The organism is Hominibacterium faecale, from assembly GCF_020734085.1.
Lineage (GTDB): Bacteria > Bacillota > Clostridia > Peptostreptococcales > Anaerovoracaceae > Hominibacterium > Hominibacterium faecale.
Genome location: NZ_JAJAGH010000008.1, coordinates 230,687 through 288,357 on the forward strand (window position 1 = coordinate 230,687; position 57,671 = coordinate 288,357).

Sequence of the window (57,671 nt, forward strand, 5' to 3'; positions counted from 1 at the left end):
GTGTGAAAGATTTTGGAAGAAAATAAAGATTACCGCGCTTACCGGTATGGCGACCGCTTAGAACCGGGATATGAGCTGAAAGTCGAGCACAGTATTTCTTGTGAAGATGTAGATATTTCTTCCATGATAACAATGGGAGCCGAAAATCTGGAATCCATGCGCCAAGGCAGCATTGACGGTGAACAGAAAGCCTATGAGATTGTGGTTGCTGCGGCAAAGCAATGGGAAAAGCAGGCAGCCGCCACGCAGATGATTAACCGGGCATTGGAATATCTGCGAACCCCGGAAGTAAAGCACACGGCGAACAGGTGGCAGCCCAATCCAAATAACAATGACTGGGAGGAAATCAGCAACCGGGTTTATAAGATGACCTGCCGGATCAGGGAAGATACCAAATATGATTCGGAGACAAAACAGAGTGTTCCGGTTGTCTGGTATGTGACCTGGGATTTGTATTTGAATTCACCGAAGGACGGCTACAGTATCCATCTCGCAGGACAGGACAAGAAACGCTATACGGATAAAGCCTCTGCCGTAAAATATCTGGATGGGCGCAAGAAAGCCTATTCCCATCTGTTTGCGGAGATTTCACCGCCCATCCCTAAAGAGCATGAAAACTGTTTTACGGTCAATGGTGCACTTCTCCCCGGATATACAGTGGAAGGCCAGGAACCGGTAAAAACAGACCGCGCCGCCGCCGAAGTTTCGGAGGGTGGTATTTCTATGCCTGAAAAGCCGGAGAAACCTTCCGTGCTGGGAAAGCTGTCTGCTGCCAAAACGCAGGAGAAAACACCTGTTGCTCCCGGTGCGGCAAATAAAAAGAAGGAGGACATGCAGATTTGAAAGTGTTGATGATAGAGCCTGGGAAAGCGCCTTATGAGGCCGAGCTTGACGGGAGCCTTGAATCCATGCAGAAGGCAGTCGGGGGAGGCATAGAGGGCTACTACCCTTATGCGGAACCTGTCGCGATTGTCTGCAATGATGAAGGGAAAATAAACGGGCTGGCCCTGAACAGGGCAATTTATAATGAGGACGGCAAAATGATCGAGATTATGGCGGGTACCTTTTTCATGGCCGGTCTCGGTGAGGAAAGTTTTACCGACCTTCCCGATTACTTTATGGAGCAGTATAAGGAACAGTTCAAATATCCGGAAAAATTTTATCGGCTGGCGGGTGAAATCGTTGCGGTGAAGCAGCCCCTCCCGCCGGAGGAAAAGCAGCAGCCGGCCCCTGTCATGGAAGAACCGGATGGGGACGATATAAGGCTTGACGACACCACGGATTTGGCCTTTGACCTGGATGAATTTTTCAGGCAGAACAGCGGGGCCTATGCAGACCTGTACCCGGATTCCCATGCGGAAAAGGAACGCATGGCGGACGAGCTGCTTTCAGGAGATACCGGAAAAATCCGCATGAGGCTGGCGGCATTTGAGCAGGAGGAACACATGGAGGGAGAAACGGCGCCGCTTCTGGAGCGCATTTCTTCCTATGAAAAAGAGTATGGGATCAGTGCTTATTCCATTTACCAGCTTGACTTATCAGACAATGCAGACAACCTCCGTTTTATGTCCCTGGACTGGCTGGAACGCAAAGGGCTTTCCGTGGATCGGGATAATTACCAGATGGTCCATGCAAGGCAGCAGGAACCGGGCGAAACACTGGAGGACATTTACAGACGGTTCAATATCGACCACCCAGAAGATTTCAAGGGCCACTCCCTTTCCGTTTCCGATGTGGTGCTCCTGCATGAAAAGGGCACTGATACGGCCTATTACGTGGACAGTATCGGCTTAAAGGAGCTACCGGGCTTCTTCGGGGCAGGAGCGCCGGAGGCCAGGCGGGATGTTTCGGTGCGGGAACAGCTTGACAATGCAAGAAAACAGGCAGCACAGGCAGAGCCGAAAGCACCGGATAAAAAGGCCAGAGGACCGGAAAGGAGCTGATAGCCTATGCTGATGGCAGTTGAAGGCCCCTATGCGCTGATGGTGCAGCCGGACGATATTTTAATCTCTCCCCGTGAGGTAGATGAACACTTTGGAACAATGGTCTGCTTCCACCCCCGCTACGCTCTGGGTGACAGTCACAATTACATGGATAAAGACGATTTTCTGCGGGAGATGTATTTAGATACCGTGGGGCATGATGAAGTGGGCCTGAAACGCTATGAACATATGGTGAACATTGTGAGCAGCCGGTTCCGGCACGGGCCAAAGACGGAGGAACGGGCAGTTGATGACGCCATGCTGAAGGTAATCTCCGAAAAATACATTACGCTGCCCCTTTATGTCATGGATCACAGCGGGCTTGCCATGCAGACCACAAGTTTCCATGATCCCTGGGACAGCGGGCAGGTGGGCTGGATTTATGTTTCCAAAGAGGATGCGCTGAAGGAATTTGGCGGTGAAAAAATGACCGGCGCCATAAAGAAGAAAGCGGAGGATCTGATGCGCAGCGAAGTGGCCGCCTATGATTCCTACCTGCGGGGCGAGTGCTACGGCTTTGAGCTTTACAAAAATGGCGAGCTTACGGATAGCTGCTGGGGCTTCATGGGCGACCTGGCCGATGTCTGTAAAGATATGGCTGAATATCTCCCGAAGGGCTGTAAGGATATGGTGGATCACCTGGAGGAACAGAACCAGCCGGCGACCATCATCAAGACGCTTCTGAAACATGCGAAAATTCAGGTGGACCAGGCGGCAAAAGCCTTTGAGCACGCCCCGCGCCAGCAGGTGATCGGGGACGCCCGTTAAACAGTTATTTCCTATTTTTAATTACAGATTTTATCAGGAAGGAGGATGCACATGCAGGAAGATTTGGAACAGCGGACCGTATCGGTCTCCATCCAGGCAGCAAAGCTGTCCGGGCGGGTGCTGCGTTCTGCGATTGCCGCTGTTCTCAGGAAAATGGAGCAGGAACGCACCACCCCGAAAGTCGGCAGGAACAGCATGAAACGGCTGACCTATAAAGACCCAGGGGCCAATACCATCGAAGTGTCCGGCAGAATCCGCTCTTTTGAGCGGTACGCCAGGAAACACCAGGTCCGCTACCATATTGAAAAAGAGCTGGGGACCGATCCCCCGAAGTGGACGGTCTATTTCAAAGCGAACCAGGCGGACGCTCTGACGGCAGCTTTTAAGGAATATACCAGGAAAGACCTTACCCGCAGCACCAGGCCGTCGCTTCTTTCTCAGCTTCATAAGTTCAAGGAGCTGGCGCAGGCGCTTGGTCGTGACCGGGTGAAAAACAAGGAGCATGGAGGGCCGGAACGATGAAGATAGATACTGATACCCTGAAAAAGCAGGTGATCCTTCACCTGCCCTATCTTTTGTTCCTTCTGGTATTTGCGAAGCTGGGCGAGGTGGTGCGTCTTGCCCCCGGAGCGGATGCCTCACAAAAGCTGCTTGGGCTTTCCGAAGGATTTACTCTGGCGTTTCAGAGTATGTGGCCGGGTGCGGCGCTGGACTGGCTGGTGGGATTATGCGGTACGGTGATTGTGCGGCTGGCTGTCTATCTCAGAGGAAAGGACGCAAAAAAATACCGCAAAAATGTGGAATACGGATCGGCTCGTTGGGGCAACAAAACAGACATTGCCCCTTTTATGGACCCGAAACCGGAAAACAACATTATCCTGACGCAGACCGAGGGGCTTATGATGTCCGGCAGGCCGAAGAATCCGGCCCATGCCCGCAATAAAAATGTGCTGGTAGTCGGCGGTTCCGGCTCTGGTAAGACGAGATTTTTTATCAAGCCCAATCTTATGCAGATGCATTCATCGTATGTTGTCACTGATCCGAAAGGTACGGTCTTGATTGAGGTAGGAAAACTATTAAGCCGTGGCACACCGAAACTGGATAAGGACGGAAAACCGGTCAAGGGGAAGGATGGGAAAACCGTGTATGAGCCTTATAAAATCAAGGTGTTCAATACGATCAATTTCTCAAAAAGTATGCACTACAACCCTTTTGCCTACATTCACAATGAGAAAGATATTCTGAAACTGGTAACGGTGCTGATCGCAAATACCAAAGGAGAAGGAAAATCAGGTGACGATTTCTGGGTCAAGGCCGAAACCTTGCTTTACACGGCGTTGATCGGCTATATCTATTATGAGGCCCCCACAAACGAGCAGAATTTTTCCACTCTGGTAGAAATGATAAACGCTATGGAGGTCCGGGAGGATGACGAAAGTTTCAAAAATGCTGTTGACCTTCTCTTTGACGCACTGGAGCAGAAAGACCCGGATCACTTTGCCCTTCGCCAGTATAAAAAATACAAGCTGGCCGCTGGCAAGACAGCAAAATCTATCCTTATTTCCTGCGGTGCCAGACTTGCCCCCTTCGACATTAAGGAAGTCCGGGAGATCACTATGTACGACGAGCTGGAGCTTGACCTGGTCGGGGATAGGAAAACGGCGCTGTTCTTTATTATCAGCGATACGGACGCGACTTTCAATTTCCTTGTCAGTATGGCTTATACCCAGTTATTTAACTTGCTGTGTGAGCGTGCCGACGACAAGTATGGCGGCAGGCTGCCGGTACATGTGCGGTGCCTGATCGACGAGGCCGCCAATATCGGGCAGATTCCAAACCTGGAAAAGCTGATGGCAACGATCCGTTCCAGGGAGATTTCGGCCTGTCTGGTCCTGCAGGCGCAGAGCCAGTTAAAGGCGCTTTATAAGGATAACATGGACACCATCATCGGCAACTGTGACGCCTCCCTTTTCCTGGGAGGCAAGGAAGAAACCACGTTGAAAAGCTGGAATTCCCTGCTCGGGAAGGAGACCATCGACATGTATAACACCAGTGTCACCAAAGGCAACCAGGAATCCCACGGCCAGAACTTCCAGAAGCTGGGAAAGGACTTGATGTCGGTGGACGAGCTGGCCGTCATGGACGGCGGGAAATGTCTCCTGCAGATCAGGGGCGTGCGTCCTTTCCTCTCCCGCAAGTATGATATTACCAGACACCCGAACTATAAATATCTGTCGGATTATGCCCCTAAGAACGCTTTTGACATTGAGAAATTTTTATCCACAAAACTGCCGATGCGTCCTAGCGAACTGTACCGCAATTATGAGGTCACAGCGGAGGATTTGGAGGCTCCGGCTGTAGGATGATGTAGCTGCCTGTTAAAGTTTCTGTCTTTGACGGGCTTTTTCTTTTCACCGGAAGGAGGTTTTATTGAGGATTCGCGCCCCTCCCCTGACAACTGAATACTTTCCAGGTACGCCCTGGACTATGCCGCCCCTGTGCTTTATGTAAATTTTCCTGAAGCACAGGGGCGTTTTTTCGTTTCCGGCCTGATACGGTCACAACACAAAAACATGATTTCTTAAATTAAAGGAGGAACTATATGGCTTTTTTTGCAAGTGCAATTGATACTCTGAAAATCCTGGTTATTGCTCTGGGCGCCGGCCTCGGCGCATGGGGCGTCATCAACCTTCTGGAAGGTTATGGAAATGACAATCCCGGGGCCAATGCTCATGTACGGTAAGGAAGCAAGCAACCGAAAACAAGAGATAGACCGCCAGCACTACACTATTCCGAACCAAAGACCAAAAGATAAGCATTGTGGGAAAATCTAAACTTTTGGATTTTCCTACAATGCCGACTACGGCGGAATCCTTCCCACTCCTTATATCTTTATTTCCGTATACATTGAATTTGTATTTAGTAAATGCTATAATGTCCCTATTCAAATTATAAATGTGTTGAATTAGTTACATGTACATATTTTTTGTAATACCCTGTTGAGGTTGTCGTTCTTTGTCCAGATGTGGAAACAATAAAAGGAAGGGAACGATACAGGGAGAAAACAGGCTATTCCGGCTTTACGGTTGAAACCTTATACGATACATTTATGCAGACAACACCACGGATCGGCTTTTGGCTGGACAATTCCAACCAAACACCACAGCAGACAGCAGAAACCATTCTGAACGCCAGAAAGTCGGTATGATTGTTACATATAAGGGGAAGAAAAATTTCTTTTAGGTACTTGCTTTCCTAAAACTAATGTGATATAATAGCATCATTCCAAAAAAGGAGTAAAAAATATGCGGCAAGGTATTCTTAAATAAAACTATAATCAAATAGTGGGAACAAAGGATTATGATAGTCCCTTTTGTGGGGGCTTGGTTTTTTGTACCCAATTTAAGAATACTTTTGCCTTATCAATTTTGACATATCCGAAAAACAGCAATCACAAACAGGTGTATGCTGTATATGTGTATGTCAGCAAATTATAATCCCCAGTGGTAAAAGTATTTTACTGCTGGGGATTTTTATGCCCTTTTGGGGCTGTAAAAGGAGGACAATCACATGAAAATAATCAATATTGGAATTCTCGCCCATGTAGACGCAGGAAAAACAACATTGACGGAAAGCCTGCTGTACACCAGTGGAGCGATTGCGGAACAAGGAAACGTGGATAAAGGAACTACAAGAACAGACACTATGATTTTGGAACGGCAGCGCGGAATTACCATTCAGACAGCGGTTACTTCTTTTTGCTGGAATGATTATAAAATCAATATCGTGGACACTCCCGGTCATATGGATTTTTTAACCGAAGCATACCGCTCTTTATCTGTCCTTGACGGAGCTGTTTTAGTCATTTCGGCAAAAGACGGCGTACAGGCACAAACCCGTATATTATTCCATGCGCTTCAGAAAATGGACATTCCGACAATTATCTTTATAAATAAGATAGACCAAAATGGGATCGACCTGCGGCGTGTTTACCAAAGCATTAAAGATAAACTTACCAGTGATATGATTGTCATGCAGGAGGTTTCCCTGTCGCCAAAGATAACCATGACCGATATTTCTGATTTGGACAAATGGGATATGATTATTTCCGGAAGCGATGAACTATTAGAACGATATGTTGCAGAGGATTCTTTGGATATACAGGAATTACAATATGAAAAGTGCAAAAGAACCAGATGCTGCTCTTTGTTTCCTGTTTATCATGGGAGTGCAAAAGACAATTTAGGAACAGAAAAACTGATTGAAGCGATTACAGAAACTTTCATTACAGAAACAGACGATATTCAGTCTGAATTATGTGGATATGTTTTTAAGGTTGAGTATACAGAGCGGAAAAAACGGCTTTCTTATTTACGCCTGTATCATGGGACGCTCCATTTACGGGATACCCTGCTGCTGTCAAAAAAGGAAAAAATAAAGATTACAGAAATGTGTATTCCGTCAAATGGTGAAATCGTCCCGGTTGACCATGCCTGTCCGGGAGAAATTGTTATTTTAGCTGATGATACTTTGAAACTGAACGACATTCTGGGAAATGAAAAACTCCTGCCTCACAAAACACGGATTGATAATCCCATGCCATTACTTCGGACAACGGTAGAGCCGCAAAAGCCGGAGCAAAGGGAAGCCCTGTTAAATGCCCTCACAGAGATTGCTGATACAGACCCTCTTTTGCATTTTGACATTGATACTGTTACACATGAGATTATATTATCTTTTTTGGGAAAAGTACAGTTAGAAGTTATTTGTTCGCTATTAGAAGAAAAATATCATGTGGGCGTGGCTATGAAAGAGCCTTCGGTTATTTATCTGGAAAGACCGCAAAAAAAAGCGAGCTACACGATTCATATTGAAGTGCCGCCGAATCCGTTTTGGGCATCTATTGGTTTGACTGTAACACCGCTTCCTGTTGGAAGCGGAACACAATATAAAAGCGAGGTATCTCTCGGCTATTTAAACCAAAGTTTTCAAAATGCCGTCATGGAGGGTGTGCGTTATGGAATGGAGCAGGGCTTATATGGCTGGGGAGTGACAGACTGCCAAATTTGTTTTGATTATGGAGTTTATTACAGCCCGGTCAGCACCCCCGCTGATTTTCGTTTTCTTGCGCCTGTCGTGTTGGAGCAGGCATTGAAAAAAGCAGGAACACAACTGTTGGAACCATACCTTTCCTTTACCCTTTTTGCACCGCAGGAATATCTTTCACGGGCTTATAATGACGCACCAAAGTATTGCGCAATCATTGAATCAACCAGACTTGAAAAAGATGAAGTTATTTTTAAGGGGGAAATCCCTGCCCGTTGTATTGGTGAATATAGAAATGATTTGAATTTTTATACAAATGGAAGAAGTGTCTGCATTACAGAATTAAAAGGGTATCAGGAAACTTCCGGCGAGCCTGTGTTTCAGCCACGCCGCCCGAACAGCCGTTTAGACAAGATCCGGCATATGTTTCAGAAGATAATGTAACATCTTGCGCAATGCAAACGTTCATTGCTGGCTATTGCGAAATATCATTGATAAAATCAGCATCAGAGAGGAGGAACCATTTTGAACCAGAAACAGACGGATATTACAACAGGAAAGCAAATACGTCATCTGCGAACACAATCGGGAATGACACAGGAAGAACTGGCTGGGAAATTGAATGTTACCCGGCAGGCGCTATCGAATTGGGAGAGAGATGTTAATGAACCCGATTTAAATACGTTGAAAAAAATTTGTTTTCTTTTTGGAGTCCACATGGACGATTTTGCGAAGGAGGTAATAACAAAAATGGAAACATGTGAAAAAAAGAGAAACGACAATTTAATAAGTATGATATGGCAATTGGACTTTTTTATGGTGTCGGGATATTTCTTGGCATTGGTATTTTCTTTGTTGGCGGTTTTATGACAATGTCGGGTGCAGGGTGGGGAGCATCACTATTTGGCGGTGGCTGTTTTTCTCTTGTATTTGGCTTGATATGCCATGCAGTTATTACATTGAGAAGAAATGACAAATGATGACATATCCTGCTTTCTAGTCTTTTCGGTCATATCGCGTAAAAAAGCCGCTGCTTTTGGCTTTCCAATAGCGGCGGCAAAGGGAAATATCCTTTGAATACCTTACAGAAGAAAAGTTTTGCAGCATTATAAAAATAAAAGCCTATACCATTTTGGAAAGAAAAGATACATAATAGTCAAGACGGCAACAATCAGAAGTTATGGAGGGTAACAATGGAATATAGTAAGGAAGATTTAATGGAAGCAAAAAGGCAAATTTTGGGAGTGGGAGAGAACATGGGAACAGAGGAAAGCAAAAAGATCTGGGAGAAAAACGCACAATTTTGGGATGATGCAATGGGTGACGAATCCAATGAATTTCACAGAGAGGTAGTACGTCCCAAAGTAACGGAACTTCTCTCTCCTGATCCTTCGGATTACATTTTGGATATTGCGTGCGGCAATGGAAATTATTCTTCGTATCTTGCACAGAGAGGCGCTTCGGTCGTCGCTTTTGATTACAGCAAAAAAATGATAGAATTGGCTAAAAGACGGCGATCACAATATGCAAAACAAATTGAGTTTTGCGTAGCGGATGCGACCAATAGAGAAAGCTTATTAGGATTAAAAAGAAATCGAGCCTTTACGAAAGCAGTTTCTAATATGGCAATTATGGATATTACGGATATTGAACCGCTTTTTATGGCTGTTTATGAACTATTGGAGGAAAACGGGATTTTTGTCTTTGCAACGCAGCACCCTTGTTTTATCACATTGACTGAAAAATATATGACACCGCACAGTTACTATGATATAGCGATCGAAGGGCAGCCGGAGGAGCAGATTTATTATCATCGTTCCATACAAGATATTTTTAACCTTTGTTTCAGAGCTGGATTTGTCATTGATGGATTTTATGAAGAATGTTTCAAAAACAATAAAGAAATTCCTATGGTAATGATAGTAAGGCTTAAAAAGGTAAAACGTGATAGCTTAAAATAAATTCAAGTTTGCCGGATAAATAGCAAACCCGGCCGAGCCAGTCAACGGTCAAGATGAACGGGCTTCGCCCGCCGTTGACAGCCCCGCCCGGTTTTGCAGTTAGGCAGTCAAGGAGCGACAGCCTAAAGTGCTGCCGCCCCTTACTATCATAAAAAGCAACTACTAACCAGCCACAGCCCTTTTGGGAGGAAAGGGGGATTTTCCATGACCTGTACAGAAGAATATCGGGAACATATCGAGTACACTTTCCATGCCTTTTGCAAAGTCGTTATCCGAAATGCAACGATCAACGCAGCGAGGACACGGAGCAGGAAGCACAAAAGAGAAATATCCCTTGAATACCTCACAGACGAAAAGCACTACCCTTTAGGCACGACAGATGAATATTTCCAAGCCCCGGAGCCGGACGAGGAATACATACTTACCCTTTGCGGCGATACGGTCATTTTCAGCAGCGGTTTACTTGCGGAAGCCCTGTCACGGCTGGACGAACGGGAGCGGGAAATGATTTACCTGTCCTTTTTCAAGCGTATTCCACAGCACGAAATTGGCAGACAGTACGGGCGCAGCCGCAGCACAGCGGGCTACCATATCCGAAAAGCCCTACGGCAGCTCCAAGCGGAAATGGAGGGAATGGCATATGAGAAATAATAGGCTTCTCCCCTATGAAACAATCGTCCAAGCCGCCAGCGGGGAGCCGGAAGCGGTGGGAACTGTATTGCAGTATTACCGCCGCCGCATACAATGTGCCGCCCGTGTGAATGGACGGGTAGACCAAGATACAGAGGACTACATCACCCAGACGCTTCTCACAGCTATTTTCAAGTTCCGCTTTGGGAGATAGCCCTACCGCCTACAACTGAATAACCGCCGCTTCGCCGGCAACCAGAAAGCAGTAAATCTATTCAACAGATTTGCTGCTTTTTTTCGTTCCTGTTTGGCATTTTTGAAAATCCCCAGTATGAAAAAACAAAAGGGAAAATAGCCGCCGCAGTTGGCAAAATCCCTTACTTATCCGTAGAGGGTATCAAAGAAAAAAATACTGCCATTGTCCGCCTATTCCGGCTTGCGTGGTGTTGTAGGGAATAGAGGGGAAATTCTAAAAATCTCCGTCCATTTTGCTTTGCGTGGTGTTGTAGGTAGTGAAAGGAAAATTTTCAAGATAAGCCGGAATAGCGGGTAGCAAAGCCCTTTTGAAACGTTTTGTTAGCGGAAAGGACGGGAGCCGGGGAACGCCGGAGTTTTTCAGAGCAAGATTCTACCGAGGTGCCAAAATTCGCTCTCCGCTTATTTTTGCCCCTGCGGGAATCTTGTTGGGGAGTGCCTTCCCCAAACCCTGCTATGCGCCCTGTCGGGCGAGAAAGGAGGTCACAGACCATGCGAAAGAAATACAATACGCCCCACCGCCGTCATGTGGTAAAGACCCGCATGACCGATGAAGAATACGCCGACTTCACCGGGCGGCTGGCGGCTTATGAAATCAGCCAGTCCGAGTTTATCCGGCAAGCCATACGGAAAGCGACCATACGCCCCATTGTCACCGTTTCCCCGGTCAATGACGGGCTGCTTGCCGCCCTCTCCAAGCTCACGGCAGAGTACGGGAAAATCGGCGGCAACTTAAACCAGATTGCCCGGAGCCTGAACGAATACGGAAGCCCCTACCGGGGGCTGGAAAAGGAAGTGCGGGGAGCCGCCGCCGACCTTGCCGCCTTGAAGTTTGAAGTCTTGCAGAAAGTAGGTGAAGCCGTTGGCGATACTCAAACATATCAGCTCTAAAAATGCCAACTACGGGGACGCTGAAAAATACCTCACATTCGAGCATGACGAGTTTACCATGAAGCCCACCCTTGACGCAGACGGGCGGCTCATACCGAGGGTAGACTACCGCATATCCTCTCTGAATTGTGGCGGGGAGGATTTTGCCGTTGCCTGTATGCGCTCCAATCTCCGCTACGGCAAGAACCAGAAACGGGAGGACGTAAAGAGCCACCACTACATCATCAGCTTTGACCCACGGGACGGCCCGGACAACGGCTTGACCGTTGATCGGGCGCAGGAGCTGGGCGAGAAGTTCTGCGCCGAGCATTTCCCCGGACACCAGGCCCTTGTCTGCACCCACCCGGACGGACACAGCCACACCGAAAATATCCATGTGCATATCGTCATTAACAGTCTGCGGATTGCGGAGGTTCCCATGCTGCCCCACATGGACAGGCCAGCGGACAGGAAAGCAGGCTGCAAGCACCGCTGTACGGACGCAGCTATGAACTATCTGAAAGCCGAAGTCATGGAGATGTGCCACAGCGAGGGGCTTTACCAGATAGACCTTTTGAACGGCAGCAAAGAACGCATTACCGAGCGTGAGTATTGGGCGCAGAAGAAAGGACAGGCTGCCCTTGACAGAGCCAACGCCCCTATTGCTGCGGACGGTATCGCGCCCCGGCAGACCAAGTTTGAAACGGATAAGGCGAAGCTGCGCCGGACTATCCGGGAAGCCCTTGCCGCTGCTTCCGGCTTTGATGAGTTTGCCGCCCTGCTTCTCCGGCATGGTGTGACCGTCAAGGAGAGCCGGGGGCGGCTAAGTTACCTCACGCCGGACAGGACGAAGCCAATTACCGCCCGGAAGCTGGGGGACGATTTTGACCGGGCTGCTGTCCTCTCCGTTTTGGAGCAGAACGCCGCCAGAGCCGCCGAAAAACCCGCAGCCATAGCGGAATACCCCGGCAGTATCAAAGACCGCTTACGGACGAAAAAAGAAGCGAAAAACGCCCCGAACAATGACGCTGTACAGCGCATGGTAGACATAGCCGCCAAGCGAGCCGAGGGGAAAGGACGGGGCTATGAGAAGTGGGCGACCATGCACAACCTCAAACAGATGTCGGCTACCCTCATGCTCTACCAGCAGTATGGCTTTTCTTCCCCGGACGAGCTGGACGCTGCCATTTCCGCAGCCAACACCGCCACGCAGGAGAGCCTTGCCGGACTGAAAGGGCTGGAAGCCGCTATCCGGGAGAAAAAGGAATTGCAGCGCAACCTTTTGGGCTATATCGGCACGAAGCCCGCCCGTGACGGTCTGAAAGCGCAGAAATCGGAGAAAGCCCGGAGAGCCTACCGGGAACAGCACGAAAGCGATTTTATCATAGCGGACACAGCCGCCCGTTATTTCCGGGAGCATGGAATAACCAAGCTGCCAGCCAGCAAAGCCCTGCAAAGGGAGATTGAGCAGCTTACCGTCCAGAAGAACGCCGGATATAACGACTACCGGGAGAAACGCCAGCGGGCGCAGGAGCTTCAGACAGTCAGACGCAATATCGACCAGATTTTAAGGGGCGCACCGAGCCAGCAGAAAAAGCGTGAACAGGAGCGTTAAAGACCGCCCCGAAATGATACCGAAACCCTACAAAAATACAGGTATGATATGAACCCTTACCGCAATACTCCCCGACTTCCAAACGGGGCTTACAGGGCAGAAAAAGCCCGAAAATGATACCGAGAACATACAGAAAATGCCCCCTATCCCGCTACACCGATAGGAACGGCAGAAAGGAGCTTACCATTGCCGAGAATGAGCAAGAAGCGGCGGCTGGAATGGTCTTTCTTCCTCAACCACCGCAACCGTATCACTTACAACGACCTATGCCGGGGCTGCACCCGTGACTGCAAACAGAGCTTCCGGGCGGTTATCATACTATGCCCTCGCTATTATTCCAAACGCTGGAAAAAGGAGGACGCAGCCTATGGCAGATAACCGCAAATATTACTACCTCAAGCTGAAAGAGAGCTATTTTGACGATGATGCAATCGTTCTGCTGGAAAGTATGCAGGACGGCGTTATCTATTCCAACATTCTCTTGAAGCTGTACTTGAAATCGCTGAAAAACGGCGGGAAATTGCAGCTTGACGAGAATATCCCCTACACCGCCCAGATGATTGCGACCATTACCCGCCAGCAGGTAGGTACCGTAGAGAGAGCTTTGAAAATCTTTATGAAGCTGGGGCTTGTGGAGCCTTTGCCAAGCGGCGCACTCTACATGAGCAACATTGAGCTTTTAATCGGCCAGTCCTCTACCGAGGGGGAGCGCAAGCGCAGGGCGCGGCTGGCTTTGCAGGAACAAAAAGCCCTGCCGCAGACAGGGGCGGACAAATGTCCACCATATCGAGCGGACATTTGTCCACCAGAGATAGAGATAGAGAAAGAGATAGATATAGAAATAGAAAAAGAGAGAGAGTTAGAAACGGGACACCCCGCCCCCGCCGCCTATGGCAGATACCACAATGTCATTCTTTCCGATACGGAGCTTGACGGGCTGAAAACAGAGCTTCCCGGCAAGTGGGAGTATTACATTGACCGCCTATCCTGCCATATCGCTTCCAGCGGGAGGAAATACAAGAGCCATGCAGCCACGATTTTCAAGTGGGCGCAGGAGGACGCAGCCAAGAAAGCCCCGAAAAAGGGCATACCCGATTATACCTGTAAGGAGGGCGAGAGCTTATGACGAATGGATTTGATGAAATGATTTTGAATATGACCGACACCACGCCGGAGCCGGAGGACTACACCGGCGAGGACGGGCTTTTATACTGCGGGAAGTGCCACAAGCCCAAAGAGGGCTATTTCCCCAAAGAAACCGCCGCATGGCTGGGGCGTGACCGCCACCCGGCAGAATGTGACTGCCAGCGGGCAGAGCGTGAGGAACGGGAAGCCGCAGAGAAACAGCGCAGTCACCTTGAAACTGTCGAGCGGTTGAAGCGGCGGGGCTTTACAGACCCGGCTATGCAGGGCTGGACGTTTGAGAACGACAACGGCAAGTGCCCGCAAATGGAACACGCCCATTTCTATGTGGAGAACTGGGAAACCATGAAAGAGCGCAACATTGGCTATCTGCTATGGGGCGGCGTTGGCACAGGCAAGAGCTATTTTGCGGGCTGTATCGCAAATGCCCTTATGGAGCGTGAAATCCCCGTGTGCATGACAAACTTTGCATTGATATTGGGTGACCTTGCCGCCAGCTTTGAGGGCAGGAATGAATATATCTCCCGACTTTGCAGCTTCCCGCTGCTTATCCTTGACGATTTTGGAATGGAACGGGGAACGGAATACGGCTTAGAGCAGGTCTACAACGTGATTGACAGCCGTTACCGCAGCGGCAGGCCGCTGATCGTCACGACTAATCTCACGCTGGAGGACTTGCAGCACCCGGAGGACACCGCCCACGCCCGCATTTATGACCGTCTGATTGAAATGTGTTCTCCTGTCCGCTTTACCGGGAGCAACTTCCGAAAAGCCACGGCGCAGGAGAAAATGGGACAACTGAAAAAGCTGATGAACAGAAAGGAGAGCCGCCTATGACCAACACCCCAAAGAATGACCGCAGCACCCGCCGCCCGGATTGCGTGACGGAAATCCGCATAGGTAATTCTGTCCTTGTCGTTTCCGGCTATTTCAAGCAGGACACCACCGCCACCGCCGCCGATAAAATGCTGAAAGTGCTGGAAGCGGAAGCTGCTACACAAAAATCGGCAATTTGACGGGACGTAAAGAAGCAGAAAGGACTGTACAGCCAGCCCCGGCGTGTGGTATGATAGTCATACGGAATAGTGGGGCTGGCTGTCGGAAATGGAGGACACTATGTTAAGACAGACCACCCGAAACCTTATTACCGCCCTTTATCCGAGATTATCCCACGAGGACGAGCTGCAAGGTGAGAGCAATTCTATTTCAAACCAGAAGCGTATTCTTGAAACCTATGCGAAGCAGAACGGCTTTTCCAATCTGCAATGGTACACAGATGACGGTTATTCTGGGGCGAACTTCCAAAGACCCGGTTTTCAAGCCATGCTTGCGGACATTGAAGCCGGAAAAGTCGGCACCGTTATCGTCAAGGATATGTCACGGTTAGGGCGAAACTATCTGCAAGTGGGAATGTATACGGAAATGATTTTCCCACAGAAAGGCGTCCGCTTTATCGCTATCAATGACGGAGTGGACAGCGCACAGGGCGACAATGATTTTGCCCCTCTGCGGAACATTTTTAACGAATGGCTGGTGAGAGATACGAGCAAGAAAATCAAAGCAGTAAAACGGTCTAAGGGTATGAGCGGGAAGCCCGTCACGAGCAAACCCGTATACGGCTACTTTATGGACGAGGACGAAAATTTTATCATTGACGGGGAAGCCGCCCCTGTTGTGCGGCAGATTTACAGCTTGTGCCTTGCCGGGAACGGGCCGACCAAGATAGCCCGTATGCTCACAGAGCAGGAGATCCCCACGCCGGGAACGCTGGAATACCGTCGGACGGGAAGCACCCGCCGCTACCACCCCGGCTATGAGTGCAAGTGGGCGACCAATACCGTGGTACATATCCTTGAAAACAGGGAGTACACGGGCTGTCTGGTAAACTTCAAGACGGAGAAGCCGTCCTACAAGACCAAGCACAGCGTAGAGAACCCCATTGAGAAACAGGCGATTTTCGAGAACCACCATGAGCCTATCATTGACACCCAGATGTGGGAGCGTGTGCAGGAGTTACGCAAGCAGCGCAAACGCCCGAACCGCTATGATGAAGTGGGCTTATTCTCCGGCATACTCTTTTGTGCCGACTGCGGCAGCGTCCTTTACCAGCAGCGTTACCAGAACGCCACCCGCAAGCAGGATTGTTATATCTGCGGGAGCTACAAGAAGCGTACCCGTGACTGTACGGCGCACTTTATCCGCACCGACCTGTTGACCGCCGGAGTGACCGACAATCTGCGGAAAGTCACCAGCTATGCAGCGAAGCACGAAGCCCGGTTTATGAAGCTGCTGATCGAGCAGAACGAGGACGGGGGCAAGCGCAGGAACGCCGCAAGGAAAAAGGAGCTGGAAGCCGCCGAGAAGCGTATCAGCGAGTTATCCGCTATCTTCAAGCGGCTGTATGAGGACAGCGTGACCGGGCGCATTTCAGACGAGCGTTTCACGGAGCTGTCGGCAGACTATGAAGCCGAGCAGAAAGAACTGAAAGAGAGAGCCGCCGCTATCCGGGCAGAGCTTTCCAAAGCGCAGGAAGCCACGGTAAACGCAGAAAAGTTTATGAATGTTGTCCGCAAGTACACCAGCTTTGAAGAACTTACCCCTACCCTTTTGCGTGAGTTTGTGGAGAAAATCGTTGTGCATGAGTGCAGCTATGACGAGAACGGCACACGCAGACAGGACATTGATATTTATTACTCTTTCGTTGGCAAGGTAGACCTGCCCGAATGACCGCCCGACCTATCCGGCGCAATGCGCAAACGCCGGATAGGAACGGCAAAATTTTTTACACTTCTACTACTTCTTTATCACACATCAGCAAAGAGCCAGGGCATGAAACAGCTTATGGCTGGCGGCGGTATTGCGCTGGTGGGTGCCACGCTGATTCCGCTGCTCTCCGGCCTGTTCGGTTAATAGCCGATGGGCAGTCTGTTTGAAAGGATAACAGACTGGATTAAAGAGGGCTTAATCGAAGCGATTACAGGACAATACACCGGTATCTTTGAGTCCGTCAACAGCCAGGTCTCGGATGTGGCCTCGCAGGTAGGCCAGACTCCGCAGGGGTGGAATGGCGGCGTGTTCAGTATGATCCAGAATCTTTCTGAAACCGTCGTCATTCCCATTGCGGGAATTATCCTGACTTTTGTTCTTGTCTATGAACTGATTCAAATGATTCTTGAAAAGAACAACATGCACGATTTTGATACGTTCAACATCTTCAAGTGGATTTTCAAAACCTTTGTTGCCACATACCTGCTCACCAACTGCTTTGCTATCGTCATGGCGGTGTTTGACGTCGCCCAGAATGTGGTGAGCCAGAGCGCCGGCGTGATAAACGGGAACATGGATGTTACCGCTGCGCTGGCCGACCTGGAGACACAGCTTGAAGCAATGGGGATGTGGGAGCTGATTGGCCTGTGGCTGGAAACCAACATTATCAACCTGTGCATGTGGGTGTTGTCTATCGTGATCTTTGTCATTGTGTATGGCCGTATGATCGAGATATATCTTACGGTCAGCCTGGCACCCATACCCTTTTCCACAATGGCAAACCGTGAATGGGGGCAGATGGGGACAAATTACCTGCGCTCCCTGTTTGCTTTAGGTTTCCAGGGATTTTTGATTCTGGTCTGTGTCGCGATTTACGCGGTGCTGGTTCAGTCGATCCCTTCTTCCGGCGACATTCACGGCGCAATCTGGGGCACGGCAGGCTATACGGTCCTGCTGGCCTTTGCCCTGTTTAAGACAGGCTCGCTATCCAAAAGCATTTTTAACTCGCATTAGCGTGTAACCAACCTACATTTTAACAAGAAGGAGGACTTTTTTATATGAGTAAGACAAACAATGAATCTATGCAGCCGGAGGTACAGGTGCCGGAGAATCAGGCGGGCGGAGGCTTGAAGCTGGATGTAACTGTGCGCCCGATTGCCCCGATGGGGAACCTGCTGGCTTACGCCAATGTGACCATCGGCGACAGCTTCAAGATTGACGGCTTCCGTATCTGCTCCGGCGAAAAGGGGCTGTATGTCAACATGCCCTCTACCCAGGATAAGCAGGGAAAATGGAGGGATGTCTGCTGGCCGGTGACGGCGGATTTCCGCAGGCAGCTTAACGACGCCCTGATCGAAGGGTACGGCCAGGCGATTGAAAATTTGCAGGCCACTCTTGAAGCGACAAAGGGAGCGGCGGAGAAACCTTCCCTGACCGGCGCCCTGAAAGAAAATGCCGGTAAGGTTAAGACGCCTCCGGCAAAATCCGCTCCCGCCAAGAATGAGCAGGCCCGATAATGCCGGAGGCTGGAAAATACGGCATCGTGTACGCAGACCCGCCCTGGCGTTACGATATGAAACGCGGCAATGGGGTGGCGGAAAACCATTACCCCACCATGAGCATAGAAGAAATATGCACGCTGCCGGTTGCAGATATTGCAGCCAAAGACAGTGCGCTTTTTCTATGGGGTACCTTCCCGCAGCTTAATGAGGCGTTCCGTGTTATGGAGGCATGGGGATTCAAATATAAAACACTGGCCTTCCTCTGGCTGAAACAGAACCGAAAAGCAGATAGCTGGTTTTATGGGATGGGGTTTTGGACCCGCTCAAACGCGGAGGTGTGCTTACTGGCGACCAGGGGGCACCCGAAACGCCAGTGTGCGGGAATCCACCAGTTTGTGATCTCCCACATCGAACAGCACAGCAAGAAACCGGACGAGGTGCGGGATAAGATCGTAAAGCTCATGGGCGACGTCCCCAGGGTGGAACTGTTCGCAAGGCAGCAGACGCCCGGCTGGGATGTGTGGGGCAATGAGGTGGAATCCAGTATCACGATGCTCGGAAAGACGGACAAGGGGGAACCGGATCAATATTGATGGTGACGGCATATCACGATTGGAGGTGAAAACAATGCCCTATGTACCTGTACCCAAAGACTTAACAAAGGTCAAGACCAAGCTGGCGTTTAACCTGACGAAGCGCCAGCTCATTTGTTTCAGCCTGGCCGCACTGGTGGGGCTGCCGGTATATTTCCTTACTCGCGGCGCTATCGGCAACCAGGCGGCGGTGCTGTTGATGATCGGGCTTATGATGCCCTTTTTCTTTTTCGCCATGTATGAGCGGGACGGACAGCCGGCGGAGAAACTTCTGAAAAACAGGCTCCGCTATAAGCTCTGGCCGAAGAAACGCCCATACCGGACGGAAAACCTGTATAAATCCATGTCAAAGAAGGAGGTTACGAGGATTGTCAAAAACCAAACAGCAGGAGGCCCAGGAAAAACGTCTGCAAAGAAACATCAGGCAGGCAAAAAAGACCAGGGCCGACGCAAAGACAAGCGGAAATAAGACTGTCCGCACCAGGCCGCCTAAAAAGGGCGGTTTTTTTGCCGGGCTGAAAACGGATGCCCCGCAGACGGTTCAGCAGAGTATTCCCTATAAGGAAATGTACCGGGATGGAATCTGCCGGCTGACGGATAAGCTCTACACCAAGACGGTGCAGTTTTTTGATATTAACTACCAGCTTGCACAGGCGGATGACAAAGCGCAGATTTTTGAGGGCTACTGTGATTTCCTCAATTATTTTGACGCTTCGATCCATGTGCAGCTTACCTTCATCAACCAGCGGGCCAATATGCAGGATTTCGCCCGCAGTATTGACATTCCTATCCGCGGCGACGAATATGACGGAATCCGCAGGGAGTATGGGGATATGTTAAAGGGCCAGCTCCAAAAAGGCAACAACGGCCTTACAAAGCGGAAATATATCACCTTCGGCATTGAGGCTGACGACCTCCGCGCCGCGAAGATGCGCCTGGAGCGGATCGAGGCCGATGTGCTGGCAAATTTCAAAGCCTTAGGAGCACAGGCAAAGACGTTAGACGGGCTGGAACGCCTGGAGCTCCTTCACAGCCAGCTCCACCCGGATGGGCAGGAAAAGTTTCATTTTACCTGGGCGGACCTGCCGAAAACCGGACTTTCCACAAAGGATTTTATTGCGCCCTCCGGCCTGTCGTTCTCGAATGACGGAAAGACCTTCCGGGTGGCCGACCATTCCGGGGCGGTGTCCTTTTTGCAGATTTTAGCGCCGGAGCTGACGGACCGGCTGCTGGCGGAGCTTTTAGACCTGGACGACGCCGTGACGGTGAATCTGCATATCCAGTCCATCGACCAGGCCCAGGCGATCAAGAACATCAAGCGCAAGATGTCCGATCTGCAGAAAATGACCATTGAGGAACAGAAGAAAGCGGTCCGCGCCGGGTATGACATGGACATCATACCTACCGACCTTGCCACCTACGGCGAAGAAGCGAAGAATCTCTTACAGGATTTGCAGAGCCGGAATGAGCGCATGTTTCTTGTGACGGTGCTGGTGGAGAATATCGCTTCCAAAAGGCAAAAGCTGTTTAATGATATTCTGTCTGCCTCCGGTATTGCGCAGAAATATAACTGTGCCCTGAAACGTCTGGACTACCAGCAGGAACAGGGGCTTATGTCCTCCCTTGCCTTAGGGTTGAACCAGATTGAAATTGAGCGTGGGCTTACGACAAGCAGCACCGCCATTTTCGTGCCATTTACGACCTGCGAGCTGTTCCAGGAGGGCGAGGCGCTTTATTATGGCCTGAACGCTTTAAGCAATAACCTGATTATGGCGAACCGCAAGAACTTAAAGAATCCAAACGGCCTGTTCCTGGGAACGCCCGGCAGCGGCAAGTCCTTCTCTGCCAAGCGTGAGATCGTCAATGTGTTCCTTTTAACGGAGGATGACATCATTATTGCGGACCCGGAAAATGAGTACGGGCCTCTGGTACAGCAGTTCGGCGCCCAGGGGCAGGTCATTGACATTTCCCCGACCTCCACCAACTATATCAATCCGATGGACATTAACCTGGACTATTCGGATGATGAAAACCCCATCACACTGAAAAGCGATTTTATCCTGTCGCTGTGTGACCTGATTATCGGTGGCAAGGAAGGACTTTCCCCGATTGAGAGGACCATCATTGACCGCTGCACGAGGCTTGTGTACCGGGATTATTTGCAGGACCCCCGCCCGGAAAATATGCCGGTCCTGGGTGACTTGTATGAGCTGCTTTTGAAACAGGCGGAGCCGGAGGCGCAGAATATCGCTACGGCGCTGGAAATCTACGTCAATGGCTCCCTGAATGTGTTCAATCACCGTTCCAATATTGACATGAACAACCACCGGGTACTCTGCTTCCAGTTAAAGTCTCTAGGGAAGGCCCTGAAAGAGATCGGGCTTCTCATTATGCAGGATGCCGTGTGGAACCGTGTCACCGCCAACCGCTCCAAACATAAGACGACCTGGTTCTATATCGACGAATTCCATCTCCTTTTGAAAGGCCAGACCGGAAGTTTCAGCGTGGAAATCTGGAAAAGATTCCGTAAATGGGGCGGCATACCCAGCGGTTTGACACAGAATGTAAAGGACCTGCTGGCCTCCCGTGAGATTGAGAATATCTTTGAAAACTCGGATTTTATCTACATGCTGAACCAGGCCCAGGGGGACCGGCAGATTTTGGCGAAACAGTTGGGAATTTCCCCGCACCAGCTTTCTTATGTAACCCATTCCGGCCCTGGTGAGGGGCTTCTGTTTTTCGGGAATGTGATCATCCCCTTTGTCGATCATTTTCCGAAAGACACCCTGTTATACAGCGTACTTACAACACGGCCTGATGAAGTGGCAGGTGCATAAATTCCCGAAAATAAAAATGACTGGAGGTGATAACAGTGCCGCGGGAAAAAGAATTTCAGAGGAAAAAGAAAGATACCCGGATGCCGGTCCGTGATTCCCATGCGGAGGAACGTATGGACACCCGGCAGAGCGAACAGGATTTTAACCTGCTGCGGGTCAGGGACGCCCCTTCTTCTTCGGGAACGGCCCGGAGCCGGAGGTATGAAACCGCAGCACAGCAGGCAGCGGATGATACACAGCCTTTCAAAGCGGATGTACCGCAGCAGGCGGATATTTCCATACCGGAACATTTGGAAAGCAGGGATATGGACCATGAGCCGGCACGGGCACCTGAAACACGGAACCCTCTGGAACCGGGAACTTCTGCACCGGAACCGCGCCGGAGGGATTTCAGATATGTGGATTCCCGGCGTGAGGATTCTGACAGCGGCAATTCTGATATAGGGCACTCCACGCAGGGAGAATCCAGCCAGACAGAACGCCGCCACCGGATGCACCAGCACGGCAACAAATACCAGCAGCGTTTCCAGGAGGCGGCCAAAGCCGAGGAACCAAAGGAGAAACCACCGGAGGCAGCCGAAGGGGAACCGAAACGGCCTTCCAAGCTGGAATTTACCGCTGACGAGCTACCACCGGAAACAGCGGATAAAAAGCTCACCCAGGCAAGACGGAAAGCAGAACGGACAGCGGAAAAGCTGGAACAGGCGGAAAAACGCCTGCCTGCCCGCCGTAAGCTGCGGATGGAAACATCTTCTGATCCTGCTACGGGTAAGGCCGCAAAACGCCTGAAATTTGAAAAGGAGGTGAAATCCCAAAGGACCCATGTAAAGGGTCCTGCTCCGATGCGCCCGGTAAAGGCCGGCACAAACATGGCGGTTGGTTACGCCCACAAAAAAATCTACCAGGCGGAGAATGAAAATGTCGGCATTAAAGCAGCCCACCGCACCGAGCTTGTAAGCGAGTCGGGGCTGCGCATGGCATACCACAGGCATAAGACCGCGCCATACCGCAGGGTGGCAAAATTACAGCAGAAATCAGCCAGGGCCAATGCCCGGCTTGCCTACCGGCAGGCATTACAGGACACCCCGGAGCTGAAGAAAAATCTTCTTGCCCGGATGTGGCAGAAACAGAAAATTAAACGCCAGTATGCCAAAGCAGCCAGAGAAGCGAAAAAAGCGGGAAAGCGCGCAAAGGACACCGCCGTTACCACGGAGAAGATCGCTGCCGGCGTGGTTCACGCCATCAAGCGCCACCCGGTTATATGCGGAATCGTGGTTCTGCTCCTTTTGGTATTTTTCCTGATTGCCTCCCTCTTTTCTTCCTTTTCTAATTTGGGAACCGGAGGGCTGGGGAGCCTTGCTGCCTCTACTTATCTGGCGGACGACGTGGACATCAACAATGCGGAGCTTGTCTATACCGAGTGGGAAACGGACCTGCAGATGCAGATCAACCATGTGGAATCGGACCGGCCCGGTTATGACGAATACCGCTATAACATCAGCCCCATTGAACATGACCCTTATGTTTTAATGGGGTATCTCACCTCTGCGTATCAGGATTTTACCTATGCACAGATCGAGAGCGTCCTCCGGGAGCTTTTTAACGGGCAGTATTCCCTATCCTTCACGGAGGAAACGGAAATCCGCTACCGGACAGAAACAAACATTGACCCGGAGACCGGTGAGGAAACCGAAGAAGAAGTACCTTATGAGTGGCACATCTTAAATGTAACGCTTACTTCCACGCCGCTTGAAAACCTGGTGGTTTCACGCATGAACGCAGACCAGAAGGAAATCTGCGAGATTTTATTGCAGACCAAAGGCAACCGGCAGTATGTGAAAAATGTGTTTGGCACCAACTGGCTGCCCTATGTCACCAGCTACTACGGCTACCGGGTACACCCGATCAGCGGGGAAAAGAACTACCATACCGGGGTTGACATTGGGATGCCCCAGGGCACGGAGATTTTGGCCGGGCATGACGGCACGGTCACACTGGCAGGAAACGCAGGCGGCTATGGCCTGTGCGTCGCCATTGAGGGCGAGGCTTACGAGGGGCACTCCCTTACCACCAAATACGGCCACTGTTCGCAAATCTTAGTATCTGCCGGACAGGAGGTAAAGGCCGGGGATGTGATCGCAAAGGTCGGCAGTACCGGAAATTCCACCGGGCCGCACCTGCACCTGGAGGTGCTGGTTGACGGCCAGTATAGGAATCCCATGTATTTTGCCGATACCGGCGATAACAGCGAGCGGCATCTGCCGGAGGCTCCTGTTGGCGGCGGAGGGAATTATTTCAATTATGATGTTCCACCGGAGGCCCTTGCGGATGAAAAATTTGCGGCTATGCTCGCGGAGGCTGAAAAGTATTTAGGCTATCCGTATGTGTGGGGAGGCGCAAGCCCTTCCACTTCCTTTGACTGTTCCGGCTATGTTTCCTGGGTAGTCAATCACTGTGGCGTGGGCTGGAACTTCGGACGCCTGACCGCAGACGGGCTTTTAGGCGTGTGTACTCCTGTATCAAGCGCGGATGCAAGGCCCGGCGACCTGATCTTCTTCCAGGGCACCTATAACACCAGCGGCGCAAGCCATGTGGGAATCTATGTAGGTAACGGGATGATGATCCATTGCGGGGACCCGATCTCCTACACGAACATCAACACAAGCTACTGGCAGCAGCACTTTTATACATTTGGGCGTCTGCCCTGACAGATTGGAGGTAATAAATTGAACCCTAAGATTGAAAAACTGGAGAAAGAGATCGACAAGACGAAAAACAAGATTGCGGAGATGCAGGCCAGGCTCCGCGACCTGGAAAAACAGAAAACAGAACTGGAGAACACGGATTATGTGGCGATTGCCCGCAGCTTCCATCTGACGCCCCAGCAGTTGGCCGAATTTCTGAAATCGCAGCAGGCCGCTCCGTCCGGGGATGGCCCGCTTAAGAAACAGGAGGATAGGAATGAGGACTAAAAAAATTTCTCTGCTACTGGCGCTTGTGCTTGTCATAAGCGCCATCGCTTTGCCCCTGACGGCTTATGCCGCCGGGGACAAAGATACCACACCGCCGGAGCTTGCGGCTTCCCTGGACGGCGATACGCTGAAAATAGAAAGCAGCGACGACAATTCCGGCGTGGAGGCGGTCTTTGTGGACGGGAACCGTATCAATTCCCTAACCAATGGGGCGGCTTCCGTCACCTTAAAGGATTATGCCGGCACAGGAAAACAGGTAAGCGTGTACGCCCAGGATTATGCCGGGAACCGCTCAAAGACCGTGAAGTTTGAGAATCCCTATTATGAGGAACCGGCTCCCACGGAGAAACCTGCTACCACGGTACCGCAGAACCAGAGCAGCACGCCGGTAAAACCAGCACAGGCCCAGGCTGCTTCTTCCGGCAGTACCAATCATAACGCCCAAAGCAGCAATTCAGGCAGTCATTCTTCCGGGAATGGCTCTAATGCGGGTACGAATACGGGCGCCAATGGCGGCAGCAATACAGCCTCCGGCACAAATAACGGCAGCTCCAATTCCCAGGAGGAAACAGGAACCACTTCCTCTATCCCGGATGGCGCGTTTACCCCGGAGGGAACCGGCACAGTGCTGGATGAAGCTACCGGCGAGGGTGATGATAAGCAGTTTTATACCATTACCACCGAGACCGGGAATGTGTTCTATCTTATCATTGACGGCAAGCGTGACGACAACAATGTCTACTTCCTGAACGGCGTTACCGAGGCTGACCTGATGGCCCTGGCGGAAAAGAACGAGGGCACCATGAGCGTGATCCCGGCAGAGGACGTCTGCACCTGTACGGATAAATGCGAAGCCGGCGAAGTCAATACCGCCTGCCCGGTCTGCAAGAACGATCTGAAAGGCTGCACCGGAAAGGAAAAACCTGCGGAAACAGAGAAACTCGCACAGACCGAACCGCCGAAAAAGGACAATGGCAGCGTCGGCACGATTATCTTTATTATCGTTGCCCTGCTTGCGGTAGGCGGCGTTGGCTATTATGTGAAGATCGTCCGTCCGAAGCAGCAGGCAGAGGATGACGGGGATTTCGAGGATGACGGCTACGGCGAAGGCTTTGACCCGGATGAAGCCTATGGAGAGCCGGAATATCTCTCCGAAGATGATTTTGACGACAGGATCAATAATGAACATGAGGACAGCGAGTAAAGCTGTCCTTTACTATTTTAAGAAAGCGAGGATATTTCATGGAGAAAATAACAATCCATTACCGTAGCGGTGTAAAGCGGCTGCTGGCATTTCTACTTTGCGCAGTATGCGTCTTTGGGCTCATCCCTACGCAGGCGTTCGCGTTTTCGCCTGGACAGAAAGCAAGCTCCTGGCTGGGCGATCAATATGTGGGGTCTGACGGACAGCATTATTACAGCCCGGCGCCTTATACCTACCTTGTTTACAATTCTGACGGAACGATGGATGTGCGTACCAGCTCCGGGGGCAACGCCTACCGGCATTACATGCTGACAGCTTCGGATGGGAGCAGCCAGCAGGTATATTGTGTGGAAAGCGGCATTGCCTATAACGCTTCCGACAATACCTATACGTCGGAAAGCGGCACCAACAGCAATTACTTAAACCTGCTCCCTTCCGAGGCAAGACGGGGGATCACCCTCACGGCGATCTACGGCTGGAAACCCGGCGCCTCCCTCCCTGTGTCCGGCATTAACGAGGACGATTATAAAATGGCGACGCAGATCATCCTCTGGGAATACCAGCAGCAGCTTCGGAGCGACCCATATAGCCGTCACGGAAACGGCCATGCAGACGCTAACCAGTATTTCAGCGTGATTGCCGGACGTCCTGCGGAAAAAGCCTACAACTGGATTTTGTCACAGGTTGCCTCCCATTCCACGGTTCCCTCTTTTACTTCCACGAAGAAAAGCGGAGCCCCGGAGCTGGAACTGAAATGGGACACGGAGAAAAAGATTTATACCCTGACTGTCACGGACACCAATAACCTTAAAATCAATCTGGAGACTTTGAAAGGCAGCGGCGTTTCCGTCACAAGAAACGGGAACAAGTACACGTTCACCAGTAAGAACATGATTATGGACCCGGTGACTTTTGAATTCCGAAAGGATATTCCGGTTGCCAACGATATGCTGATCTGGGGCCGTCCCGGTTATCAGACCATGATGACCGGTGCCAGCGACCCGGTTTCCTTCTTTGTAAAGATCAAGACCGAAACCTACGGCACCGCAAAGATCGTCAAGACCAGCGAGGACGGTATTGTGTCCGGGATCACCTTCAACATTTCCGGCACGGATATTCTGGGAAATAAAGTGGATGAAACCGTCACTACCGGAGAAAACGGGCAGATCAAAGAAAAGCTGCTGCCCGGCACCTATCTGGTGAAGGAGCTGCCGGTGGACCGCTATGTGGCCCCTTCCGCGCAGTATGTCACCATTGAAAGCGGACAGACCTCCACGGTGCATTTCAGCAATATCCTGAAAAAATTCCGTGTCCATGCGGTAAAGAGCGACGCTGATACCGGCACCGCCCAGGGTGACGCGACCCTTGCCGGGGCGACCTACGGAATTTATAACAATGGCGAGCTGGTAGACACCTACACCACCGGGCCGGACGGCAGCTTTATGACCCGGTACTATGTGTGCGGCGATAACTGGACTGTCCGGGAGATTGATCCCAGCACCGGCTACCTCTTAAACGATACGGTCTATGAAGTGGGCGCTTCCCCGACCCTGTATGAAGTGGAACTGAACACCACGGAAAACCAGGTGACAGAAACAGTTATTTACGGAAATATCCAGCTTGTAAAGCATACGGACGACCTGGACCCGGATGTGTCCGGGGATGAAAATACGGACGAACCCAACGAGGGCGTCATTGAGCGCCCGGAGGCCGGCGCGGTTTTTGAGGTTTACCTGAAGGCGGCAGGCAGCTATGACGCGGCAAAGGAAAGTGAGCGCGACCTGCTGACAACGGATAATGATGGTTTTGCAGCTTCTAAAATGCTCCCTTACGGACATTATACGGTCCATCAGGTAGCCGGCGAGGAAGGAAAGGCGTTTATCCCGGACTTTACGGTCTTTATTTCCTCCAACGGACAGACTTACAGCTATATCCTGAATAACCGCACCATTACCGCAAGGCTGCGTGTGGAGAAATGCGACGCGGAGACCGGCAATCTTATCCCGATGACAGGCACCGGTTTCCAGATCAAGGACCTCTCCACCGGGGAGTTTGTCACCCAGGATATTTATTATCCGAACCCGGAAACCCTTGATACCTTCTATGTATCGGATGAAGGCTGGCTGATGCTGCCGGAGCCTCTGCATACCGGGGATTATGAATTGTATGAGGTGGCGGCGCCCTACGGGTATGTATTATCCAATGAGCCGGTACCGTTTACCATTGACGGCAGCGAGGCCGTTGTCACGGTCACACAGTACAACATGCCGCAGAAGGGGCAGCTTGCCATCACCAAGACCGGCGAGGTATTCGTTTCCGTCCAGGAGAATGACGGTCTGTACCAGCCGGTATATGAAGTAGCCGGGCTTCCTGGCGCGGTCTATGACGTGATCGCGGATGAAGATATTTATACCGGCGACGGGACGCTGCGTGCGGCAAAAGATACCGTTGTGGAGACCCTTACCACCGGGGAGGATGGAACCGCCCAGAGCGGGCTTCTCTATCTGGGCCGCTACCGTTTGGAGGAACGCCAGGCACCGGAGGGGATGGTCTTAAATACCCAGCCGGAATATGCAGAGCTTACCTATGCAGGCGAGACCGTGGAAGTGACACAGACAGCCATCGGCCTTTATGACGAGCGCCAGAAGGTGGATGTGAGCCTTTCTAAAGCACTGGAAACGGACGATCTTTTTGGGCTTGGCATGAATGAGGAATACAAAGACATTTCTTTCGGACTGTATGCTTCCGCAGACCTGACGGCTCTTGACGGCAGCGTGATCCCGGCAGGCGGGCTCCTGGAAGTAGTCTCCATTGACCCGAATGAGGCGGGCGGCTATGATGCTTCTTTTGCCTCCGACCTGCCTTTTGGCAGCTACTATGTGAAGGAACGCACCACAAACAGCGCCTATATCCTCCCTGATACGGAATATCCGGTTGTCTTTGAATATGCCGGCCAGGACACGGCGCTGGTGCAGATTCTTGTAAATGAGGGCGAGGCGGTTTCCAATGACCTGCTGCGCGGGCGTGTGGACGGCGTGAAAGTCGGTGAAAACCCGGAAGGCGGCGAAGATGTGAAACTGGCCGGCGCGGTCATGGGCCTGTTCCGGCCTGATACCGAAGAATTTACCGAGGAAAACGCCCTGATTATTGTTACCACCGGCGAGGATGGCAGCTTTGCCTTTGAGAATATCCCTTACGGCCACTGGATCGTAAAAGAAATTTCCTCTCCAGCGCTTTATACGGTAAGCCCGCAGCAGCACCATATCTATATCGGTGTGGACGGCCAGAGCATTGAAATCAAAGTGGAAAATACCCTGATCCGCGGCAGTGTGCAGGTGATGAAAACCGAGGCGGTAGACGAGCCTTCTTCTGTGAAGAAAGAGGACAAAGATAATAACACCTTCCTGCGTTTCCTCTCCGGCGCAGTATTCGATCTGTATGAGGACGCCAACGGTAATAAGGAATTTGATTCCGAAGATACGAAGATCGGCACACTGAAAGAATCGGATACGGGCTACCACACCGCGGAGGGCCTTCTGGCAAAGGGCTACTTTGTGAAGGAAAGCAAGGCACCGGAGGGCTACCAGCTTGACGAGAACGCCTACTACTTTGCCATCACAGAGGACGGCCAGGTGGCGGTTGTGGAAAATGGTGAGGCCGGGCGCGGCTTTACCAATGAGGCGTACCGTGGAAATCTGAAAATCACGAAAGATTCCAGCGATGGGCGCAAGGATGGGTTCGCTTTTGAAGTTAAGAATGCAGATGGCTCCTACTGTGAGACTTTTACCAGCCCGAAATCCGGCGTGATCGAGGTCAAAGGGCTGCGCGTCGGCATTTATACCGTAACGGAAATCTCCAACCGTGCAAGCAAGGACTATATCATTCCTGACGCTGCCACCGTGGAGATCAAGGCGGACGAAACCGCAACGGTCCAGTTCTTCAATGAAAAGCCGGAGAAACCGAAAACGCCGGACAACCCGGAGAATCCGAAAACACCGTCCAATCCGTCCACACCGTCCAATCCGGGCAAAGCGGTACCGCAGACCGGGGATGACAATTTCATTTTCCTGTATGGCGGGCTTCTGGCGCTGGCTGTGATTGGCGGCGGGCTGTTTGCCGCAGTCTATTTCAAAAAGGGAAAGTACAGCAGAAATACCCCAAAGGCAAAAGCTGTCGGCATTGCGGTGGTTTCCCTCTGCGGGTTGCTGGCGCTTGGCAGCGGGTTCCTGATGGTCCGCGACCTTAACCAGTATTCAGAGAGCGCCGGAGCCTATGAGGACATTGCTTCCCATGTGGAGCTGCCGGAGCAGACCGAAGCGCCGGAGGACGATAATGTGGAAACGGAACCTGCCGGGGAGGACCCTTCTGTGGTCCTCCCCACAGTGGATTTTGATGCGCTCCGGGAAAACGGGCCGGACATCATCGGATGGCTTACCCTCCCTGATACGGCCATTAACTACCCGGTGACGCAGGCAGACGACAACGAGTATTATCTGCACCATCTGTATGACGGCACTTATAACAAGGTGGGCTGCCTGTTTGCAGACTATGAGAATCAGGAGGATTTTTCGGACCGCAATACCATTATCTACGGCCACAATATGCGGGACGGCTCCATGTTCGCTGCGCTGAATGAGTATGACGAACAGAGCTATTTTGACGGACACCCGCAGATGTACCTTGTCACCCCTGGCGGCGGCTATGTCGTGGAAATTTTCACGGCGTTTGTGGCAAAACCCAGCGAGTCCGGCAGCGACACTTCTCCCTGGAGGCTTAGCTTTAAGGATGACGGGGCCTACACCACATGGCTTTCTGAAATGGCGGGCCGGTCTGTCATTGAAACCGATGTTACGGTGACTTCCAGTGATAAGGCGCTGACCCTTTCCACCTGTACGCCCGGAGGCGCGAGCCGCTTCATCGTCATGGGAAAACTGGCGGCTGTAAACGACTAACAAGAATATTGGAAACCGGTGCGGGGGCTGTCTGCTCCCGCACCTGCTATTTAGGAGGATTTTTTATGGTGAATGCCATTGTTTCGATACCCGGCTATGTCCATCTGTACCGCTCCCTTTTGCGGTTCTATGATATGCCGGAAAATGAGGTCCGGGAAATGCTCTACCTTTTGAACACGGCAAACCTGGACTGCTACGAGTATTACCACCCGGAGCGTGATGTGATCCAGAGCGGGCCGGTGGCTTTTAGCGGCTGGCTGGAACATATGGACTGCCGCCCTTACCGGACAGAGGTACAGCTTTATAAATCCCTGCTGTTCTTAAAGCGCAGCATTGACCGGGACTTGATCGTGACCTCACAGCGGGAGGCGCTTCAAACCCTGCGGTGTATCATTTCCAACCTGGAATACCGCTTCTATAAGGCGTATGGCATGGAGATTGAGGATAAACGGACCGTGTACGGGGAATGTACCTACCGCCTGGTTCCCAGGGAGGACGAACCCAGCGTGTGCCTGATGCACGACTGGATTTATCTGCCCTCTGCTTAAAAATGTCCCGAATAATACATAAAATTCGGGACAAAAAGTAGTATATGCTCTGCCCCTTCCCGGCAGCGGTTCTCTTCTTTTTTGAGATTGCTGTATAAATCCTGATCTGCATGGGAATACTATAAACAAAACTCTCAGAGCCTATTGAAAATTTGTCCCGAATAATATATAATATTCGGGACAAAAGGAGGTGAGCAAAGTGGCAAATGGATATTCCAGGCAGATTCAGGAGCGGATTGGAGCAGCGGCAGAAGGAACCGTTTTTGTCAATTCTGATTTTGCTGATATTGCTGATACGGAAACCATAAGACGGAACCTGAACCGACTTACACAGGCAGGTACGCTCCGGCGGATTTTGAAAGGTGTTTATGAAAAGCCGGAATACAGCGAAATGCTGAAAGAATATGTAGCGGCGGACCCGGAGGCGGTGGCAAAGGCGCTGGCCCGGAACTACCACTGGACGATTGCCCCCTGTGGGAATACGGCGCTGAACCTGTTAGGACTTTCCACGCAGGTAACAGCGGTATGGTCCTATATCAGCGACGGTCCATATAAGACCTATGAGTGGAATTCTACAAAGCTGGAATTTAAGCACAGGACCAATAAAGAGATCACGGGCCTTTCTTATATGACGGTTCTGGTGATTCAGGCATTGAAAACTTTGGGGAAAACAAATGTCACTTCCAAAACGATCCAGACGCTTAGCTCCCGGTTGAATGAGGACGATAAAACCGCTATGCTAAGAGAGGCGGCAGAATCTACGGATTGGGTTTACAATGCGATACGGCAGATTGCCGGGGAGGTACAATAGAGATGAAAAACGTTGCAAGATTTTCAGACAACGATAAGCGGAGGCTGTTCCGTAACACAGCAGATAAGATGGGGCTCAACGATGCCATTGTGGAAAAAGATTTTTGGGTATGCTTTACGCTGGATTATCTGTTTCAACGTTCCCCCTGGAAAGATTCGATTACCTTTAAGGGTGGTACCAGCTTGTCGAAAGCCTTTCGTCTGATCAGCCGGTTTTCCGAAGATATTGACCTGATTCTGGACTGGCGGGTTTTAGGATATGGCAGAGACGAGCCCTGGGAGAAACGTTCCAACACGAAGCAGGACGCTTTCAACAAAGAGGCGAATGCACGGGCGGAGGTCTTTCTGGCAGAAACCTTCTGCCCCGCAATCAAAGAAGGGTTATCTCAGGAGCTTGGCTGTGAAGCTGACATTCATATGGACGAGGAAGAAAAGCAGACAGTTATTTTTGCCTACCCAAAACTGTTTACCAATGTGGGAACCTTGCAGGTGATCCGGCTGGAAATCGGCGCACTGGCCGCATGGACGCCGGCAAAATCTGCGGAGATTACGCCGTATGCCGCGGAGTATTACCCTGATGTGTTCGAGCAGAAAGGAACGAATATTCTGACGGTTGCCCCGGAGCGGACTTTCTGGGAAAAAGCTACAATCCTGCACCATGAGGCCAACAGACCGGAACATCTGGAAATGCCGCAGCGGTATTCCAGGCATTATTACGATTTGTACCGCATGGCAATGACCCCGGTAAAAGAAGCCGCTTTCTCTCAGCCCGGCCTGCTTAAAAAGGTTGTGGATTTCAAAATGAAATTTTATCCCAGGGCATGGGCAAAGTACCCGGAGGCTGTGCCAGGCACCTTAAAGCTGCTCCCGCCGGAATACCGGTTCGCAGCGTTAGAGGCAGATTATGATTCCATGAAGGATATGCTGTATGGTGATGTACCTGCATTCGATACTGTCATAGCGGCGGTCCGGGAACTGGAAAAAGAGATCAATACCCTGTAACAACTACATAACCATTTATTTGCCGGCTATTCTAAGATGCTTTAGGGTAGCCGGCTTTCTGTTTTCAAAAAGGAGGAATGTCACATTACGCAAAAGGAAGTCAATGCTGTTTTTGACGAGCAGGTGCGGCTCTGCGCCGACACACTGCAACGGAAAACCAAAGAATACACCGGAGACGATACGGACCGGCTGGGAGCTTTTAAGGCAGCGGCAGCTTTGCAGCATACCTCACCGGAACGTGCACTTGCCGGGATGCTGGCGAAGCATATCGTTTCCCTGTATGATATGTGCTTTGATGACGGTGCGAGCTATGACATAGGCACATGGAACGAAAAGATTACAGACAGTCTCAACTATCTGTTCTTACTGAAAGCCATTGTAAAGGAGGGACATACCAATCAACCGAATTGAAGTAAAGATTTTGAACTGCCAAGCGGTTGCCGAGGCCGAGAAAAACATGGTCTTTGCAGCCAGGCTTACCCAAAGGGGCCACCGGATCGCCACAATGGAGGATCTGATGGCTCTTTATGAAAAATCGTTCAGCGACGCTACGCTGGAGGCAATCAGCGCCTTGCCGCACCCCACGGTCCAAAAGTTTGCGGTAATTACCGTTGCTGTCGTGGGAGCCAGCCGGCGCTTCCTTGCACAGATCACCAGGCACCAGAACGAAGTAAAGTTTATGAGTGCGTCTTTGCAATACAGTAATTATACTGGACAGGCAGATTTTGCGGTACCCTATGAGATTTTAACCGCCCCGGCCGCGGTCCGGGAACTGTACTTAAAAAGCTGTCACGAGGGCATGGACTGTTACGAAAAGCTGTGCAGCGCGGGGATCGGCCATGACGCGGCGGGCTATGCCACACCCCAGGGCCTTCGGAATGTGCTGATTATCAGCGCCACGCCCTATCAGTGGAAACACATCATCAGCCAGCGGGTATGCCGGCGCAATACGGACGAAACCCGGATCGTGCTCTTGAAAATCTGGGAGGAACTTTACGCACTCAGCCCGTCTTTGTTCTCCCCTTCCCAGACCGGACCGTTCTGCCAGATGGACAAATGCCTGGAGAGAAAAATGACCTGTGGGCAGAAACTGGCGGCAACTATGACACCGGAGGACATTTTAAGAAACGATTACCCGGTACTTTTGGAAGGAGACGGTGCATGAAAATCAAATTGATTGACTTTGGAGTGCCAAAGAGCCGCCGCCCTTTCCGTCCGCACGGGAATGACGCCGGCGCGGACGTGTATATGCCCTATGACTGCACCTTGCAGCCGGGAGAAATCGCAAAGATTCCGCTTGGGTTTGGAATTGAAGTGCCGGACGGGTACGCCGGCTTCGTATTTCCCCGCACCAGCATGGCAATAAAGGGGCTGGTCTGTGAGCTGCCTCCTGTGGATTCCGGCTACCGTGGGGAAATCCATGCCATTATCAGTAATGTAAGCAGCAAACCGCAGGAACTTTCCAAAGGAACGCGGATAGGCCAGCTTGTAATTACTCCTGTTGTGATTGCAGATTTTGTAACGGATTTGGGTGCGGAGCGCGGAACCGGAGGCTTTGGGAGTACCGGTGTATAAATCAGGATAAATATAGAGCGTTTCCAGACTTAATTTAGGACAGTATGGGAAATAATAAGAAGAAAGCGGTCATTTTCCGTGACCGCTTTACTTCTTGCTGTTCAATTCTTTCATAATGCCGAGGATATATGTCATTGATTTGGAATCCAGTTTCTTTGCCTCTGCAATAAATTCCTGCAAGGTTTCTGGATAAAGGTTTTCTTCGTCAAAGAATTCCTTCGGCGTTACGCCGAGATATTCGCAGATATAAAAGAAGGACTGCATGGCAGGAAGTGATTTTTTGTTTTCGATGTTATTGATGTAGTTGTTCGCTTGCCCCAACGACAATGACATATCGCGTGCAGATACACCCTTTTGTAATCTCAGCTTTGCCAGCCGTTCCGGGACGAATTCTTCATACATCACCCTCACCTCCCATTCTATAATAGATTGTACCTCACGCGGACGCACTATTCACAAATTAAAAAAGGGTGTTTGCGTTGACTTGAAAAAATAAACCTATTATAATAATGAGAGATACAAAAACAAATCTATCAACCGGAGGAACCTAATGGAAGGAAAGACTTGCTGTGTCACAGGGCACAGAGATATACCGGCTGAGGAAACAGCCCATGTGAAGGAGGCTCTGCGCCGGGAAATAAAAAAAGCAGTGAACGATGGCTTTACTGTCTTTCTCTCCGGCTTTGCGGATGGCGTGGATCAATACTTTGCGGAGATTATTCTGGAGCTGCAGAATAAAAATCCAGATTTGAAGCTGATCGCGGTGCTTCCATACCGGAAACGGAAGGACAACCTGTGCCAGAAGGAACACACAAACGCCCTGCTGGATGCCTGTGCGGAGGTTATCGTAATTCAGGAAGAATACAGGCCCAACGTCTATTCCAAACGCAACCGCTACATGGTGGAACATGCAGACCGTGTAATCGCGGTATATGACGGACGGGAAAAAGGCGGTACAGTTAAGACCATCCGTTATGCGCACCAATTTCGGAAGGAACTCCGGGAAATACCCGTAGGGTTAATCTTGGACAAAAACAGGACAAATCTTGGACAAAACCGGATATGAAAATGTGGAGATACAGGCTGCTCTATGGTATAATAAATATTCAACCATAAAGGCCAGTGACAAATTCGGTTGGACTTACAGCTAATGATAGATAACCTTTTGTGGAAATGGGAAACCACAGTTTGAAAGGAGTATTTGCATGAAACATGTATGTATGCTTATATCGGTGGCCGACATTAACGCCGCAAGAAAATTTTATGAGGATTTGTTTGGATTAGAGGTATTCCAGGATTATGGCAGAAACATTGCTTTTACCTGCGGCCTGGCATTGCAGCAGGATTTTGACTGGCTTGTAGATCTGCCAAAAGAAAAGGTATTAAAGAAATCCAACAATGCGGAAATTGTCTTTGAGGAACAGGACTTTGACGGTTTTTTGAACAAGTTGAAAGAATACCCGGATATTGAATATCTGGGAGAAGTGATTGAGCATAGCTGGGGCCAGCGGGTGATCCGGTTTTACGATTTGGACGGACACATCATTGAGGTTGGCGAGGATATGAAAATGGTGATAAAGCGTTTTCTTGCTTCCGGCATGACAATGGAAGAAGTCTCTGTGAAAATGGATACTTCCATAGAGGACTTAACGAAACTTCTGAATAGTTAATGCACGGTAGGCGAATAAACAAATTGGCGTTTGCATGTCATAAACTGCGTGAAAAAACAGCTAAACCAAAGGTTTATCTAATTAAACTGTTGGTCGGTTGTATAATCAGGGAAGAAGCGGTACAATGCAGGCATCAAAAAAAGAAAGAGGGCAAAAATAAATGAGTAAAAAAACTCTTGGAATGATGATTGCATCATTGAGAAAAGAAAAAAGGATGACACAGATTGAACTTGCTGAAAAAATGGGTGTAACAGATAAAGCTGTTTCAAAATGGGAAAGAGATCTTGCTTGTCCTGATGTAAGTACTTTGCCAAAACTGGCAGAAGTCTTTGATATCAGTGTGGATGAACTGATGCAGTGTAAGGCAGAGTCACAAAATGAAAAAAAGAAAGATTTTACGCCGATGATTCATATGATAATGAAAGCAGTAGCACTTGCTATGGGTGTCGGAGTTGTAGTTTTGTCCATATTGAAAGAGTTAGAAGTTGATTCTGGAATGGCGATGCTGGGAATAGGGCTGGCATGTCTTGCGATTGCTTCTTTAGCAAAGAAAGATGAGAGATAAATTCCTGTTTATCGGGATTGGCGAAGGGGAGATATATATGACAGCAAACGAATTTTTGGAATATTGCCTTGATCAATTAGATGGAACGATTTTAGTTAATAGCTGGGGAGAAAGAGGGATTTTTTACAATCCTGGCAACAAGTTAAAACGTGGTGTTTATGTTTTAACAGTCAAAGAAAAAGATGGAGAAAATGATAAGAGTTCCATACTGAATAGAGATGGTATATATCGTGTGAATTTGGGCATTCGTAAAAGCAGCTTTATACAGATGTTTGGTTCAATACCAAAACGCCCATGTAAAGGCGGTATTGTTGATATGCAGTATGACTTTACGATTATAGACAAAATTATTCCACACCCTGTATATGCTTGGATGGGATGGATATGTTCATTAAATCCGTCTGAAAAAACCTTCAACGAACTAAAGCTGTATATTCAGGAAGCATACGAATATGCAAAAGAAAAATATGCAAAGAGAAAGCTATAACTTCCCATTTGTCGGGAAGTTGCAAAGAACGAGAAATCGTAAGTTATATGATCAGGAAATAACCGAATCGGATATAGCTATTGAATGGACTACGCTAATGGGAAACCCAAAAGCAACAGAACAAGAACAAATAGTTATAGCTTATGTATCTATTTCAGAGAATGGCCAGGTATTTAGTGAGTGAAAAATCAGTTTTGGAAATAAAGCGATTGAGATTATAAGAGATACAATAAATAAAGATTGAAAAGCTGATTCCTGCTTATGAATATACTGGGAAGTAAAAGTGACAAATTGGGATGGAGTGGTCAATATGGGATTTCTCAGTAAAATTTTAAAGAAAGATAATGGCAAGAAGAAAAAAAGTAATAATACGCTCGAAGAAGATATTCATTTAGCTTCAGATTGGGTGGTAAAAGCGTTAAACTCGTCCGGCTATAAAGCTGATTATTCTTTAGAAAGCATGAAAGAAATTGACAGATTTTTTGATGAGCAGAGTGGCGAAACAGGGTTGCTTTCAAAAAATCGCGGTACGATTTTATTCAGTTTAGCTTCATATATCGGTGAAACGGCTATTAAACTATACGGTGGCGAATGGATTACTGATGACAGCGACCCACAAGGAGAAATAAATATTTCTGTTAAGTTAAGAAATGGGACTGTTATCTGGCCTGTTCTTAGATGTATGAAAAGATGCGAACAGGGCTATGAAGAAAGTATCTATGCCTATCTTTTTGCTCTCAATGATTGATTTGATGGAGCGATAACTTCCAGTTTGCAATAACTCTATGGAAGTTTTGTAACCAGGTAATGGCTAATACCTCGTGGGCGAATAAACACCCTGGAAGATGTGGAGGAAATCAAATGAAAAATGGAAAGATACTTGCTCCTTTATCAATATCAATCATTATAATTATTTTATTACAGATTGTTTTAGGAGTTGGAAATGGCATATTTTCCAGAATGGTTCCAGATTCAAGATTTGCCGGTCAAATGCTTACCATGTGCCTTATGCTTGTACTTACAGTGGTATTGGTATTTTATGTGGTCGTTTTCAAACAAAGAATATCCTTTTTTCCGGTCAGGTTTTCAAAAGGATATATTATTGCTACTTGCCTTGTCGGTATACTTTATATAACGGCACCAGCTAACTATGTAGAAGGTTTTCCGGCTATCATGATCCTGATTTACAGCAGTATCGTTACGCCGATTTATGAAGAACTTCTTTTTCGTGGAATAATTTGGAGCTTATTTGAAGAGTCAACAAGTAACCAGGTTACAGTATTCGCTTGGAATGTGGTGTTGTTTACGATATGGCATATTGGATATATGGTTCCTAATATTCTTTCAGGAAATTGGAACGCTGTTATTTGGAAACTGGCGGCAGGCTTAGGATATGGTGTTGTTTTGAGTCTGTTGCGTTTGAAAACAAAAAACTGCTATGCTACCGTTTTGGCGCACGGTGTTTTAAACCTGTTTATGATTTAAGCCAAAAACCAGAATTTTATTGGAGGTGAGATAATGAAGATAGAGATAGGAAAAGATTTCCCGCAGTATTTTAAGCCATCATATCCGGAAGAATTTGAATTATTTTCACATTTTGAAACAACAGCAGGCATACCAACCGTTTTATTTGCAATTACTACATGGAAGGAAAATGGGAAACCAAATGTCTGCTTTTACTCCTGGAGCTGCTTTCATGGAGATAAGACAGCCTTCTTTGCTGTTATGGGAAATTTGTACCAACATACACATACTTATGCTAATATCCAGAGGGAGAACTGTTTTTGTATCAATTTTCTTCCGATAGGCTGCTACGATCAACTGATAGATACGATTAAACACAATGACTTTGGCACAGATGAATTTGCAGCAGGAAACTTTACACTTTCCAATGCGAAAACGGTTCATGCACCAGTCATTCAAGAGGCTTTTATCAATATGGAATGTACTTTGAAAGAGATACAGGATTTAAGCGGCGCGGGAATTACGGCTATGGTCATCGGACAGGTACAGCATATTTCTGTTGATGAAAAATATGCGCAGGGATATAAACAACGATATGGGAAGGACGGCTTTATGATGTTGATACCGGCTCCGCAAGACCTCGTCACGGGCGAGCCAAATCAATCTGCGATTGCCACGGTAAATATCGAAAAATATGACTGATAACTTCCTGACTTTTAGAAGGACAAGAACTTATGAAAATGCCGAAAGAAAATATTGACACAAGTATGTTTGCTCCATGTGGAATGAATTGTCTTGTTTGCTATAAACATTGCTATCACAAAAAGCCATGTGCAGGCTGCTTAAATAGTGATAAAGGGAAACCGGAGCATTGCCGCAAATGCAAAATCAAAGAGTGTATCAAGATCAAAGAACTGTCCTATTGCTTTGAATGTTCCGAATATCCATGTAAACAGATAAAAAATCTTGAAAAAAGCTATAACAAGCGGTATCAGGCAAGCCTCATGGCAAACAGCGAAGCTGTCCGTCAATATGGTTTGGAAATATTTATGGAAGAACAGAGAGAGAAATATACCTGCCTAAAATGCGGCGGAATCATTTCAATCCATGATAGAGAATGCAGTGAGTGTCAAGAAAAAATGAAATAAGGAAATCCGAATAGGATGAAGTATTGCCAAGCATACAACAGGGATTCGATAGTTGTCTGCTGAGAGTCTCGTTTAGCAAAGATTAGGATTTATCTTACATTAGGAGGTTCCATGAAAGGATTTAACCGACCAAATCAATTATTTGCCCTTTGTGGTTTGAATTGCGGGCTTTGCCCCATGTTTTTGAATAAAAACTGCCCCGGTTGCGGTGGCGGTGAAGGAAATCAGTCGTGCAAAATTGCAAGGTGCAGCATGGAACATGGCGGTGTTGAATATTGTTTCCATTGCAGCGAATACCCCTGTGAAAAATACGGTCATATTGACGATTTTGATTCCTTTATAACGCACCGAAACCGAAAATCCGATATGGAAAAGGCCAAACGCTTTGGGATAGACGCTTATAATACAGAGCAGGCGGAGAAGGCCAACATTCTGGAGGTTTTATTATCCAATTATAATGATGGCCGCAAAAAGACACTCTTTTGTGTAGCCGTCAACCTGCTGGAACTGCAAGAGCTGCAAACGGTACTTAGAGAAATTGATCGTAAACCTGATATGGAAACAATGACGCTCAAAGAAAAAGGCGCTTTTGTTGCCGGATTACTGCAGGATGCGGCGGCAGAGAAAAATATTGATTTAAAACTTCATAAGAAAAAGGGATAATTTGAATATGCTATGATTTTTACACATGAATCAATGCTTATAGATCATCTAATCTTCCCTTCCCCCAATTAAATATCTTTGAAACTGCGCCACATATTTTGGGTGGTGCTTTTTCTTTGTAATAAAACGCAAAGGTGTTGAATGCCTTTGCGTTTTTTATTAACCAAACTCAATAAGGAGGCGATTTTTATGTGGAACATGATTACACACTTTCTTACATTCACCGGAGGAATGTCTGCCGGCGTTGTGCTGATGTGTCTTTTGCAGACAGGAAAGCAGGCGGACGAAGAATTTGAAGATATGCAAAGGAGGTCTGAACATTGAAGTTAGTAATTGCAGAAAAGCCCTCTGTCGCCATGTCGCTGGCGGCGGTTCTGGGCGCGAATGAAAAAAAAGACGGCTACCTGGAGGGCGGCGGGTACCTGGTGAGCTGGTGCGTGGGGCACCTTCTGGAACTGGCGCAGCCGGAGGCTTATGGGGAACAATATGCCAGATGGCGTTATGGTGATCTGCCGATCCTGCCAGAAGAATGGAAATACGAGGTGCCGAAGGATAAGAAAAAGCAGCTTGACCTTCTGTGCCGGCTGATGAAAGACAAACAGGTGGAATCGGTGGTATGCGCTACGGATGCCGGACGCGAGGGTGAACTGATCTTCCGTCTGGTCTATGAGCACGCCGGATGTAAGAAACCGATGGAACGCCTCTGGATTTCCAGTATGGAGGATGCGGCGATCCGTGACGGGTTTGAACACCTGCGCCCTGGCAGCGACTACGATAAGCTCTATGACGCGGCGGTCTGCCGGGCCGGGGCTGACTGGCTGGTCGGCATTAACGCCACCCGGCTTTTCTCTGTCTTGTATGGCGTCACGCTCAATGTGGGGCGCGTCATGTCACCCACGCTGGCCCTTCTGGTACAGCGGGAGGCGGATATTCAGGCATTTGCGAGCAAGCCCTTCTATGTGCCGGAGATCACCTGCGGCGACTTTACTGCCTCTGGGGAAAAGCTGTCCGGGAAAAATGAAGCTGAAAAAATCCGCAGGAATTGTGACGGGCAGACTGCTTTGGTGCTGTCCGTGGAGAAGCAGGTCAAGACGGTGCAGCCGCCCCGCCTGTATGACCTGACGACTTTGCAGCAGGAATGTAACCGTATCTATGGTTATACGGCGCAGCAGACCCTTGACTATGTGCAATCCCTCTATGAGAAAAAGCTGGCGACCTATCCCCGGACGGACAGCCAGTATTTAACCGAAGATATGCAGGCAACCGCCGCTTCCCTGGTTCTCTGGCTGCGGGAACATATGCCCTTTGGAAAAGGCTGTGCAGGGGAACCGGATATTGGCCGGGTGACGGACGGCAGCAAAGTCACCGACCACCATGCCATTATCCCTACGGTGGAGATCGCCCGGACGGATTTATCGGAGCTTCCCTCCGGGGAACGGGATGTACTGACGCTGATCGCCGCAAGGCTGCTTTCTGCCACGGCCCAGGCACACCGGTTCGAGGCGGTGACGGCGGTCCTGGACTGCCGGGGTAATTCCTTTACAGCAAAGGGAAAAACCGTATTGCAGGCCGGATGGAAAGAAGTGGAACGCCTCTACCGCATGGGATTGAAACAATCCAAACCGGAGGATGACGAGAGTACGGATGCTTCCCTCCCCATGCTGCAGGAGGAGCAGGTTTTTGAAACGGTCTCTGCCAGCGTCCGGGAAGGCAAAACCTCCCCGCCAAAACACTACACGGAGGATTCGCTTCTGGCGGCTATGGAGACCGCCGGCGCCGGGGATATGCCGGAGGATGCCGAGCGCAAGGGGTTAGGCACCCCGGCCACCCGTGCGGCTACGCTGGAAAAACTGGTCTCTGCCGGATTTGTGCAGCGGAAGAAAAAGCAGCTTATTCCAACGGAAAAAGGTACGAACCTGATCCTGGTTCTGCCGGACAATATCAAATCGCCTACGCTCACCGCAGAATGGGAATCCATGTTAAAGCAGGTAGAACGCGGCGAGCTGGCTGCAGAATCCTTTATGGGGCAGATTGCGGATATGAGCCGGACACTGGTAAAAGAACATACCGCCCCGGAGGAACGCTTTGCCGGCCTGTTCCCGGATGCAAAAAGAAACGGGCGTGAGGCTGTCGGCACCTGCCCCCGCTGCGGTGCTTCCGTGTATGAAAGTAAGAAAGGGTTCTTTTATGATAACCGGGACTGTGCCTTTGCGCTGTGGAAAGACAATAAATTCTTTTCCGGCAAGAAAAAATCCATAACAAAATCCGTGGCGGCGGCCCTTCTGAAAGAGGGCCGCGTTTCCATGTCCGGGCTTTACAGCGAAAAGACGGGAAAGACCTATGACGCGGTGGTGCTGCTGGATGATACAGGCGGCAGATATGTGAATTTCAAGCTGGAATTTCCGGCTAAGAAAGGCAGGAGGAAATGAACGGGCAGCCCTCACGGGAATTAACCAGGCAGGAACGGGCGAGGGTCCGAAGGCTGGTAACAGACCTGTGCGCCAACCATGACAATCAGGATAGGCTCTGCCTCCCCTTAGACTGCCCCTGTTATATGCTGCATAAATGGTGGGCCGGCTCTTTCTGCCGGTACTTTCAGGAGGCGGTGCTGCCGGTGGACCCGGCGCTGGAATCTGCCATTACCGGCGAGGACACTTCCTTGAAACAGAAAACCTGCCCGGTCTGTGGGAAAGCCTATCTGCCTACTACCAGCCAGGCATATTGTTCGGATTCCTGCCGCGCCTTTGCCAGACGGAAATCCGAGCGGGAACGCAAGCGCCGGAGCAGGAGAAATTAAGGATAATATGTCCGCAACTTAACCAAAAAGAGGCTTGCTTTTCAAGGCTTTCAGGACCCGATTTGAGGGGTAGCTGTATAAGAATACTCTGATGCCCCGAAACGGGTCTAAGTTGCGTACAAATCAGGACGGGAGGGATGCAGATAGAAAAGACAGCGATTACAAAAGAGCTCATACGGATTGATACCAGGAGGCAGATGATCGATATGCAGCAGATTGATAACCGGCGCTTTATGTATAACCCGAAAACCGGCATATTGGTCTTAGGCTATCAGTATGCAGCTACAAGTACAATGGTTTCCAGCCATGCCAACGAACTGGCCGACGCCGGGATCACAAAAGGCTATGACGATTTTGTCCGGGGCTGGATCGGCACCGGCGGGGACTACCCCAAAGGGGTGATCCACTTTGCTTCCTGTGTAGATAAGAGAAATATCACGCTGTTTGACCGGGCTTTTGACACACTGAAAATGTTTCAGGAAAACGGCGCGCTGGCGGGCACGGTGGTTCGTGGCTTCGGGGAAAGCTGGGAGCAGCCGTTATCCGATATTTTTACGGATATGCGGGAACCGGAGCAGAAACCCTCTGTCCGCAGGCAGCTAAAGAAACAGCCGGAGGCAAAAGCCACCCGGCGGAAAACCAATCATCAACAGGAACGATAGGAGGCGGTTTATTTGAATATCAATACGATCACAACCGATGACCTGCGGCACATGGAGGGCAAAGACGGCTTGGTCTTACAGGGCTGCGGCGGGGATTTGAAGGAATGGGTGGACGGGATCAATGAGATGTTCACCGAGGCGGGGATTTTGAAGGACGGCAGCAGATTTGAGGATGTTTCCACTTTCCAGTATGGAGAGCTTACCTGTCTGCTCTATCCTTTCGAGGACATAAAGCTGGACATGGGGAAACTTGCCATGTGGCGTTTGCAGACCCATGATACTTTCGGCGGCACCTGGCTGTCCGATTTTGTGCCAAACCGTTTAGGCGGCTTTATCGGGGAGCCTTCGCCGGAGCCGGAAAAACCAGATTGTGCGCTGATCGGCCAGGACGGCAATATCTTCAACCTGGTGGGAATTGCTGCCCGGACCCTGCGGGAGCATGACCTGAAGGATCAGGCAAAGGAAATGAAGGACCGGGTGTTTGCTTGCGGCAGTTACGGGGAGGCGCTTTGTATCATTGGCGAGTATGTCAATATCACGGATTCCGAAGCGGAGCCGGAGCACAGGCCTTCCCTTCGACAGCAGATAAAAGACGCAAAGCACACGGAGACGCCCCAAAAGCAGAAACTGTCAAAACAGCAGGAACGATAAGGAGGATCAGAATGGGAAAAGAAACAACCTACGGCGTATGGGTGGTGCGCAGCGGCGCTTCCATCTTCGGCCATGCCGAGGCGTGGTGCAAGGAGGATGGAAAACCTTTGGAATTTGACACCCGCGAGGCTGCGGAGGCTTACGCCAGGGAAATGAACAGCAAGACCACCGCTAATGTCCATTATTACGCACAGGAGAAAGAACCGGAGCCGGGCGCCGTCAGAAAGAATTCCGCACAGGCGCAGCCGGATTTGGATGCCCGCGCCCATGAGGAAGTGACGCCGAGAAATGACACGGCAGAAAAGCAGAATGAGATTCCCGGCAGACAGATCATGCCGGAGACGGACCCACTGGTGGAAATCCGCTCTGCGGTCCACAGCAACTATGCGGGCATGGTCGCCATGTTGGGCACGGATAACCGGGTGTACCTGGGGCGTGAGGAACGCTGCCACTACCAAGATATGCAGGCATCCTATTATGACAATCAAGACGGCTCCCTGTGCTTTGTCTGCGACCAGCCGGATATGTACTATTTTCTTTATGGGGAGGGCTGGGCGCATAGCCAGGCGGAAATGCTGGAGCGCGGCCTTACCCTACGCCAGTATGAGGAATTTGCGAGGCTCCGGGACGGCGTGCTCTCACAGTTCACACCACATAGGGAAATCCTGTTCGCCGGGCAGCCCTTCCAGCCGCCGGAGAGCTATCTGCGTAATGCGGAGCTTTACGAGGAAGGCCAGACCGGAAATTACAATATGCTGGATGGCAGACTCAACAACGAACCGCCTGTGCGCCCTGACCTGACAGACGGGCAGACGTATGAGGAAATCCAGGAGCTTGCCCCGGAGACGTTGCCGGAGGAAAAAACCTCTCTCATGGAAAAGCTGAAAGCAGACCGCCCGGAACATGAGGCCAGGCAGATTGCCTCTCCTGCGCTGGAAAGGGAACGCTGATGGCGGCGGCAAAATTCGAGGGCGTGGACGTACTGGACTTTTTAGGGAAGGTTGTAGAGCTGCACACACAGCATTATAAGGACGATTTTGATATTGACAAAGAACTGATACAAAATCTTGCGGCCTGCAAAAATGGGGAGAATGAACAGCTCTTATGGATGTCCAGGACCTGCGGCACTTACTGTTTATGGGAAAGGGATGTTTACCTGCAGGACAGCCACGAAAATAAGGTGTGGCGGTTTTACCATGAGCAGACGAAAGATTCTATCCTGGCATATGCAATCCGGCTGGATGGCATACAGGACGGGAAAGTCACCGGCTGTATCTGGCCTCTCGATTATCACGCCCATGTGGAACGGGTCGGGCTGCTGTCCTGTGCGATTGAAAAAGTATCGGTATTGTTCCAGGATGGTACACAGGCGGTATTCCCCTATGATTCTTATATGCAGCAGATTAACATGTTTAAGGCAGAGCATGGAACTTCCAAATGCGTGACCTGGCTGCCGGAAAGTGAGCGGGAATTACAAACAATCCTGCGGCGGGAGCATGTTAAACGGGATTACCATGCAAGGCCCGGCAATATTCAGGAATATATGGACAGCTTGAAAAAAGACACCATGCGGGGAAAACTGGAAAAGGCAAAGACGGCAGCAGCCTCCACCCCTAAACCGTCCTCTCATAAAAAGGAGCCGGAACGATGAAGGCCGGGCATAATAAAAAATCCATCCGGGTGGAATTCGTCATGTCCGAACAGGAGGCAGAGCTGGTAAAGGGACGCATGGCGGAGCTCGGCATTACCAACCTCTCCGCATATCTCCGCAAGATGGCGGTGGACGGTTATATCATCCATCTGGATATGAGCGACATTCAGGAAATGATACGGCTCCTTCGCATTTGCTCCAATAACCTGAACCAGTACGCCAGACGCGCCAATGAGACCGGCAGTATTTATGCCGCTGATGTAGATGACCTGCGTACCCGGCTAGACGGTCTGTGGGATGGCATGAATAAGCTGCTGCGGGGATTTGCGAACATTTCGTAAACAGGAAAAAACGCCGTTGCTTTCCGGCAGCCGGCACGGTAGAATTTTGATAGAGGGGCAAATATGTTTCTCTTTGAAACACCCTCCGGGCATACCTGATTGTCCTGAAAAACGGACATGGAAAAGGAAAGGAGGCGGGCGTATGCGTCTGATTGGTAAATTGCTGGCACTTCCCTTTGTACTGGTTACGGGGATTCTTTATCTGGTGTGTAAATTCCTAGTAATCGTTTCCGGCGCCGTGCTGGGGATTTTATCAGGAATCGTATTTCTGGCGGCGCTGGTGCTATTCTTCGCAGCCGGATTCTGGCCGGGGCTTTCATGGCTGGTGATCGCGTTCCTGATCAGCCCCTACGGTCTGCCAATGGCGGCGGCCTGGCTGGTGGGGATCATCGGCGGCACAAACAGCGCACTAAAGGATTTCGTATTTGGTTAAACAGTTTCGGCGGGGCGCATTGGCGGCCCCGCCCTTTTTCTATAATTCGGGCTGTCTGTGATGGCAGCTTTTTTGATTGGAGGGATTTCATTGAAAGATACAACACCAATTTATTTTCATTCTGCTACCTATGCACATGAGCATGGGGAGCTGGATCAGTACCGCGCTTCCCACAAGGCAAACATTGCGTGTAAGGAGGCAATCGAACAGGCCATTGCGGACAACTACCGGGATAATTGTTTAGGCTCCGCGTGTGTGCAGCAGGTCTTACAGCAATTTGATTCTGGCCGGATTTTCTATGTCCTCGCCAACACGGTCCGGCAGAAGGACTACGACGGGCGCATTTCACGGGACAACAAGGCGTGGGCGCAGACAATCCCGGTCTGTGAGGATAAGGATGGTTTCGGATATGACCGGAATGTTTGCTTTGTTGTGGACCGCAGCCATACGGGACTGATGGATTTATTTCTCACGCAGGCAAGACGGGAGTATGCGCTGGCACAGGAGAAACCTTCTGTCCGTGACAGCCTGAATAAAAGTATCGAGCAGCAGGCGGCGCATAGTGATAAATCGAAAATGAAAAAAGAACAGGCACGATAACAGAGCCGGTTTTACAGTAAAGGGGGTGATGGGATGGCAACCACACGGCTCATGCCGCTGCACGTTGGGAAAGGCCGGGATGTTTCCACGGCCATAGCGGACATCATTGATTATGTGGAGAATCCGCAGAAAACCGATTTTGGAAAATTCATTTATGGCTATGAGTGCGACACCCGGACCGCCGATGCGGAGTTTCTTTTATCCAAGCGGCAGTATGCGAACCTGACCGGACGTGACCGGGGCGCGGATGATGTGATTGCCTACCATCTCCGGCAGGCGTTCAAGCCCGGCGAGGTCACGCCGGAAGAAGCGAACCAGATCGGGCGGGAACTGGCATTGAAGCTGACGAAGGGAAACCATGCTTTTGTTGTTTGCACCCATGTGGATAAACACCATGTCCATAACCACATCATCATAAATTCTACCACGCTGGACTGCCAGAAAAAATTCCGCAACTTCTGGGGCTCTACCTGGGCGATCCGGCGTATGAATGACAAGCTCTGCCTGGAGCATGGGCTTTCCATTGTGGAGAATCCGAAACCCAGCCGCGACCATTACGGCACATGGATGGGAAGTCAGAAACAACCCTCCCACCAGGAGCAGCTACGATGGGCCATCGACGCAGCCCTGGAAGAAAAGCCGAAGGACTTTGAAGAACTTTTGAAGAAGCTGGAGGCGGCTGGGATTGAAGTCAACCAAGAGCGGAAGTACCTCCGTTTTCGCCTGTCACCGGAAGATCGATATACCCGGTGTGATACGCTAAAGGGCGACTATACCGAGCAGGCCATCAAAGAACGGATCGCCGGCACCCGGACGGTGAAGCCGCGCCGCACCTCTCCCCAAAAGCCGGTTTCCAAAGTCGGGCTGCTGGTGGACATTGAGGCGGCGATCCGTTCCGGCAAAGGTCCGGGGTATGAACGCTGGGCGAAGGTTTTTAACTTAAAACAGCTTTCCCAGGCGGTAATCTGGCTCAAAGAGCATGGCGATATGAGCTATGAGGATTTGCAAAAAAAATCAGATGCCGCTACCGCCAGCTTCAATGCGTTGTCGGTACAGATCAAGGAACTGGAATCACAGATGGCCGCCAACGGGGAGCTGCAGAAACAGATCGTAAATTATGCCAAGACGCGGGCGGTCTATGTGGAGTACCGGAAAGCCGGGTACAGCAAAAAATTCCGTGCGGCGCATGAGACGGAAATCCTTCTGCACCAGGCGGCGAAGAAACACTTTGACGAGCTGGGGATCACAAAGCTGCCCTCCGTCAAATCTCTGCGGGAGGAATATGCCGGACTTCTGGAACAGAAACGGAAAGCCTATTCTTCTTACAAACAGGCCAGAGCCGATATGAGGGAGCTGTATAATGTCCGGGCGAATGTGGATTACTTGTTGAATGTATCTACCATTGAGCAGAATCGAGATAAGACACGACAATAATAGTATTCCAAATTCATTTGCGTATTTTAAGAAAAGTAGAAAATCTTTATGGAATCTTCAAAATTGCCCGGTATGCTATCCGTAAAATCAAAGAAAGGACTTGATTATATGGATATGATTTTGAAAACGATTGACCTCTGCAAATCTTTCAGCGGGCAGATGGCCGTAAATAATATATCGCTGAACATTGAAAAAAACTCCGTCTATGGACTATTGGGACCGAACGGAGCTGGAAAGTCTACAACTCTCAAAATGATTACAGGCATTTTAAAACCGACCTCTGGAAGTATAGAGTTTGACGGCCACCTGTGGAAGCGGAATGATCTGGAGCATATCGGCGCGTTGATCGAGATGCCCCCGCTTTACGAAAATCTGACTGCATACGAAAATCTCAAAGTCAGAACTACATTGCTCGGCCTGGACGATGCACGAATTAACGAGGTATTGCAAATTGTCCAGCTCACAAATACCGGCAAGAAACGGGTCGGGCAGTTTTCTCTTGGCATGAAGCAGCGGCTTGGAATTGCGATTGCATTACTGAATCATCCGAAGCTGCTCATTCTTGACGAGCCTACAAACGGTCTTGACCCAGTGGGAATTGAAGAACTCAGGGAGCTGATCCGTTCCTTCCCCGCAAAAGGCATTACCGTTATTTTGTCCAGTCACATTCTTTCGGAAGTGCAGCAGATAGCCGACCATATTGGCATTATTGCGGGCGGTATTTTAGGATATGAGGGGAAACTGAATGCGAATGAAAATCTGGAACAGTTTTTTATGGACGTTGTAAAGAGCAATCACAGGGAGGGTTAAGGTATGAACTACTTAAAATCAGAGCATTTAAAATTCAAAAGGACAATAGCAAACAAACTGATTTTCATCATTCCCTTTCTCACAGCTATCTTTGCATGGCTTATCGGCGGTTTTTATGGTTTCCAGTATATGACTCTTTACTGGTGGTATGCTTTCCTGCTTCCGGGGGCAATCGCAATTTTATGTTCGCTGTCACATCGGAAAGAAGAAAACGCAGGTAAATACTATTCCATATATTCTATGCCTGTGAATCTTTCAGAATTTGAACTGGCAAAGGGGATTATTCTGATTGAAAAGTTACTTATCGCAGGAATATTTTTAGCAGTACTTATCTCTGTCAGCAGTGTTATTTCCCCAGCAACGGCAGTATATTCCGTTCCACAAAGCATAGCGGGCAGTATAGCAATTATCCTTGCATCTGTATGGCAGATTCCGTTGTGTTTATACCTTGCTCGCAAAGCAGGATTGTTTGTACCGATCATAGTCAATACTATACTTGGTATATTTATCCCTATCCTATTGGGAAATACGGCGGTCTGGTGGTTAGTGCCTTATTGCTATGCGGCAAAATTGGCAGAGCCTCTTATGGGAATTGAACTCCGGGGAACCTTTGCGGGAAATACTGGATTTTCTATAACCATTCTGATTTCCCTCGTGTTGTCAATATTCCTGTTTTTTGTTTTGTCTTTCGTGGACGCAAAGGATTTTTCAAAAAGGAGGTGACGAAATGGGATTTCTTGATGCAGTTCATTCCGAACTGGTCAAAACAAAGCATACGCCATTGGGAATCATTCATTTATGTATACCTGTTATGGGAGCGTTGCTGTTTGTTGTTTACTATTTTCTGTATGGCAGCACAGCAGACGGTAAAAAACTAAAAATGATATTAGAACTCACAGCAACGGTTTTTCCTTTGTTGATCAGCGTTATTGTTGGCTTGAATATTACATTAGAAGAAAAGGCTTCACATTTCCAGCCATTGCTCGCCGTACCAAATCGGCGCAAGATGATACTTGCAAAATTAACTTATCTTTATGGCGCGGGGATCACCTCGTTATCCTGTCTGTTCCTGCTATTCGTATTTGGAATACAATTTTTGGGAATAGCTGATACAGTGCAGCTTGGCACACTAACCAGGGCAGCCGCGGGAATCGCATTCTGTAATTTGATTATTTATGTTTTGCACCTGTTTCTCAGCCTTAAATTTGGCCTGGGTATCTCACTATTTTGGGGCGTGTTTGAAAGTATGCAGTGTATTATGTACAGCAATATTGAGCTGAATGGCATAGCGCGGTATATCCCCTTTGCATGGTCTATGAACTGGGTGCGCGATATTTTGAATCATCAGTTTTTCGCTCATGGGACAGAATGGGTATGGATTGCTGTACTGACAATAGGCAGCTTACTGGTAATCTTATTATGGTTTTCTCATTGGGAAGGACGGAAAAATTATGAATAAATGTGGAAAAATGATGATGGCATTACTGGCCGCTTTTGCTGTTTGCTTTTCTCTTGCAGGCTGTTCTTTACAGGACAAAATCAAGGAATATTCCAGTAACAAGGAGCAATGCTATCTGAATACAGAGAACGTGACGCAATTTTCCTATAAGGGAAATGACTATATCATTTTAGAGGACACCGTATCTAACGGCGGGCTTGGGGAATGGGTTGGATATATCCGGCAGCTTACCGCCATAGATGAAGCGGGAAAAGTGTTGCTTCAAGAAAATGTGGAATCTGCCACCTTTCACACATTGGCAGATTTAGCGGAAAAAGCCCCGGAAGCCGCCTATATTATCCCTTTCTTGAATGTGTATGCAGCTCCCAATGCCGACACCTATCTGATTGTAGATGTAAATGGAGAATACCACAAAGCTATTACACATGAAAAACTGAAAGACACGGATATTGTCTTTGACTTTAAAGAAACGAAACAATCTATAAACGGCAGCTTTGAAGTCAACCCGGCAAATGCTACGCAGCTCCTTTGTGATGGGACGGTCTATCAGGTAACGTCTGACGTGGTATCAAATGATGACTTAGGCAGATATATTGATATTCTCGCAGAAAGCGTTACATTCGATACCGAAACAAAAATCCCTTTTTCAAAGGAGGATTTGAACAAGATTGACTGGAACGGGGAGAATGCCGGGCAGGGGCGGGAGCAATGGTTTTACACAGATGTTTATGAGATTTATGGAACCGATACAACCGAAGCAGTTGCAGTCAAAGTAAATAACAGCTATCATATCGCAAAGCGGCAATGATGGTTTTTCTGCCCTTAAAGATTATGCTATACTGAAAAGAACAACGAAAGGAGGCGACAATATGGCAGCAATCCTTATGGTTGATGATGAACAGTCTATTTTAGAACTTGTCAAAAACGGGCTGCAAAAAGACGGACATCTCGTTACCATCTATACGTCTGCTGCACAGGTGCCACTTGATAAACTGAATAGGTACGACTTGATTATACTGGATATTATGATGCCGGATATAGACGGCTTTTCCTATTGTGATAAAATCCGTTCCCTTGTGGATTGTCCGATTCTCTTTCTAACCGCAAAGACAATGGAAAATGATATTACATTTGGGCTGGGTCTGGGGGCGGATGACTATCTGACAAAACCTTTCCGCATTGCAGAACTCAGGGCACGGGTAAACGCTCACTTACGCCGGGAGCACAGAGAACGGCATACGGCTCTTGCTTTTGACAGGATAAAAATAGATTTATCTGCAAAAGAATTACGGGTAGATAATACGCCTGTTCCCCTGACCAAAAGCGAATACCTGATTTGTGAATACCTTGCCCGGAATAAAGGACAGGTATTTTCAAAGGAACAGATTTACGAAGCGGTTTTTAGCTTAGAGGGCGACAGTGATAATTCCACCATTTCCACTCATATCAAAAATATTCGGGCGAAATTAAGTAAGTGGGATATTCAGCCGATTGTGACAGTCTGGGGGATTGGGTATAAATGGGAATGAAGAAAACAACATCATTGAAAGCGTCTTTCTGGAAATTTTTATGTATGCTGCTTGTGGGACTGTTGGGGGCGGCAGCCGTCCCCTTCGGCCTTATTTTAGCCGGAACAAATATGGGCTTTATTACTTATGCCAATTATATGGAAAGCAGCGCAAAAAACCTCGCCCCGGTTATCGCTGCCACGCCGGATCTGGCAGACGTTCAGCTCCCTATGGGGTGCAGGTATCTGTTGCTGGATAAGAATTATCGGGTAGTAAAAACGTCCTTAGAGGGTGAAGATTTGGACTCGGCTATGGAATATGCCATATCGGGGAAGGCAAATCAAAATCCGGACAAGCAGTACTTATTTGTTACCCGTGAAAACGAATATGTGGTGCTTCAATACTATGTCGGTTCGCAGTTTACCAACGAATGGCTTTATGAGCATTTCCCATCGCCGGAAATCCTGCTGTATATTCTCATTGCCATAAACTGTATAATGGTGTGCATAATCTTAACGGCAAAATTCGCAAAAAATCTACAGGTGCAGCTTTCCCCGCTTTTTGAAGCAACAGAACAGGTTGCACGGCAAAATCTTGATTTTGAAGTGGGACACTCCAAAATCAAAGAATTTGAGGATGTACTTTGTTCTTTTTCCGATATGAAAAACAATCTGAAATCATCTTTAGAAAAACAATGGGACGCAGAGCGATTACAAAGGGAGCAAATCGCGGCGCTTGCTCATGACTTAAAAACACCGTTGACTGTCGTTCAAGGAAATATCGACCTGATAAGTGAAACGGAACTTGACGACGAGCAGCGGTTATATGCTGGGTATATTACAGAAAGCTCCGAACAGATAGGCGTTTATATTAGGACGCTAATAGATATATCCCGGACTGCCTCTGGGTATCAGCTTAATTTAGAAAAATTTGATATGGCTGATTATATGGAGCTGATAGAAGCCCGGGCAAGCTCTATGTGTCTTACGAAAGGAATTTCCTTGCACATGGAAACCGGCATAGATTTAGGTGTTTTTAAAGCGGATAAAATGCTGCTGGAACGGGCGATTATGAATGTGATTGCCAATGCGATAGACTACTCTCCCACGAAAGGAACCATCTATATCGTAACGAAAAAGGCAGACAACTTTCTGCAAATCTCCATAACGGACGAGGGCAGCGGTTTTACATCGGAAGCCCTGCATCATGCACACGAGCAATTTTTCATGAGTGACCATAGCCGGACTTCTAACCTGCATTTTGGTATGGGGCTTTATATTACAAGCTGCATTACCAGGCAGCATAACGGGCAGCTCATATTGGAAAATTCTGATATAACAAATGGCGCACAGGTCATTATAAAAATCCCATATTAGAAAGTAGTGGGCGGTATTTCGGTATCGTCCATTATTGGTTTGAGTTGACTGTGAAAGAATTTGATGCCATCCATCTTCTCATTGCAATTCGAAAACGGGTATTGCTGTCCTTTTATTTGGAGGCGGCAACCTATAATCAAGCGTTCCAACGGAACGCGTAGCCATCACCGCAGGTGGTGATCTCAGGGGTTTGGGGACATGTCACCAACAAGCATTTTGGCAGGAATACCGGAAACGGATTCCTGCCAAAATACGCAATCTTACGGAAGATTGCATTGCTTGCCATTTTGTGGTGACTGGAAAACAGCATTGATAGACTAAACGAAAGACGGTACAATAAGGATGCAGCAAGTAACATATAAAGCTGTAATGAGATAAAAGTACAAATATAGTTAGAGTAGGTGGTGAAACGATGTTTCGGATAGGAGAATTTTCAAAGCTGACACAGGTATCTGTCCGTATGCTTCGATATTATGATGAAATGGAGCTTTTGAAACCGGCAAAGGTTGACAAGTGGACGGGACACCGGCTGTATTCGGTGGAGCAAATACCGCGTCTAAATAAAATCCTGTATTTGCGGGATAGTGGGCTGAATGTTTCAGAAATCGCGCTTGCCCTGACGATGGACGAGCAATCACTCCTTGCGCAACTCGACAAAAAGCGTATAGAGATAGAAAATGCAATACAGGCCGAACGAGAAAAACTGCAAAAGATCGAACTTGCAAAAAATGAGATACAGGGTGGTAAAGGAGAACTGCACTATAACATCTCCGTTAAGTCGATCCCGGCGTATCAGGTGCTATCCTTACGGAAAGTTGTACCAAACTACTATTCCGAGGGCGACTTATGGAAAGAACTTTCTGCTTTTACAGGTGCGCAAAAAATAGAAATAGCAAGCAATACATTTTCCATTTATCACGATACAGAATTTCGGGAGACAGATGTTGATATTGAGCTATGCGCTCCGGTAAAGAAAATGGGAACGGCAAAAGATCCATTTTGTTTTCGTATGACTGAACCAGTCCCATATATGGCTTGCACAATGGTCTACGGCGATTTTGCAAATATAAAAGGGGCCTATCTTGCCTTTGCTGAATGGCTGCAGAAAAACAGCGAATACAAAATGTCTGACCCGATGCGTCAAATCGTGCATAGAGGCCCGTGGAATGAGAATAACCCTGAAAAATATTTGATTGAGCTTCAAATACCGCTGAAACAAACATGATTGTACAGACTTTGAAATGTCTTGTGAAAAATGCAGGGCATTTTTTATTTTTCCCTGTTGCATCTCACATGATGTGAGGTCTTATACTGGTTTTACCAACAAAGCAAGGAGGAAAAATATGACTTATCAATTAAAAGCCATTGGTAAAGTAAAAAATGATGAAAACGGCACATTTATTCAGTTAGAGCCGGAGTACATTCCCGGACTGCAAGCCTTAGAGGGCTTCAGCCATATCAATGTCCTTTGGTGGTTCAGCGATTGCGACAACGGCGCAGACCGGAATGAATTACAGACAGAACAGCCCTATAAAGGCGCACCCGAAGTCATGGGCGTATTTGCGACGCGATCTCCTGCGCGTCCGAACCCTATCGCATTAACGACATCCGAGATCATCAACATTGATTTCACCAACGGCATGATTCGTGTTACATTCATTGACGCAAACGACAATACACCCGTACTTGACATCAAGCCCTACACGCCGAGTTTTGACAGGGTAGAAACGCCCGGTGTTCCCGTATGGTGCAGCGAATGGCCGAGAAGTACAGAAGCGTCCGGCTGTTTCGATTGGGGACAGGTGTTCAACTTTTAAGGGGGCGGCTTATGAAATTACAGGATTTTGTTCAGGATAAACCCATTCTTGAAACGGAACAACTTATTCTGCGCCCTCTGCGAAAAGAAGATGTTGTGGATTTGAAAGAATGGCTGGGAGACAGTTCCGTTTACCGGTATTGGGGCAAACGTCCCGGAAAAAGCGACTTAAATCCAGAATTACTTTTCCAAAAGCCGGAGAAACCTACGAAAAGTTTTCATTGGGGTGTTGTACACAAACAGGATCATAAAGTTATTGGCGATATGTGGGTATATCTCATTGAGAATGACCGCATGGCAAAAGTGGCATTTCGCCTTTCACCTGCCTATCAAGGCAACCGACTTATGACAGAAGCACTGGCGAGAGTAGCTATCTTCTGCTTTGAAGAAACGGAATTACAGCGTTTATGGGCTGATGTTCATGTACAAAATATTGCATCGTATAAAACTTTAGAAAAAGCAGGCTTCAAGCGTGAGGGACTTATCCGTGAAGGTAAAATGGTAAACACCTACTGCGATTACTATTTGTACGGTATGACTAAAACTGATTATATTGAAATCACCGATAAGGGGCTACCCCCTTATTGGCACTGCGAACGCTTTTTCCGAAAGAACTGAAACTATATAACCCCAATCTGCCGGACGACGGCAAAAGAAAAAAGCCGCTGTTCGGCAGCTTTTATCCCATGTTCTGATTTTTACGGCGGTTTTGAACAAATCAAGACCGCCGTAAAGTGAAAATAGCTATTGTCTGAATCGCATTAGCGGCACTTATATTATTGACATGAATAGAGCATATATCCGCAAAGAGTTTTCTATAAGCTCTGCAAAGGACTTGACAGGCGAACAAAAAGTAGCTAAAATAAAAAGAGAACAAACGGTAGCCAAACAGAAAGGAGTTTAAGAATATGTTAAAACTATACTTTGGGAACAGCGTTGCAATTATCAGTACGCTTTTGCTGGGGGCAAATCTCGGCTATATAATATGGGGATATTTAAACCGAGCGGCAATCCAAAAATGGGGTATGATTATTCTACTCTTTATCCTGCTTCACGGTACGTTGTGGTATTTTACGAACGTCCGCGATCTGTATTCCAACTCTAT

Annotated in this window: 65 protein-coding genes and 2 pseudogenes (1 of these 67 cut by a window edge); 66 read left to right on the top strand and 1 reads right to left on the bottom strand. The window is 49.0% G+C overall.

Going from position 1 to position 57,671, the window contains the following annotated elements; all coding sequences use genetic code 11:
* Positions 1–12 precede the first annotated feature (12 nt).
* The 34 genes and pseudogenes from LG211_RS12395 to LG211_RS12560 all read left to right on the top strand — a co-directional run bounded on the left by LG211_RS12395 (position 13) and on the right by LG211_RS12560 (position 35,031).
* Positions 13–843 carry a hypothetical protein gene (locus LG211_RS12395; RefSeq protein WP_269477642.1) on the top strand — a complete coding sequence of 277 codons (831 nt, stop codon included), beginning with the start codon at positions 13–15 and terminating at the stop codon, positions 841–843.
* A gap of 2 nt (positions 844–845) precedes the next feature.
* A complete protein-coding gene (locus LG211_RS20160) occupies positions 846–1,943 on the top strand; it encodes a DUF3846 domain-containing protein (RefSeq protein ID WP_269477713.1) in 1,098 nt (365 codons plus the stop codon).
* Between the two features lie 6 nt (positions 1,944–1,949).
* Positions 1,950–2,750, top strand: coding sequence for a hypothetical protein (locus LG211_RS12405; RefSeq protein WP_269477643.1), 801 nt, complete (start codon positions 1,950–1,952; stop codon positions 2,748–2,750).
* A 51-nt stretch (positions 2,751–2,801) separates the two neighbouring features.
* Entirely contained in the window at positions 2,802–3,272 is a 471-nt protein-coding gene (locus LG211_RS12410) for a PcfB family protein (protein ID WP_120486493.1), read from the top strand.
* Positions 3,269–5,116: a VirD4-like conjugal transfer protein, CD1115 family gene (locus LG211_RS12415; protein WP_269477644.1), complete on the top strand. Its 1,848-nt coding sequence runs from the start codon at positions 3,269–3,271 to the stop codon at positions 5,114–5,116. The genes LG211_RS12410 and LG211_RS12415 overlap by 4 nt, the downstream gene beginning before the upstream one ends.
* A 236-nt stretch (positions 5,117–5,352) precedes the next feature.
* Entirely contained in the window at positions 5,353–5,493 is a 141-nt protein-coding gene (locus LG211_RS12420) for a Maff2 family mobile element protein (RefSeq protein ID WP_117761191.1), read from the top strand.
* Positions 5,494–6,320: 827 nt separating this feature from the next.
* Positions 6,321–8,240, top strand: coding sequence for a tetracycline resistance ribosomal protection protein Tet(32) (gene tet(32) / locus LG211_RS12425; RefSeq protein ID WP_002602099.1), 1,920 nt, complete (start codon positions 6,321–6,323; stop codon positions 8,238–8,240).
* Between the two features lie 81 nt (positions 8,241–8,321).
* Positions 8,322–8,666, top strand: coding sequence for a helix-turn-helix domain-containing protein (locus LG211_RS12430; RefSeq protein WP_002602098.1), 345 nt, complete (start codon positions 8,322–8,324; stop codon positions 8,664–8,666).
* A gap of 323 nt (positions 8,667–8,989) precedes the next feature.
* Complete coding sequence (locus tag LG211_RS12435; RefSeq protein ID WP_002602097.1) at positions 8,990–9,757, top strand: class I SAM-dependent methyltransferase; 768 nt, start codon at positions 8,990–8,992, stop codon at positions 9,755–9,757.
* A 204-nt stretch (positions 9,758–9,961) separates the two neighbouring features.
* Positions 9,962–10,408 (top strand): RNA polymerase sigma factor, encoded by a 447-nt coding sequence (locus LG211_RS12440; RefSeq protein ID WP_002602096.1) that lies wholly within the window; start codon positions 9,962–9,964, stop codon positions 10,406–10,408.
* Positions 10,398–10,601 (top strand): helix-turn-helix domain-containing protein, encoded by a 204-nt coding sequence (locus LG211_RS12445; protein WP_002602095.1) that lies wholly within the window; start codon positions 10,398–10,400, stop codon positions 10,599–10,601. Before LG211_RS12440 ends, LG211_RS12445 begins: the two co-directional genes overlap by 11 nt.
* A gap of 533 nt (positions 10,602–11,134) precedes the next feature.
* Entirely contained in the window at positions 11,135–11,533 is a 399-nt protein-coding gene (locus tag LG211_RS12450; RefSeq protein ID WP_002602094.1) for a plasmid mobilization protein, read from the top strand.
* The gene (locus LG211_RS12455; RefSeq protein ID WP_008754314.1) at positions 11,496–13,127 is read left to right on the top strand and encodes a relaxase/mobilization nuclease domain-containing protein; all 1,632 of its coding nucleotides are present in this window, start codon (positions 11,496–11,498) and stop codon (positions 13,125–13,127) included. The genes LG211_RS12450 and LG211_RS12455 overlap by 38 nt, the downstream gene beginning before the upstream one ends.
* A 186-nt stretch (positions 13,128–13,313) precedes the next feature.
* The gene (locus tag LG211_RS12460) at positions 13,314–13,505 is read left to right on the top strand and encodes a hypothetical protein (RefSeq protein ID WP_006058351.1); all 192 of its coding nucleotides are present in this window, start codon (positions 13,314–13,316) and stop codon (positions 13,503–13,505) included.
* Positions 13,495–14,253, top strand: coding sequence for a phage replisome organizer N-terminal domain-containing protein (locus tag LG211_RS12465; protein WP_002605636.1), 759 nt, complete (start codon positions 13,495–13,497; stop codon positions 14,251–14,253). Before LG211_RS12460 ends, LG211_RS12465 begins: the two co-directional genes overlap by 11 nt.
* On the top strand, positions 14,250–15,107 hold the full coding sequence (locus tag LG211_RS12470; protein ID WP_002605635.1) for an ATP-binding protein: 858 nt from the start codon (positions 14,250–14,252) through the stop codon (positions 15,105–15,107). The genes LG211_RS12465 and LG211_RS12470 overlap by 4 nt, the downstream gene beginning before the upstream one ends.
* Positions 15,104–15,286: a transposon-encoded TnpW family protein gene (locus tag LG211_RS12475; protein ID WP_002605634.1), complete on the top strand. Its 183-nt coding sequence runs from the start codon at positions 15,104–15,106 to the stop codon at positions 15,284–15,286. Before LG211_RS12470 ends, LG211_RS12475 begins: the two co-directional genes overlap by 4 nt.
* 100 nt (positions 15,287–15,386) lie before the next feature.
* On the top strand, positions 15,387–16,997 hold the full coding sequence (locus LG211_RS12480; RefSeq protein WP_002605633.1) for a recombinase family protein: 1,611 nt from the start codon (positions 15,387–15,389) through the stop codon (positions 16,995–16,997).
* An 87-nt stretch (positions 16,998–17,084) separates the two neighbouring features.
* A pseudogene (locus LG211_RS20075) lies at positions 17,085–17,180 on the top strand (Maff2 family mobile element protein); the annotation flags it as partial.
* Positions 17,181–17,186: 6 nt separating this feature from the next.
* A complete protein-coding gene (locus tag LG211_RS12490) occupies positions 17,187–18,050 on the top strand; it encodes a VirB6/TrbL-like conjugal transfer protein, CD1112 family (RefSeq protein ID WP_269477645.1) in 864 nt (287 codons plus the stop codon).
* A gap of 44 nt (positions 18,051–18,094) precedes the next feature.
* Entirely contained in the window at positions 18,095–18,553 is a 459-nt protein-coding gene (locus LG211_RS12495; RefSeq protein WP_129183143.1) for a SpoVG family protein, read from the top strand.
* A complete protein-coding gene (locus LG211_RS12500) occupies positions 18,553–19,131 on the top strand; it encodes an MT-A70 family methyltransferase (protein ID WP_269477646.1) in 579 nt (192 codons plus the stop codon). Before LG211_RS12495 ends, LG211_RS12500 begins: the two co-directional genes overlap by 1 nt.
* Before the next feature lie 34 nt (positions 19,132–19,165).
* Positions 19,166–19,600 (top strand): PrgI family protein, encoded by a 435-nt coding sequence (locus LG211_RS12505; protein WP_269477647.1) that lies wholly within the window; start codon positions 19,166–19,168, stop codon positions 19,598–19,600.
* Positions 19,500–21,968 (top strand): VirB4-like conjugal transfer ATPase, CD1110 family, encoded by a 2,469-nt coding sequence (locus LG211_RS12510; protein WP_269477648.1) that lies wholly within the window; start codon positions 19,500–19,502, stop codon positions 21,966–21,968. The genes LG211_RS12505 and LG211_RS12510 overlap by 101 nt, the downstream gene beginning before the upstream one ends.
* Positions 21,969–22,003: 35 nt before the next feature.
* Positions 22,004–24,676, top strand: a complete 2,673-nt coding sequence (locus tag LG211_RS12515; RefSeq protein ID WP_269477649.1) for a CD1108 family mobile element protein — start codon at positions 22,004–22,006, stop codon at positions 24,674–24,676.
* An 18-nt stretch (positions 24,677–24,694) separates the two neighbouring features.
* The gene (locus LG211_RS12520; protein WP_053769350.1) at positions 24,695–24,940 is read left to right on the top strand and encodes a DUF4315 family protein; all 246 of its coding nucleotides are present in this window, start codon (positions 24,695–24,697) and stop codon (positions 24,938–24,940) included.
* Positions 24,930–26,144: a DUF4366 domain-containing protein gene (locus LG211_RS12525; protein WP_269477650.1), complete on the top strand. Its 1,215-nt coding sequence runs from the start codon at positions 24,930–24,932 to the stop codon at positions 26,142–26,144. The genes LG211_RS12520 and LG211_RS12525 overlap by 11 nt, the downstream gene beginning before the upstream one ends.
* A gap of 38 nt (positions 26,145–26,182) precedes the next feature.
* Positions 26,183–31,096: a class B sortase gene (srtB, locus tag LG211_RS12530; protein WP_269477651.1), complete on the top strand. Its 4,914-nt coding sequence runs from the start codon at positions 26,183–26,185 to the stop codon at positions 31,094–31,096.
* Positions 31,097–31,161: 65 nt separating this feature from the next.
* Positions 31,162–31,644 carry a hypothetical protein gene (locus LG211_RS12535; protein WP_173892407.1) on the top strand — a complete coding sequence of 161 codons (483 nt, stop codon included), beginning with the start codon at positions 31,162–31,164 and terminating at the stop codon, positions 31,642–31,644.
* 199 nt (positions 31,645–31,843) lie between these two features.
* Entirely contained in the window at positions 31,844–32,455 is a 612-nt protein-coding gene (locus LG211_RS12540) for a DUF6088 family protein (protein ID WP_117473340.1), read from the top strand.
* A 2-nt stretch (positions 32,456–32,457) separates the two neighbouring features.
* A complete protein-coding gene (locus LG211_RS12545) occupies positions 32,458–33,456 on the top strand; it encodes a nucleotidyl transferase AbiEii/AbiGii toxin family protein (RefSeq protein WP_269477652.1) in 999 nt (332 codons plus the stop codon).
* 123 nt (positions 33,457–33,579) lie between these two features.
* Positions 33,580–33,867 carry a hypothetical protein gene (locus tag LG211_RS12550; RefSeq protein ID WP_269477653.1) on the top strand — a complete coding sequence of 96 codons (288 nt, stop codon included), beginning with the start codon at positions 33,580–33,582 and terminating at the stop codon, positions 33,865–33,867.
* A 10-nt stretch (positions 33,868–33,877) separates the two neighbouring features.
* A complete protein-coding gene (locus LG211_RS12555) occupies positions 33,878–34,621 on the top strand; it encodes an FAD-dependent thymidylate synthase (protein WP_465250802.1) in 744 nt (247 codons plus the stop codon).
* On the top strand, positions 34,618–35,031 hold the full coding sequence (locus tag LG211_RS12560) for a dUTP diphosphatase (protein ID WP_269477654.1): 414 nt from the start codon (positions 34,618–34,620) through the stop codon (positions 35,029–35,031). Before LG211_RS12555 ends, LG211_RS12560 begins: the two co-directional genes overlap by 4 nt.
* Positions 35,032–35,118: 87 nt before the next feature.
* On the opposite strand, the gene LG211_RS12565 is transcribed toward LG211_RS12560, so the two are convergent.
* On the bottom strand, positions 35,119–35,433 hold the full coding sequence (locus tag LG211_RS12565) for a helix-turn-helix domain-containing protein (protein WP_065535479.1): 315 nt from the start codon (positions 35,431–35,433) through the stop codon (positions 35,119–35,121).
* A gap of 148 nt (positions 35,434–35,581) precedes the next feature.
* On the opposite strand from LG211_RS12565, the gene LG211_RS12570 reads away from it, so the two are divergent.
* From LG211_RS12570 to LG211_RS12720, 32 genes and pseudogenes are all read left to right on the top strand, one after another.
* Complete coding sequence (locus LG211_RS12570; protein WP_269477655.1) at positions 35,582–36,097, top strand: SLOG family protein; 516 nt, start codon at positions 35,582–35,584, stop codon at positions 36,095–36,097.
* A gap of 139 nt (positions 36,098–36,236) precedes the next feature.
* Complete coding sequence (locus LG211_RS12575; RefSeq protein ID WP_269477656.1) at positions 36,237–36,701, top strand: VOC family protein; 465 nt, start codon at positions 36,237–36,239, stop codon at positions 36,699–36,701.
* Positions 36,702–36,861: 160 nt separating this feature from the next.
* On the top strand, positions 36,862–37,266 hold the full coding sequence (locus LG211_RS12580) for a helix-turn-helix domain-containing protein (RefSeq protein WP_053769360.1): 405 nt from the start codon (positions 36,862–36,864) through the stop codon (positions 37,264–37,266).
* Positions 37,267–37,303: 37 nt separating this feature from the next.
* A complete protein-coding gene (locus LG211_RS12585; protein WP_269477657.1) occupies positions 37,304–37,753 on the top strand; it encodes a DUF6194 family protein in 450 nt (149 codons plus the stop codon).
* Complete coding sequence (locus LG211_RS12590; protein ID WP_269477658.1) at positions 37,719–37,937, top strand: hypothetical protein; 219 nt, start codon at positions 37,719–37,721, stop codon at positions 37,935–37,937. The genes LG211_RS12585 and LG211_RS12590 overlap by 35 nt, the downstream gene beginning before the upstream one ends.
* Positions 37,938–38,036: 99 nt before the next feature.
* Positions 38,037–38,501 carry a hypothetical protein gene (locus tag LG211_RS12595; RefSeq protein WP_269477659.1) on the top strand — a complete coding sequence of 155 codons (465 nt, stop codon included), beginning with the start codon at positions 38,037–38,039 and terminating at the stop codon, positions 38,499–38,501.
* A gap of 113 nt (positions 38,502–38,614) precedes the next feature.
* A complete protein-coding gene (locus LG211_RS12600) occupies positions 38,615–39,238 on the top strand; it encodes a CPBP family intramembrane glutamic endopeptidase (RefSeq protein ID WP_269477660.1) in 624 nt (207 codons plus the stop codon).
* 33 nt (positions 39,239–39,271) lie between these two features.
* Positions 39,272–39,919 carry a flavin reductase family protein gene (locus LG211_RS12605; RefSeq protein ID WP_269477661.1) on the top strand — a complete coding sequence of 216 codons (648 nt, stop codon included), beginning with the start codon at positions 39,272–39,274 and terminating at the stop codon, positions 39,917–39,919.
* 32 nt (positions 39,920–39,951) lie between these two features.
* The gene (locus LG211_RS12610) at positions 39,952–40,365 is read left to right on the top strand and encodes a DUF3795 domain-containing protein (RefSeq protein ID WP_269477662.1); all 414 of its coding nucleotides are present in this window, start codon (positions 39,952–39,954) and stop codon (positions 40,363–40,365) included.
* 177 nt (positions 40,366–40,542) lie between these two features.
* Positions 40,543–40,617: pseudogene (locus LG211_RS20165) on the top strand (hypothetical protein); the annotation flags it as partial.
* Positions 40,618–40,731: 114 nt separating this feature from the next.
* Positions 40,732–41,028, top strand: a complete 297-nt coding sequence (locus LG211_RS20085; protein WP_336246069.1) for a DUF3795 domain-containing protein — start codon at positions 40,732–40,734, stop codon at positions 41,026–41,028.
* Between the two features lie 189 nt (positions 41,029–41,217).
* Entirely contained in the window at positions 41,218–41,352 is a 135-nt protein-coding gene (locus LG211_RS12620) for a DUF3789 domain-containing protein (protein WP_082349908.1), read from the top strand.
* Entirely contained in the window at positions 41,349–43,457 is a 2,109-nt protein-coding gene (locus LG211_RS12625) for a DNA topoisomerase 3 (RefSeq protein WP_269477664.1), read from the top strand. Before LG211_RS12620 ends, LG211_RS12625 begins: the two co-directional genes overlap by 4 nt.
* The gene (locus LG211_RS12630) at positions 43,454–43,825 is read left to right on the top strand and encodes a cysteine-rich VLP protein (protein ID WP_269477665.1); all 372 of its coding nucleotides are present in this window, start codon (positions 43,454–43,456) and stop codon (positions 43,823–43,825) included. Before LG211_RS12625 ends, LG211_RS12630 begins: the two co-directional genes overlap by 4 nt.
* Positions 43,826–43,962: 137 nt before the next feature.
* Positions 43,963–44,487, top strand: coding sequence for a hypothetical protein (locus tag LG211_RS12635; protein WP_269477666.1), 525 nt, complete (start codon positions 43,963–43,965; stop codon positions 44,485–44,487).
* 12 nt (positions 44,488–44,499) lie between these two features.
* On the top strand, positions 44,500–45,138 hold the full coding sequence (locus tag LG211_RS12640) for a hypothetical protein (RefSeq protein ID WP_269477667.1): 639 nt from the start codon (positions 44,500–44,502) through the stop codon (positions 45,136–45,138).
* 11 nt (positions 45,139–45,149) lie between these two features.
* Positions 45,150–46,088 carry a DUF4316 domain-containing protein gene (locus tag LG211_RS12645; RefSeq protein WP_269477668.1) on the top strand — a complete coding sequence of 313 codons (939 nt, stop codon included), beginning with the start codon at positions 45,150–45,152 and terminating at the stop codon, positions 46,086–46,088.
* Positions 46,088–46,789: a hypothetical protein gene (locus tag LG211_RS12650; protein WP_269477669.1), complete on the top strand. Its 702-nt coding sequence runs from the start codon at positions 46,088–46,090 to the stop codon at positions 46,787–46,789. The genes LG211_RS12645 and LG211_RS12650 overlap by 1 nt, the downstream gene beginning before the upstream one ends.
* Entirely contained in the window at positions 46,786–47,130 is a 345-nt protein-coding gene (locus LG211_RS12655) for a plasmid mobilization protein (RefSeq protein ID WP_269477670.1), read from the top strand. Before LG211_RS12650 ends, LG211_RS12655 begins: the two co-directional genes overlap by 4 nt.
* Positions 47,131–47,272: 142 nt before the next feature.
* The gene (locus LG211_RS12660) at positions 47,273–47,563 is read left to right on the top strand and encodes a CD1845 family protein (protein WP_269477671.1); all 291 of its coding nucleotides are present in this window, start codon (positions 47,273–47,275) and stop codon (positions 47,561–47,563) included.
* A gap of 90 nt (positions 47,564–47,653) precedes the next feature.
* Entirely contained in the window at positions 47,654–48,163 is a 510-nt protein-coding gene (locus LG211_RS12665; RefSeq protein ID WP_269477672.1) for a DUF3849 domain-containing protein, read from the top strand.
* 33 nt (positions 48,164–48,196) lie between these two features.
* Positions 48,197–49,597: a relaxase/mobilization nuclease domain-containing protein gene (locus tag LG211_RS12670; RefSeq protein ID WP_269477673.1), complete on the top strand. Its 1,401-nt coding sequence runs from the start codon at positions 48,197–48,199 to the stop codon at positions 49,595–49,597.
* A 108-nt stretch (positions 49,598–49,705) separates the two neighbouring features.
* Positions 49,706–50,407 (top strand): lantibiotic protection ABC transporter ATP-binding protein, encoded by a 702-nt coding sequence (locus LG211_RS12675; RefSeq protein ID WP_269477715.1) that lies wholly within the window; start codon positions 49,706–49,708, stop codon positions 50,405–50,407.
* Between the two features lie 3 nt (positions 50,408–50,410).
* Positions 50,411–51,130, top strand: a complete 720-nt coding sequence (locus LG211_RS12680; RefSeq protein ID WP_269477674.1) for a lantibiotic immunity ABC transporter MutE/EpiE family permease subunit — start codon at positions 50,411–50,413, stop codon at positions 51,128–51,130.
* 4 nt (positions 51,131–51,134) lie between these two features.
* Positions 51,135–51,866, top strand: coding sequence for a lantibiotic immunity ABC transporter MutG family permease subunit (locus tag LG211_RS12685; RefSeq protein WP_269477675.1), 732 nt, complete (start codon positions 51,135–51,137; stop codon positions 51,864–51,866).
* The gene (locus tag LG211_RS12690) at positions 51,859–52,674 is read left to right on the top strand and encodes a NisI/SpaI family lantibiotic immunity lipoprotein (RefSeq protein ID WP_269477676.1); all 816 of its coding nucleotides are present in this window, start codon (positions 51,859–51,861) and stop codon (positions 52,672–52,674) included. Before LG211_RS12685 ends, LG211_RS12690 begins: the two co-directional genes overlap by 8 nt.
* Before the next feature lie 61 nt (positions 52,675–52,735).
* On the top strand, positions 52,736–53,395 hold the full coding sequence (locus LG211_RS12695; protein WP_029471092.1) for a response regulator transcription factor: 660 nt from the start codon (positions 52,736–52,738) through the stop codon (positions 53,393–53,395).
* A 290-nt stretch (positions 53,396–53,685) separates the two neighbouring features.
* Positions 53,686–54,750 carry a sensor histidine kinase gene (locus tag LG211_RS12700; RefSeq protein WP_269477677.1) on the top strand — a complete coding sequence of 355 codons (1,065 nt, stop codon included), beginning with the start codon at positions 53,686–53,688 and terminating at the stop codon, positions 54,748–54,750.
* 412 nt (positions 54,751–55,162) lie between these two features.
* On the top strand, positions 55,163–55,975 hold the full coding sequence (locus LG211_RS12705) for a MerR family transcriptional regulator (RefSeq protein ID WP_269477678.1): 813 nt from the start codon (positions 55,163–55,165) through the stop codon (positions 55,973–55,975).
* A 118-nt stretch (positions 55,976–56,093) separates the two neighbouring features.
* Positions 56,094–56,567 carry a tRNA (N6-threonylcarbamoyladenosine(37)-N6)-methyltransferase TrmO gene (gene tsaA, locus LG211_RS12710; protein WP_269477679.1) on the top strand — a complete coding sequence of 158 codons (474 nt, stop codon included), beginning with the start codon at positions 56,094–56,096 and terminating at the stop codon, positions 56,565–56,567.
* An 11-nt stretch (positions 56,568–56,578) separates the two neighbouring features.
* Entirely contained in the window at positions 56,579–57,184 is a 606-nt protein-coding gene (locus LG211_RS12715; protein WP_161874553.1) for a GNAT family N-acetyltransferase, read from the top strand.
* Positions 57,185–57,474: 290 nt separating this feature from the next.
* Positions 57,475–57,671, top strand: partial view of a hypothetical protein gene (locus LG211_RS12720; protein ID WP_117473305.1) — the 5' portion only. It continues 244 nt past the right edge of the window; 197 of the gene's 441 nt are visible here — the first part of the coding sequence; it begins with the start codon at positions 57,475–57,477; its stop codon lies off the right edge, out of view.

What these genes read in the sequence shown, in the direction of transcription:
- LG211_RS12405 (WP_269477643.1), top strand. Translation starts at nt 1,950, where the DNA reads ATGCTGATGGCAGTTGAAGGCCCCTATGCGCTGATGGTGCAGCCGGAC.
- LG211_RS12410 (WP_120486493.1), top strand. Translation starts at nt 2,802, where the DNA reads ATGCAGGAAGATTTGGAACAGCGGACCGTATCGGTCTCCATCCAGGCA.
- LG211_RS12415 (WP_269477644.1), top strand. Translation starts at nt 3,269, where the DNA reads ATGAAGATAGATACTGATACCCTGAAAAAGCAGGTGATCCTTCACCTG.
- LG211_RS12420 (WP_117761191.1), top strand. Translation starts at nt 5,353, where the DNA reads ATGGCTTTTTTTGCAAGTGCAATTGATACTCTGAAAATCCTGGTTATT.
- LG211_RS12435 (WP_002602097.1), top strand. Translation starts at nt 8,990, where the DNA reads ATGGAATATAGTAAGGAAGATTTAATGGAAGCAAAAAGGCAAATTTTG.
- LG211_RS12440 (WP_002602096.1), top strand. Translation starts at nt 9,962, where the DNA reads ATGACCTGTACAGAAGAATATCGGGAACATATCGAGTACACTTTCCAT.
- LG211_RS12445 (WP_002602095.1), top strand. Translation starts at nt 10,398, where the DNA reads ATGAGAAATAATAGGCTTCTCCCCTATGAAACAATCGTCCAAGCCGCC.
- LG211_RS12450 (WP_002602094.1), top strand. Translation starts at nt 11,135, where the DNA reads ATGCGAAAGAAATACAATACGCCCCACCGCCGTCATGTGGTAAAGACC.
- LG211_RS12465 (WP_002605636.1), top strand. Translation starts at nt 13,495, where the DNA reads ATGGCAGATAACCGCAAATATTACTACCTCAAGCTGAAAGAGAGCTAT.
- LG211_RS12470 (WP_002605635.1), top strand. Translation starts at nt 14,250, where the DNA reads ATGACGAATGGATTTGATGAAATGATTTTGAATATGACCGACACCACG.
- LG211_RS12475 (WP_002605634.1), top strand. Translation starts at nt 15,104, where the DNA reads ATGACCAACACCCCAAAGAATGACCGCAGCACCCGCCGCCCGGATTGC.
- LG211_RS12480 (WP_002605633.1), top strand. Translation starts at nt 15,387, where the DNA reads ATGTTAAGACAGACCACCCGAAACCTTATTACCGCCCTTTATCCGAGA.
- LG211_RS12490 (WP_269477645.1), top strand. Translation starts at nt 17,187, where the DNA reads ATGGGCAGTCTGTTTGAAAGGATAACAGACTGGATTAAAGAGGGCTTA.
- LG211_RS12495 (WP_129183143.1), top strand. Translation starts at nt 18,095, where the DNA reads ATGAGTAAGACAAACAATGAATCTATGCAGCCGGAGGTACAGGTGCCG.
- LG211_RS12500 (WP_269477646.1), top strand. Translation starts at nt 18,553, where the DNA reads ATGCCGGAGGCTGGAAAATACGGCATCGTGTACGCAGACCCGCCCTGG.
- LG211_RS12505 (WP_269477647.1), top strand. Translation starts at nt 19,166, where the DNA reads ATGCCCTATGTACCTGTACCCAAAGACTTAACAAAGGTCAAGACCAAG.
- LG211_RS12525 (WP_269477650.1), top strand. Translation starts at nt 24,930, where the DNA reads ATGAGGACTAAAAAAATTTCTCTGCTACTGGCGCTTGTGCTTGTCATA.
- srtB (WP_269477651.1), top strand. Translation starts at nt 26,183, where the DNA reads ATGGAGAAAATAACAATCCATTACCGTAGCGGTGTAAAGCGGCTGCTG.
- LG211_RS12535 (WP_173892407.1), top strand. Translation starts at nt 31,162, where the DNA reads ATGGTGAATGCCATTGTTTCGATACCCGGCTATGTCCATCTGTACCGC.
- LG211_RS12545 (WP_269477652.1), top strand. Translation starts at nt 32,458, where the DNA reads ATGAAAAACGTTGCAAGATTTTCAGACAACGATAAGCGGAGGCTGTTC.
- LG211_RS12560 (WP_269477654.1), top strand. Translation starts at nt 34,618, where the DNA reads ATGAAAATCAAATTGATTGACTTTGGAGTGCCAAAGAGCCGCCGCCCT.
- LG211_RS12565 (WP_065535479.1), bottom strand. Translation starts at nt 35,433, where the DNA reads ATGTATGAAGAATTCGTCCCGGAACGGCTGGCAAAGCTGAGATTACAA.
- LG211_RS12570 (WP_269477655.1), top strand. Translation starts at nt 35,582, where the DNA reads ATGGAAGGAAAGACTTGCTGTGTCACAGGGCACAGAGATATACCGGCT.
- LG211_RS12575 (WP_269477656.1), top strand. Translation starts at nt 36,237, where the DNA reads ATGAAACATGTATGTATGCTTATATCGGTGGCCGACATTAACGCCGCA.
- LG211_RS12580 (WP_053769360.1), top strand. Translation starts at nt 36,862, where the DNA reads ATGAGTAAAAAAACTCTTGGAATGATGATTGCATCATTGAGAAAAGAA.
- LG211_RS12585 (WP_269477657.1), top strand. Translation starts at nt 37,304, where the DNA reads ATGACAGCAAACGAATTTTTGGAATATTGCCTTGATCAATTAGATGGA.
- LG211_RS12590 (WP_269477658.1), top strand. Translation starts at nt 37,719, where the DNA reads ATGCAAAAGAAAAATATGCAAAGAGAAAGCTATAACTTCCCATTTGTC.
- LG211_RS12600 (WP_269477660.1), top strand. Translation starts at nt 38,615, where the DNA reads ATGAAAAATGGAAAGATACTTGCTCCTTTATCAATATCAATCATTATA.
- LG211_RS12605 (WP_269477661.1), top strand. Translation starts at nt 39,272, where the DNA reads ATGAAGATAGAGATAGGAAAAGATTTCCCGCAGTATTTTAAGCCATCA.
- LG211_RS12610 (WP_269477662.1), top strand. Translation starts at nt 39,952, where the DNA reads ATGAAAATGCCGAAAGAAAATATTGACACAAGTATGTTTGCTCCATGT.
- LG211_RS20085 (WP_336246069.1), top strand. Translation starts at nt 40,732, where the DNA reads ATGGAAAAGGCCAAACGCTTTGGGATAGACGCTTATAATACAGAGCAG.
- LG211_RS12620 (WP_082349908.1), top strand. Translation starts at nt 41,218, where the DNA reads ATGTGGAACATGATTACACACTTTCTTACATTCACCGGAGGAATGTCT.
- LG211_RS12630 (WP_269477665.1), top strand. Translation starts at nt 43,454, where the DNA reads ATGAACGGGCAGCCCTCACGGGAATTAACCAGGCAGGAACGGGCGAGG.
- LG211_RS12635 (WP_269477666.1), top strand. Translation starts at nt 43,963, where the DNA reads ATGCAGATAGAAAAGACAGCGATTACAAAAGAGCTCATACGGATTGAT.
- LG211_RS12645 (WP_269477668.1), top strand. Translation starts at nt 45,150, where the DNA reads ATGGGAAAAGAAACAACCTACGGCGTATGGGTGGTGCGCAGCGGCGCT.
- LG211_RS12650 (WP_269477669.1), top strand. Translation starts at nt 46,088, where the DNA reads ATGGCGGCGGCAAAATTCGAGGGCGTGGACGTACTGGACTTTTTAGGG.
- LG211_RS12655 (WP_269477670.1), top strand. Translation starts at nt 46,786, where the DNA reads ATGAAGGCCGGGCATAATAAAAAATCCATCCGGGTGGAATTCGTCATG.
- LG211_RS12660 (WP_269477671.1), top strand. Translation starts at nt 47,273, where the DNA reads ATGCGTCTGATTGGTAAATTGCTGGCACTTCCCTTTGTACTGGTTACG.
- LG211_RS12670 (WP_269477673.1), top strand. Translation starts at nt 48,197, where the DNA reads ATGGCAACCACACGGCTCATGCCGCTGCACGTTGGGAAAGGCCGGGAT.
- LG211_RS12675 (WP_269477715.1), top strand. Translation starts at nt 49,706, where the DNA reads ATGGATATGATTTTGAAAACGATTGACCTCTGCAAATCTTTCAGCGGG.
- LG211_RS12680 (WP_269477674.1), top strand. Translation starts at nt 50,411, where the DNA reads ATGAACTACTTAAAATCAGAGCATTTAAAATTCAAAAGGACAATAGCA.
- LG211_RS12685 (WP_269477675.1), top strand. Translation starts at nt 51,135, where the DNA reads ATGGGATTTCTTGATGCAGTTCATTCCGAACTGGTCAAAACAAAGCAT.
- LG211_RS12690 (WP_269477676.1), top strand. Translation starts at nt 51,859, where the DNA reads ATGAATAAATGTGGAAAAATGATGATGGCATTACTGGCCGCTTTTGCT.
- LG211_RS12695 (WP_029471092.1), top strand. Translation starts at nt 52,736, where the DNA reads ATGGCAGCAATCCTTATGGTTGATGATGAACAGTCTATTTTAGAACTT.
- LG211_RS12700 (WP_269477677.1), top strand. Translation starts at nt 53,686, where the DNA reads ATGGAATATGCCATATCGGGGAAGGCAAATCAAAATCCGGACAAGCAG.
- LG211_RS12705 (WP_269477678.1), top strand. Translation starts at nt 55,163, where the DNA reads ATGTTTCGGATAGGAGAATTTTCAAAGCTGACACAGGTATCTGTCCGT.
- tsaA (WP_269477679.1), top strand. Translation starts at nt 56,094, where the DNA reads ATGACTTATCAATTAAAAGCCATTGGTAAAGTAAAAAATGATGAAAAC.
- LG211_RS12715 (WP_161874553.1), top strand. Translation starts at nt 56,579, where the DNA reads ATGAAATTACAGGATTTTGTTCAGGATAAACCCATTCTTGAAACGGAA.